The organism is Pectobacterium carotovorum, assembly GCF_900129615.1.
In the GTDB taxonomy this organism is placed as follows: domain Bacteria; phylum Pseudomonadota; class Gammaproteobacteria; order Enterobacterales; family Enterobacteriaceae; genus Pectobacterium; species Pectobacterium carotovorum.
The window spans coordinates 1-57671 of record NZ_FQWI01000004.1; the positions used below are offsets into that span (position 1 = coordinate 1).

Consider the following 57671-nt stretch of genomic DNA (forward strand, 5'->3'; position numbering starts at 1 on the left):
CCAGCGTTCAATCTGAGCCATGATCAAACTCTTCAATTTAAGATTTGTTTGATTTGCTGAACTCGTCAGCGATGCTCAAAGAATTAGTAACTGTTTATTCGTAATGAATTTACTGTTGTTCACTCTTCAAGACTTTTTATATCGTTAAGATACGGTCTTGTGAGTGCCCACACAGATTGTCTGATTATATTGTTAAAGAGCAGTGCGTTGTGGTCTTAACCACTTCGCGAGGTGGCGTATATTACGCTTTTCACCTTCAGAGTCAACGCTTATTTTAAAGTGTTTTCTCTTTCTTTATCGACCCGGTTGTGTGTTCACAGCGCCGTGTCGATGGAGGCGCATTATAGGGAGCCGATTCAGAAGCGCAAGCAAATCTCGTAAACTTTTTTCTGTTTGCGCATCTTTCATTCGTTCCGCTTGTTAACTGCGCGTTTTTATCCATTTTGGCAGGTCTGCGAGGCTTTCCAGCACGCCATCAGCCAGTGATTCGCCTTGCTCAGTAACGGGTTTACCAGTACGAACCAGCAGTTTTTTTCCTATACCAGCACCCATTGCAGCCTGAATATCCTCTAATTTGTCTCCCACCATATAAGAAGCCGCCATATCAATGTTCAACTCACGCTGTGCAGAAAGCAGCATGCCCGGCTCAGGCTTACGGCAATCACAGCTCTGGCGATACTCACCTTCCCCAGCTTCAGGGTGATGCGGACAAAAATAGATGCCATCCAGATCAACACCACGATCGGCCAACGACCAGTCCATCCACTCCGTCAGTTGCATAAACTGATCTTCTGTAAACTTACCGCGGGCGATGCCGGACTGATTCGTCACAACAACCAGCGCGAACCCCATGCTTTTCAACTCACGCATGGCATCAATGACGCCGTCAATAAATTGAAAATGGTCAATGTCATGAACATAACCGTGATCGACATTGATCGTGCCGTCACGATCAAGAAAAACTGCTGGAACGCTTTGTGCCACTGACTTTGCTCCTGAATGCCTAAATTACGCGGTAGTATCGCATGTTTTCGCCGAGAGGGAGAATGCAGAGCCATGACAATCCAGATTGACTTAGACGTCTAGACGCCCTAACATCCATTTCATATTCTGTTAATTCAGAAACTGATTTATCCAGCCATAGGCACTCACGATAAAAACATATGATTGAACTTTCTAATATTACTAAGGTTTTCCAGCAGAACGGGCGGACAATTACCGCGCTTGCTGATGTCAGCCTTCATGTTCCCACCGGGCAAATTTATGGCGTTATCGGCGCATCAGGCGCAGGTAAAAGTACACTAATCCGCTGCGTCAATTTATTGGAGCGACCGACAGAAGGGAAAGTTCTGGTAGATGGGCAAGAATTGACTCAACTGTCTGATAGCCAGTTGACGCGCGCACGCCGTCAAATCGGCATGATTTTCCAACATTTCAACCTGCTCGCTTCTCGCACCGTTTTTGGCAACATTTCGCTACCGCTGGAATTGGATAACACGCCGAAAGCCGACATCATCAAACGAGTCAACGAGTTGTTGGAGCTGGTTGGCCTGGCAGATAAGCACGATGTCTATCCAGCCAATTTGTCCGGCGGACAAAAACAGCGCGTCGCTATTGCCCGTGCGTTGGCGAGCAATCCTAAAGTTCTGCTGTGTGACGAAGCAACCAGTGCATTAGATCCTGCAACAACGCGCTCGATTCTTGAATTACTGAAAGACATCAATCGCCGTCTCGGCCTAACCATTCTTCTTATTACACATGAAATGGATGTGGTGAAACGCATCTGCGATCAGGTAGCGGTGATCAGCGATGGGCGACTCATCGAGCAAGACACCGTAAGCGAAGTCTTCTCACACCCGAAAACGCCGCTGGCGCAGAAATTCATTCAGTCAACGTTGCACCTGGACATTCCTGACGATTACCTCGCCCGTCTGTCCCCTGATTATCGCCCGGATACCACGCCATTATTACGGATGGAATTTACGGGTAAATCGGTGGATGCTCCGCTGCTGTCCGAGGTTGCCCGACGCTTTAACATCAACAACAACATTATCAGCGCCCAGATGGATTACGCCGGTGGCGTCAAGTTCGGCATCATGCTGGCAGAAATGCACGGCAACGATGCGGATATCAAAGCCGCAATCCAATTCCTGCAGGAAAGTCACGTTACAATTGAGGTTCTGGGTTATGTCTGAAGCAATGATGTGGTTAATGGCTAAGGGAGTATGGGAAACCGTCGCGATGACGTTCGTTTCTGGTTTCTTTGGCTTTGTGCTTGGCTTACCTGTGGGCGTTTTATTGTATACCACGCGTCCGGGGCAAATCATCGCCAATTCCAAGATCTATCGGACCGTTTCTGCACTGGTAAATATTTTCCGTTCGATTCCGTTCATTATTTTGCTGGTGTGGATGATTCCTTTTACCCGCATCATTGTCGGAACCTCGATTGGCCTGCAAGCGGCGATCGTTCCTCTTACCATAGGTGCAGCGCCGTTTATTGCCCGCATGGTGGAAAATGCGCTGCTTGAAATTCCTACCGGTCTGATCGAAGCCGCCCGTGCGATGGGTGCGACGCCGATGCAGATCATCAGAAAGATATTGCTGCCGGAAGCATTACCGGGGCTAATTAATGCCGCAACCATCACGCTAATTACTCTCGTAGGCTATTCTGCTATGGGTGGAGCCGTGGGCGCAGGCGGCTTAGGTCAAATTGGTTATCAGTATGGTTATATTGGTTATAACGCGACGGTCATGAATACGGTATTAATATTACTGGTTGTTTTGGTTTACCTGATTCAATTCTGCGGCGACAGGGCAGTAAAAGCTGTCACACACAAGTAATCTCACCACAATACGCATTTGCCTGAAGGCATCTGCCAAGAAAATAGTTAATTAGGGGTAAGGATATGGCGATTAAACTGAAATCTATTGCGACCATTGGCGCACTTATTGGTGCTCTGGCACTTGCGGGATGTGGTCAGGAAGAAAAGAATCCTAATCATATTAAAGTTGGCGTTATCGTTGGCGCAGAACAACAGGTTGCAGAAGTTGCGCAGAAAGTGGCAAAAGACAAATACGGTCTGGACGTTGAGTTAGTCACATTTAACGATTACGTCTTGCCAAACGAAGCCCTGAGCAAAGGTGATATCGATCTGAATGCCTTCCAGCACAAACCTTACCTGGATCAACAGATCAAAGATCGTGGCTATAAACTGGTTTCTGTCGGCAATAGCTTTGTTTACCCAATTGCTGGTTATTCCAAAAAAATCAAATCGCTGAATGAACTGCAAGATGGCGCTCAGGTCGCTATTCCAAATGACCCAACCAACCTGGGCCGTTCCCTGCTGCTGCTGCAGAAAGTCGGTTTGATTAAACTGAAAGATAACGTCGGCTTGCTGCCAACCGTACTGGATGTGACCGAAAACCCGAAAAACATCAAACTGGTTGAGCTGGAAGCGCCACAGCTGCCACGTTCTTTAGATGACGCACAAATCGCGCTGGCGGTAATCAACACCACTTACGCTAGCCAGATTAACCTGACGCCGACCAAAGATGGCCTGTTTGTTGAAGAGAAAGACTCTCCGTATGTAAACCTGCTGGTTTCACGCGAAGACAACAAAGACGCTGAAAACGTGAAGAAATTCGTTCAGGCTTATCAGTCTGACGAAGTAAACGACGCAGCAAATAAAATCTTTAATGGCGGCGCAGTGAAAGGCTGGTAATCCAGCAATTATACGCTAAATAATTCAAGTTTCAGGAAGGCGGCAAGAGAAGGAATCCCGATGAGCTTACCCAAGTAAGTGATTCGGGTGACTGAACGTAGCCAACGCACATGCAACTTGAAGTATGACGAGTATACGCGTTTAATTAAAAGATATTGTTAAGACGGGCTACGGCCCGTCTTGTTATTTGTGCAATTGCTTGCTTCAATACCCGCTCTTTGAGAAAAAGCAGAGGAATCCTTAATGCGTGCTGTTCCCTTTATATTGTTGGCCATGTCGCTGACAGGCTGTTCTTTATTTCAGAAGCCACCGGCACCGGTACCTCAACCTGCTATTGAAACCAAAACTGTAGAACCAGCGCCTAAACCGAAGCCTGTGGCTCGCCCGACGCCAGCGGTGTTATATAAAAGTGCAGAAGAATTAGTCGGTAAACCTTTCCGTGATATGGGCGAAGTTTCAGGCTCCTCATGTCAGGTCAGCGCTCAGGATTCTCCCCCTAACGCGGCAAATGCGCGTAAAAGAATGCAAAACCGTGCAACGGCAATGAAAGCCAATGCGGTTTTACTGCATGAATGCCAAACCGTCAGCGGCGTAGCGGGTTGCTATAGTCAGGTCGTTTGCCAAGGCACTGCGCTGAAAGTCTCTGCACAATGAGTCAATTTGTTTTCAATCAGATCGGGATTATCCGCTCACCGTATAAAGAAAAGTTTGCCATTCCGCGGCAGCCGGGTCTGATTGAAGATGGAGGCGGAGAGCTTCAGCTATTACCACCGTACAATCAGGCAGAATGTGTGCGGGGGCTGGAAGATTTCAGCCATATTTGGATCCTGTTCATCTTTCATCAAACGATGGACGGCGGCTGGCGTCCGACGGTTCGCCCCCCGCGTCTGGGAGGAAACACCCGTACGGGCGTTTTCGCTACGCGTTCTACCTTCCGCCCCAACCCTGTTGGCATGTCGCTGGTTGAGCTAAAAGGGATCCGTGCAAAAGGCGATGCCATTACGCTCGAATTAGGCAGCCTTGATCTGGTTGATGGTACACCGGTCGTCGATATCAAACCTTATCTACCCTTTGCAGAAAGCCATCCTCAGGCGCGAGCGGGTTTTGCCCAAATGGCCCCCGATGCCGCGATGCCGATAGTTTTTTCCGCCCTCGCAGAAAGCCAGATCGCAGAACACCACAAGAAATATCCCCATTTGAAACGCTTTATCTCGCAGGTATTGGCACAGGATCCGCGCCCCGCCTACCGTAAAGGGGAAAGTACCACGCGGGAATACGCCGTTTTGCTATTAGAATTCAATGTGCGCTGGCGTGTCTGCGAAGAACAAACCGAAGTGTTGAGTCTCGACCCGTCACACACGTGTTAATACACGAACCACAGCAATATATTCTAAAATTGTCCCTGCTCTCTTTTGACACGTCGCCCACGCTGGTAAACTAAGCCACTTTTTATGTGCCTTCGGCTGCGCGGCAGCCCTATGCTACTTGTCGTTCTAACGGAACTAAAACCCCATGCGTACTAGCCAATACATGCTCTCCACACTCAAGGAGACGCCAGCCGATGCAGAAGTCATCAGCCATCAGTTGATGCTCCGGGCAGGAATGATTCGTAAACTGGCCTCCGGCCTTTACACCTGGTTGCCGACCGGTTTACGTGTTTTGAGAAAAGTTGAAAATATCGTGCGCGAAGAGATGAACAACGCTGGCGCGATTGAAGTTTCCATGCCAGTTGTTCAGCCTGCCGATTTATGGGTGGAAAGTGGACGTTGGGATCAATATGGCCCAGAACTGCTGCGCTTTGTCGATCGTGGCGAGCGCCCATTTGTGCTCGGCCCAACACACGAAGAAGTCATTACTGACCTTATTCGTAATGAAGTCAGCTCTTACAAGCAGCTGCCGCTGAATTTCTTCCAGATTCAAACTAAATTCCGCGATGAAGTGCGCCCGCGTTTCGGCGTAATGCGTTCGCGTGAATTCCTGATGAAAGACGCCTACTCTTTCCACACTTCACAGGAATCGTTGCAGGTCACTTACGACGCCATGTACGCCGCTTACAGCAAGATTTTCAGCCGTATGGATCTGGATTTCAGAGCTGTTCAGGCAGACACCGGTTCTATTGGTGGCAATGCATCCCATGAATTTCAGGTACTGGCGACCAGCGGTGAAGACGATATCGTTTTCTCAACGGAATCCGACTACGCAGCAAACATTGAACTGGCAGAAGCGGTTGCGCCGAAGTTGGGCCGCGCCGAAGCGACGGAAGAGTTGCGTCTGGTTGATACGCCAAACGCCAAGACCATCGCCGAGCTGGTTGAGCAGTTTACACTGCCAGTAGAAAAAACCGTGAAGACGCTGCTGGTTAAAGCAACAGAAGAAAGCGGTCATAAACTGGTTGCATTACTGGTTCGCGGCGATCACGAACTGAACGAAATCAAAGCGGAGAAAATTGCTCAGGTAGCCAGCCCGCTGACGTTCGCAACGGAAGAAGAGATTCGTGCAACTATCGGCGCAGGCCCAGGCTCACTGGGTCCGGTCAAGCTGTCAATTCCTGTCGTTGTCGATCGTACCGTAGCGGCCATGAGCGACTTCAGCGCAGGCGCGAACATCGATGGCAAACACTATTTTGGCATCAACTGGGAACGTGACGTTACGCTGCCGCAGGTTGCAGATATCCGTAATGTGGTTGAAGGCGATATCAGTCCAGACGGTAAAGGCACACTGCAAATTAAACGCGGTATCGAAGTAGGCCATATCTTCCAACTGGGCAGTAAGTATTCTGAAGCGCTGAAAGCCACAGTTCAAGGTGAAGACGGCCGCAACCAGACGCTGACGATGGGTTGCTACGGTATTGGCGTGACGCGCGTTGTCGCAGCAGCGATTGAGCAAAATCATGACGAACGCGGCATCATCTGGCCAGACGCGATTGCACCTTTCCACGTTGCTATTCTGCCAATGAACATGCACAAGTCTTTCCGCGTGAAGGAAGTGGCTGAAGAGATCTACCAGCAACTGCGCGCCAAAGGCATTGAAGTTCTGCTTGATGATCGTAAAGAGCGTCCGGGCGTGATGTTCGCCGATATGGAGTTGATTGGCGTACCGCATACCATCGTGATTGGCGATCGCAATCTGGATAGCGAAGAGATTGAATATAAGAACCGCCGGGGCGGTGAAAAGCAAATGATTAAAACCAGCGAAATCATCGATTTCCTGCTGGCGAATATCGTACGCTAATCGCCGTCGGACCGCCCTTTCGTGTGAAAGGGCGAATACAGGCATAAAAAAATGGTGGGTTTCCCCACCATTTTTTATTTCAAAACATCAGTAACTCGTCACGAATTATTCACGAAACAGTTCTTCAATGCTCAACCCCTGAACCTGCAAAATTTCACGCAGGCGGCGTAAGCCTTCAACCTGAATCTGGCGAACACGTTCACGCGTTAAACCGATTTCACGACCCACATCTTCCAGCGTAGCCGCTTCGTACCCTAGCAGGCCGAAACGACGCGCCAACACCTCACGCTGTTTGGCATTAAGCTCAAACAACCATTTAACGATATTCTGCTTCATATCGTTATCCTGAGTGGTGTCTTCAGGTCCGTTATCTTTTTCGTCTGCCAGAATATCCAGCAGCGCTTTTTCCGAATCACCACCCAGCGGGGTATCGACGGAAGTAATACGCTCATTCAGGCGCAGCATGCGGTTGACGTCATCAACTGGCTTATCAAGCTGTTCGGCGATTTCTTCCGCACTCGGCTCGTGATCCAGTTTGTGAGACAATTCGCGCGCGGTGCGCAGATAAACGTTGAGTTCTTTGACAATGTGAATCGGCAAACGGATGGTACGGGTTTGATTCATGATCGCCCGTTCTATCGTTTGTCGAATCCACCAGGTTGCGTAGGTTGAAAAACGGAATCCTCTTTCTGGATCGAATTTTTCAACCGCACGGATCAGGCCGAGGTTCCCCTCTTCAATCAGGTCCAGCAGCGCCAGACCACGATTGTTGTAACGGCGGGCAATTTTCACCACCAGCCGCAGGTTACTCTCGATCATCCGGCGGCGCGATGGGACATCACCACGCAACGCGCGTCGGGCAAAATAAACTTCTTCTGCGGTTAAAAGCGGCGAATAGCCGATCTCTCCTAAATAGAGCTGTGTTGCGTCAAGGACACGCTGTGGGACCCCTTGCGATAACAGCTCGTCTTCCGCCGAGTCATTATCATTGGTATCTTCCTCTGCCAGCGCCTTATCGTCAAAAACGTCAAGTCCATTTTCTTCGAAATCGGTATCTTCATGTAACTCGTTAACTTTCAGCGTACTTTGGCTCATAAGTGGCTCCTACCCGTGATCCCTTGGCAGAATACCGAAATACTCTGCCCGATTTATCGCTGCGGCAGAAAACGCAGCGGGTTTACGGATTTCCCCTTGTAACGAATTTCAAAGTGCAAGCGAACTGAGCTGGTGCCCGTACTGCCCATCGTAGCGATTTTTTGTCCTGCCGTGACATCTTGTTGCTCACGGACTAGCATCGTATCGTTATGGGCATAGGCACTGAGGTAGTCATCATTATGCTTGATGATTATCAGATTTCCGTAACCACGTAGCGCATTACCCGCATACACCACACGCCCACTGGCGGTTGCGGTGATCGGTTGCCCACGTGAGCCGGCGATATCAATCCCTTTATTTCCCCCTTCGGAATCGGAGAAACTATCTATGACTTTCCCATCGGTAGGCCAACGCCAACTGCCGACAGCAGCTGTATTGCTGCTGGCAACAGCCGCTGGTGCGGAAACAGGAGCGGTTGTTGGTGCCCCTGTCGTAGGTAACATCTTACCTACATTCTGTTTACCCTGATTACCAGAATACGCATTAGTTGACTGAGAATCAACCGATGTAGTTTGTATTTGCGCACTTGATGGCGGCGTTGGTACACCACCGCGTGTGGCATCGGTTGTCGCCAGCATTCCACCACCGCTCGTCAGGCCGCCGCCCGATGCGTTGTTGCCGGAACCGCTCCCTAAGCTCAGTGATTGCCCCACATTCAGGCTGTACGGCTCAGGAATATTGTTGCGCTGCGCCAGATCCCGGTAGTCATTACCGGTAATCCACGCGATATAAAACAGGGTATCGCCCCGTTTAACCGTGTAAGAACTGCCGCCGCTATAGCTGCCTTTCGGAATATTGCCGTAGCTGCGGTTGTAAACAATTCGTCCGTCGGACGTTGTTGCCACGCTTTCACCCGCGGTTGAAATGCGTGATGGTGGCGCAGATAACATTCCCCCTCGGTTGCCCGTATTTCCGTCAACGCTGCTGATCGGTGCGGATTTGGAATTATTGTTGGTACATCCCGCCAATCCTAAGACAATCACCGTACAAGCAGCAATGTGACGCAAATTCATCATTCGGCTTCCCATGCGCCTTACTCCCCTATAACTATAGCGTTCAAAAAAGTGTCGATAACATTCAAAAAACAGTAATACTCAGAACTCAATTCGGACATGTCTGCCTCGCATCTGCTCTCGCTTAACTGGCCGTAGCTCAACTACCCATAGCGTAAATGATTGTAGCGTAACCGGTACCCGGTGATTTATTCGTTAGTTGGAACGAGAAAGATCGCTACTTCACCATCGCTGGCGCATAAGCAAAACGGGAAAGGCACCGCGATGATTAGATGCTAACAATATCAACAAGTTCGCACTATAAAACAGTTATGTTGAAATTTTAAAGACTTAACAACAAATGCATACCAACGCCACGGTATCAGGCTAATTCCCCTTTGACCAGCGGAACAAACCGAACAGCTTCAACCGTTTGAATAATAAATTCGCCAGCATGGCGTTGCACAACTTGTAAGTATTGTGACTGTTCACCGACGGGTAACACCATCACGCCACCTTCATCAAGCTGCTCCATCAGCGCTCGGGGAATTTCCGGCGGTGCAGCAGTCACGATAATGGCATCAAACGGCCCGCGCGACGCCCAGCCCTGCCACCCATCGCCATGACGGGTAGAAACATTATGCAGATCAAGCTGCTTTAAGCGACGTTTAGCCTGCCATTGCAGACCTTTGATGCGCTCAACCGAGCAAACATGCCGCACCAAATGCGCTAGAATTGCCGTTTGATAACCCGACCCGGTGCCAATCTCCAGCACGCGGGATTCGGGCGTCAGGCTGAGCAATTCCGTCATCTTCGCAACGATATAGGGCTGCGAAATCGTCTGGCCGGAACCAATAGGCAGAGCGGTATTTTCATACGCTTTATGCTCGAAAGCCTCATCAACAAAACGTTCTCTGGGTACGGCTTCTATCGCCTTCAGCAGACGCTCGTCCTGAATGCCCTGTTGGCGCAGCTGCGCCAACAACGTTTCTATACGCTTGTTTACCATTCCCCGCCGACCTCAGCTCCGGTTAACCTCGTCACCAATACAGCAATTTTCCCGCACAGGGGTAAGCCAGCCGCCGCTATCGTACGGTTACCAGCATTATTCTTTTCAACTATGTTCTGCAAAAACGTATCGCAGCACATCAGGCACCGAGATCGGTATCCTGCTGTGAATGCAGCAATTCACGCACCACACTGGTCGCAAAACTGCCCGCAGGTAGCCAGAATGTCACTTTCACGGTTGCGTCATCCTGCCATTCCCAGCGCATCTGCTGCGGATACAGCAGCACCGCACGCCGGGCAGGTTCGACTCGCTCACGCTTAACCAAAGACCACAGCGCATCTTGTCCGACCAAAGCCTGCTTTTCAAATAGCTGCGCGTCATCCTGCGTGCCCAGTTCGCCATCTCCGGGCAGCGGTGCGGTAATCTGGAGTTCACCCGCATCAAGGCGCGTCTGTAAAGCATCCAATTCGTCAGACTTAGCAACAAACCAACTGCCGCGCCCTGTTAGCTGCAATGCATCACCGCACAAGACGGTTTTCGCCTGCTGCCCCGCGAGCCGCGCGCTGGCAACCTGATTAAACATCGCACTGCGGCTGGCAGAAAGATAAAAACTCCGCTTACTGCGTTCTTTTACCCGAATCTCGTTATTTGCCCAAAGACGAGCCTGCTCAAGATTATTTCCGTTGCGCCCGAAACGCTGGCTGCCGAAATAATTAGGCGCGCCTTTCGCGGCAATCAGCGCCAAACGAGCGTCAACCTCGTTTCGGTCGCTGACCTGACGCAGCACCAGCGTAAAATGGTTACCCCGCAGCGTCCCGATCCGCAGCTTGCGACGATGGCGAATCACCTCAAGCACATCACAGCCTTCCAGTTCCAGCGAGGAGAAATCGGGCGTCTCTTTTCCCGGCATATGCAGGCAAAACCACTGTTCGGTGACAGCATGACGATCTTTCAGGCCCGCATAGCTGACGGCACGCAGCGGTAGACGAACAAACTTCGCCAGCATTTCGGCCACAAATTGCGTATTGCAGCCGCGCTTGCGTATGCGCACCAATACCTGTTCACCGTCACCATCTGGCTGAAACCCCAGATCTTCCACCACCAGAAAATCTTCAGCAGTGGATTTCAATGAGCCAGTAGCCTGTGGTTCACCGTGCAGCCAGACGAGTTGTTCGCTATTTTCCATCGTTATCCTACAAAGTGCATAATCGGGCGAAGCACGGTCATGACATTGTTTTTTATACTGTTAACTGTCTATTCTTAATAAAGTATTGTCGATAAACCAACGGCTTACCACGCGACAATTTCGCCCGTTTCTTTTTTCACCAGCAGGGCAACGGCTTCGCAGGCAATACCTTCGCCGCGACCAGTAAAGCCCAGCTGTTCTGTCGTGGTCGCTTTCACATTGACGTCGTCCATGTGGCACTGCAAATCTTCCGCCAGATTCACACGCATTTGCGGGATGTGCGGTGCCATTTTTGGCGCCTGCGCAATAATCGTGACGTCCAAGTTTCCCAACTGATAACCTTTATCGTTGATACGACGCCAGGCTTCACGCAGCAGGCCACGGCTGTCCGCCCCTTTAAAGGCCGGATCGGTATCAGGAAACAGCTTGCCAATATCGCCCAGCGCAGCGGCACCCAACAGGGCATCGGTCACGGCATGCAGCACCACATCCCCATCGGAATGCGCCAGCAGGCCTTGAGTATAAGGAATTCGCACGCCACCGATCACCAGCGGACCTTCTCCACCGAACTTATGGACATCAAAACCGTGACCGATACGCATCGCGCGTTCTCCTTATATGTATTTAACAAATAAATTTAACGAATAAAATGAGGTTACTGCAAACTGGTTAAATAGAATTCGGCTAATGCCAAATCCTCTGGACGCGTGACTTTGATATTATCCGAACGTCCGCTGATAATTTGCGGGCGATAGCCACAATATTCTAGCGCGGAGGCTTCATCTGTGACGGCAACGCCATCCTGAAGCGCCCGTTGCAGACACTGTTTCAGCAATGCAGCAGGAAAAAGTTGCGGCGTCAGCGCATGCCATAAATCGTTACGTTCTACCGTGCGATCGATAAACCCGTCCGTGCCGCGCTTCATGGTATCACGAACCGGCGCGGCCAGAATTCCACCAACGTCACTCTGCTCGACAATCGCCAGCAGGCGCGTCAGATCGTCCTGATGCAGACACGGACGCGCCGCGTCATGCACCAACGCCCACGCGCTATCGGCAACGGCGGCCAGCCCAGCCAGTACGGAATCCGCACGCTGCTGCCCGCCCGTCACGGCACAAATACGGGGATCGTTGGCAATCGCCAGGGTATGAAAGAATGCGTCATCAGGGCTGATAACGACGACGACACGCTGCACGCGTGAATGGCGTAAAAGCGCGTCGATGGTATGTTCGAGAATGGTTTTATGTCCGGTCGCATCATTGCCAATCGTCAGATACTGCTTAGGACGATCGTTTTGCATCCGGCTGCCGTTACCCGCGGCGGGCAAAACGGCAACAATGTCAGGCGGGGAAAGGCGTGGTGTCTGCATGCGTCAACGTTGTGTGTTGTTGGATGAAGCGTTATTAGATGACGTCGTATTCGCGTTACGATGGTTCGATTCTGGCACCAGACGATAGAAGCTTTCACCGGGTTTGATCATACCCAGTTCATTGCGTGCGCGCTCTTCAATCGCTTCCTGTCCGCCATTGAGATCATCAATTTCAGCAAACAGCTGTTCGTTACGGTCTTTTAATTTGGCATTGTTCCCCTGCTGGACAACAACATCATCCTTCACCCGAACATAATCATGAATGCCATTCTTGCCCAGCCACAGTGAGTACTGAAGCCAGCCAAGCAATATCAATAATAACAGCGTAAGCTTTCCCATCCCGCCCCCTGAAAAACCGCCTAATCATCCCATAACTTTTGTTTCGACTCCACTGTGTCCGGCAGTGGGAGGCAATATTCACCCTGCCGCATGCCCAAATGGGGATATTTCGGGCAGAAGAGCATGCCAAACGCGCGTCCACGCCACACTCATTTTATCCATTTATCCTCTCGTACTTTCTATTCATCAGAAGACGCAAGTGCACAGGAGCCATGTGAATAAAACCGCCCATAGGAAAAACGTCAGTTGAACCATTAATGCTATCTGTGTATTTTTATGCATACAAAGTGCATAAAAAAAGAAAATGTTACATTTAAACCAGGAGAAAACCATGTTCAAAAAACTGTTATTCGTTGGTGCGCTCTTCGCAACCGCACTCTCTACTAGCGCCTTCGCCGCTGAACCCACTTACGTTGTCGGCTCTGGCGGAACCTATCGTCCCTTTGAGTTTGAAAATGCGCAGAAAGAGCTGGAAGGCTTTGATATTGATATTATTAAAGCGATCGCTAAAGCGGAGAATTTTAATATCAAGCTGATCAATACGCCGTGGGAAGGGATCTTCGCGACCCTTAACTCCGGCGACCGCGACATTATCATTTCCGGTATCACGATTACCGACAAACGTAAGCAAATGGTCGATTTCTCCGCACCGTATTTCCCTGCTGAGCAGTCCATTGTGGTGCCTAAAGGCTCGACGATCGACTCGATTGCTGCGCTGAAAGATCACAAAGTCGGTGTCGTGAACTCCAGCACCGCCGATATCGTGGTCTCCGACGTATTAGGCAAAAACAGTACATCGATTAAGCGCTTTGATAACACCCCGTTAATGTTACAAGAGCTGTATGAAGATGGTGTGGGCGCAGCGGTTGGCGACGTGGGCGTGGTGAAGTTTTACATTAAGACTCACCCTGAAAAACAGTTCAATCTGGTTTCCGACGCCAAATTCGAACGCCAATATTTCGGGATCGCCGTCGCGAAAGGCAACGATCAGCTGCGTGCAAAGATTAACTCAGGGCTGAAAAAAATCGTTGCTGATGGTACCTACGCCAAGATCTATCAAACCTGGTTTGATAACAACGTTCCGACCTTACCCGCAGAATAACGCCTGCAAGACACTGCGTACCTCTCCAGGTCTCCATCGCCTCACGCGAGACGTCGCATAAACCGGACAGCCAGCCTGTCCGGTTTAATTTAGAATAATCATTACGTTAGCCTATTCAAAAAAGGAAACGATCTTGACGGGATTTCGTTGGGAGATCATTCAGGAATATGCCCCGCTATTTATGGAAGGCACCTGGATGACCATCAAATGCACCATTATCTGTGTCATTCTTGGCACCTGCTGGGGATTAACGCTCGGATTAGGCCGCTTAGCACAAGCGCCGCACGGGCCGTGGAAATATATCCTGCACTACGGCGTTCAATGGCCAGTACGCATCTACATCAGCGCCTTCCGCGGCACGCCGCTGTTTGTACAAATCATGGTGGTGCACTTCGCGCTGGTGCCGCTGTTCATCAATCCACGTGATGGATTGCTGGTGACCAGCAATATTATGTCGGTCGATTTTGCCCGTACGCTGCGCTCAGATTATGGCGCGTTCCTCTCTTGCGTCGTGGCGATTACGCTGAATGCGGGTGCCTATGTCTCCGAGATATTCCGTGCAGGCATTCAGTCGATCGATCGCGGCCAGATGGAAGCATCACGCTCTCTCGGGATGAGCTATGGCCGTACCATGCGAAAAGTCATTCTGCCGCAGGCTTTTCGCCGCATGTTGCCGCCGTTGGGTAACAACGCCATCGCGATTGTGAAAGATTCATCGCTGGCTTCGGCAATCGGATTGGCGGATCTCGCCTATGCCGCTCGCACGGTGTCAGGGGCTTACGCCACGTACTGGGAACCCTACCTGACAATCTCTATCGTCTACTGGGTTATTACTTTCCTGCTCTCGCTGCTGGTGCGGCACATGGAAACGAGGTTTGGCAAAAGTGATTCACGTTAAAAACCTGCAAAAACAGTTTGGCGATACGCATGTCCTGCGCGGTATTTCCTGCGACATCGCACCTCAGGAAGTGCTCTGCCTGATTGGCCCATCCGGTTCAGGAAAAAGTACCTTTCTGCGCTGCATCAACGCACTGGAGACACTGTCAGCAGGCGAGATTACGGTCAACGGTTTTGCCATTCACGATCAGAAAACCAATATCAATCGCGTGCGTGAAAGCGTGGGAATGGTATTCCAGCGCTTTAATCTGTTTCCGCACATGACGGTGTTGGAAAACGTGATTATGGCACCGATGGATGTGAAAAAATTATCCCGCGCGCAGGCCGTTGAGCGGGCTAAAGCGTTGCTCAGCAAGGTCGGCCTGCTGGATAAAATCGATGCCTGGCCGAACAGCCTGTCCGGTGGACAACAGCAGCGTGTCGCGATTGCTCGCGCGTTAGCGATGGAACCCGCGATCATGCTGTTTGATGAACCGACATCCGCGCTGGACCCGGAACTGGTTGGTGAAGTGTTAGCAGTCATGAAAACGCTGGCGAACGAAGGCATGACGATGGTCATCGTGACCCATGAAATGGCATTTGCGAGAGAAGTCGCCGATAGAGTGATCTTTATCGATCAGGGAGTTATTCAGGAAGAGGGGACGCCAGAGGCGATCTTTACACATCCGAGTAACCCGCGCACGCAGGCTTTCCTGAGCAAAATACTGTAAATACGTTAAAACGGTAAAACGGTAAACCGCAGGCTGTCAGCGTCTTCCGCGCTGGCAGCCTTTTTCTTTTACCACCCCGTCAGAAAAGAAAATACCAACCAGAACAGGCAGACCACCGTCAGCCCTGTCGCAAAAAGCGTATAAAAAAGATAGCCTCTCAGCAAAAAGCTAAACCCGACGCCAACCAACACTGAAAACGGCATCAGCGCCAGAAAAAACGGCCAGGTGTAGAGCATGAAGAAAAACGTGGTATTGGAGCCGTATACCAAAAAAGGGATAGTGAAGGCCAACCAATAAAAAGAGAACCCCGTGACCGCCCCCATAAACAGGTAGGAAACGCCGTCATCCTCTTCTTGTTGCGCTGGCCGAGTCTTGCTAATCGTTAACTGCGTGGCATTTTGCATAATCTTTCCCATTCGTCCCCTTATCACCCACTGATGCGGTGAAAAAAGCGGGATATCAGAGCTTGATAATAGCTCGCTTGCCCAGCAGATCTAACAATTGGTCTGTCAAATGTGTTACTAATTGTTCGCCATCCAGATGACTATCCGGCGCTTCCGGTGCTTCATATGCCGAGTCGATCCCGGTGAAATTACGCAGTTCTCCCGCACGGGCTTTTTTATACAAACCCTTAGGATCGCGCGCTTCACAGGTCGCTAACGGCGTATCCACGAAGACTTCGATGAACTGCCCTTCGCCCAGTAAATCCTGCACCATTTTACGCTCGGCGCGGTGCGGCGAGATAAACGCGGTCAGGACCACCAGACCCGCATCCACCATCAGCTTGGCGACTTCACCCACGCGGCGGATGTTTTCGCGCCGATCGTCGTCGGTGAAGCCTAAATCGCGGCACAACCCGTGCCGCACATTGTCGCCATCCAGCAGGTAGGTGCTGACACCACGCTGATGTAGCACCTGTTCCAGCGCCCCCGCCAGCGTGGATTTACCGGATCCAGACAACCCGGTAAACCAGATAACAACGCCCTGATGACCATGCAGCGTTTCGCGCGACTCTCGGGTGACATCGTGCGCATGCCAGACGACGTTATCGTCAGTCGGTTCATCGCGTAAAGACACGTTATTTGCCTCCCAGCAGATCGCGCGCACCCCAATGTGGGAAGTGGCGACGTACCAGCGCATTCAGTTCCAGCTCAAACGCGCTGTACGCGCCCGGCTCCTGATATACCTGCTCGATAGGTTCCCGCACCAGACCCGCGCCTACCGTGACGTTGCTCAGACGATCGATGAAGATCATCCCGCCCGTCACCGCGTTGTGCTGATAGTTGTCCAGCACCAGCGGCTCATCAAAAATCAGCTCAACCGAACCGATACCATTCAGCGGCAGGTTCTCCGCTACGCGCTGCGTCAGCGTATTGATCTCAACTTGATACTGAATATTTTCGACCCGAGCACGCGTTTTCTTGCCGCCAATCTTGATGTCGTAGCTCTGTCCCGGCACCAGCGGCTGCTCCGCCATCCAGACGACATCCACCAGCGCATGCTGCACCGCTTTCAGCGACTCGCTGCTGTCGACCAGCAGGTCACCGCGGCTGATATCCACCTCATCCGCCAGCACCAGCGTAATCGCTTCACCCGCCTGCGCCTGCGGTAAATCACCGTCAAAGGTCACAATACGGCTGACGGTGGATTCTACGCCGGACGGCAGCACCTTAACCCGTTGGCCAACGCGGATGATGCCGGATGCCAGCGTTCCAGCGTAGCCACGGAAATCCAGATTCGGGCGGTTCACATATTGCACCGGGAAGCGCATCGGCTGTTCCAGCGTGCGCTGTGCCACATTGACCGTTTCCAGCACGTCCAGCAGCGTCGGCCCGGTATACCAGCCCATCGTCGTACTCGGCGTCGCGACATTGTCGCCATCCAGCGCGGAAATCGGCACAAAGGTAATATTCAGGTCGGCAGGCAGCTGCTGAGCAAAATCCAGATAATCCTGCTTAAACTGCTCAAACACCGTTTGCTGATAATCCACTAAGTCCATTTTGTTCACCGCCACCACCAGATCGCGAATCCCCAGCAGGGTCGCAATAAAGCTGTGACGACGGGTTTGATCCAATACGCCTTTGCGACCGTCAATCAGCAGAATCGCCAGCTCGCAGGTTGATGCGCCAGTCGCCATGTTGCGGGTGTACTGCTCGTGTCCCGGCGTATCGGCGATGATGAATTTGCGCTTTTCCGTAGAAAAATAGCGGTAAGCCACGTCAATCGTGATGCCCTGTTCGCGCTCGGCCTGAAGCCCATCGACCAACAGCGCCAGATCCAGCTTTTCACCCTGTGTTCCAATACGCTTGCTGTCATTGTGCAGCGTACTGAGCTGATCTTCATAAATTTGGCGCGTATCGTGCAGTAACCGGCCAATCAGCGTACTTTTTCCGTCGTCGACGCTACCACAGGTCAGGAAACGCAGCAGCGTTTTATCCTGCTGCGCGTGTAAATAAGCTTCCACACCGCCCTGCTCGGCGATCTGCTGTGCAATCGCATTGTTGATGACGACTGCATCTTTCTCAGCCGCATTTTCTGCCGCTGTGTCTTTTAACGAAATTTGGCTCATTCGACGATTCCTCAGAAATACCCTTGACGCTTTTTCAGCTCCATTGAACCGGCCTGATCGCGGTCAATTACCCTTCCCTGACGCTCACTGGTCGTGGAAACCAGCATCTCTTCGATGATTTCCGGCAGCGTCTGCGCCTCCGATGCTACCGCCCCTGTCAGCGGCCAGCAGCCCAGCGTACGGAATCGCACCATGCGTGGCTCGATCACTTCGCCCGGTTGCAGATCGATGCGATCGTCATCCACCATCAGCAGCATGCCATCGCGCTCCACCACCGGACGCGGCGCGGCCAGATACAGCGGAACAATATCGATGTTTTCCAGATAGATGTATTGCCAGATATCCAGCTCGGTCCAGTTGGAAAGCGGGAAAACGCGGATGCTCTCGCCTTTGTTAATCTGCCCGTTGTAGTTATGCCACAGCTCCGGGCGTTGGTTCTTCGGATCCCAGCGGTGGAAGCGGTCGCGGAAGGAATAAATACGCTCTTTGGCACGCGACTTCTCTTCGTCGCGGCGCGCCCCGCCAAATGCGGCATCAAAGCCGTATTTATCCAGCGCCTGCTTCAGACCTTCCGTTTTCATGATGTCGGTGTGCTTGGCGCTGCCGTGTACAAAGGGGTTAATCCCCAGCGCTTCACCCTGCGGGTTGCGGTGCACCAGCAGTTCACAGCCGTAGGCCTTTGCCGTCTGGTCGCGGAATTCGTACATTTCACGAAATTTCCAGCCGGTATCAACGTGCAGCAGCGGGAAAGGCAGCGATCCCGGATAGAACGCCTTGCGCGCCAGATGCAGCATCACCGAAGAGTCTTTGCCGATGGAGTACATCATCACCGGATTACTGAACTCGGCCGCCACTTCGCGGATGATGTGAATGCTTTCGGCTTCAAGCTGCCGTAAATGCGTGAGTCGTTTCTCGTCCATACCCTTTCCTTAAGCCAAGTTTACTACCGCTGGGCGGCTGTCTTGCGGCACCGTCGGCGTTGTCTGACCAAACCAGGCAATCTGATGATGGAGATCCACCACCTCGCCAATCACCAGCAGCGCCGGTGTCGGCGCTTGCCGTGCCAAATGTTCTAACTCTTGCAGCGTGCCGATTTGCACCTGCTGATCGTGTCGGGTGCCGCGACTGATCACGGCAACGGGCGTCTGCGATGAACGACCATGTGCGATGAGCTGCTGCGAAATCTCCGCAGCCTTCATCGTGCCCATGTAAATCGCCAGCGTCTGACGTCCACGTGCCAGCGTCGACCAATCCAACTCGTCGCCATCCGGGCGACAGTGTCCGGTAATAAAAAGTACACTCTGCGCGTAGTCACGGTGCGTTAACGGGATCCCCGCATACGCCGTGACGCCTGCCGCCGCCGTCACGCCGGGCACGACCTGAAACGTGATGCCGGCCTGCGCGACCGCTTGCAGCTCTTCGCCGCCGCGGCCAAAAATGAAGGGATCGCCGCCTTTCAGGCGCACGACCCGCTTTCCTTCCTGCGCCAGCTTCACCAGTAGCTGATTAATCTCATCCTGCGGCAACGAATGCGCGCTGGCGCGTTTTCCAACGCAGATGCGTTCGGCGTCGCGGCGCACCAGATCCAGCACGTCGGCGCTGACCAAATGGTCGTACAGCACCACGTCCGCCTGCTGCATCACCTGCAATCCACGCAGTGTCAGCAGTCCGGCATCGCCGGGGCCTGCGCCAACCAGTGCGACTTCACCGCGTGCGGCCGCAGGCTGCTGCTGTTCCTCTTGCTGATGCACCAGCTGCTGTTGCAATTCGTCTTCGGCCTGCGCCAGTTGACCAGCAGACACCAGCGATGCAAAGCGTCCGACAAATAGCCGCTCCCAAAAGCGACGACGTGCTGGCATCGAATGCAGTCGGGTTTTAATTCTGTCGCGCCAGCTTCCGGCGATGTCCGCCATCGTCCCCAAACTGGCAGGCAGTAATGATTCCAGCTTTTCACGCAGCAGACGCGCCAGCACTGGTGCCTGTCCACCCGAGGAAATGGCTACCACCAGCGGAGAGCGATCGACAATCGAGGGGAAAATAAACGAGCACTTAGGCTGATCGTCCACCACGTTCACCAGCAAATGACGCAGGTTCGCCGCCTCAAACACCGCAGCATTCAGCTCGGCGTCATCCGTTGCGGCAATCACCAGAAACACGCCGGATAACAACTCTGGCGTAAAAGTATGCGCCACCCATTCAACCTGCCCGGCCTGATGCTGCGCCGCCAACGGTTCCGCCAGCGCTTGTGCGACAATTTTTATCTCCGCACCCGCGCGTTGCAGCAGATCGATTTTGCGCGTAGCAACCTCGCCGCCGCCAACAACCAGTACCGGACGCTGACGAAGATCGGCAAATATAGGGAGATAGTTCACAGTCGCCTTAACTAAGCAAAAAAATAGATAATGCGACTATACGGTGCGGACAGAACACTTATGAAATGCCGAATTGGAATGACAAGTTCCGTAATGGAATAACAGTAAAACAAATCCGGCTACTCACCTATCAGCACCGGTCACCTCCCCTACATCGCACTTTGCTCAACAGAGTTTATGACGCACGTCAAAGTTGCAGACAGTTTGCCGATTTTTGATATTTGCTTTTCCAGATTCATTGCAACATGCCACTAGCCCCGCGGGCAGCCAAAAAACCATTAACGAGAGAGGTTCACGCGATTCGTTCAGCCGTTAATTGAACAGAAAGAATCAGGGTTCCTCATGGTATGGGCGCGAATCTGTTGTGGTCATGCCATGACACGTTGCATGCCAGATTAGCTTATTAATAAAAGAGGATCGCGCGTATGGAACAATCAACACTTGAGCTAAATGCCCCAGCACGTCCTGTTGCTGATTTTGATGCACAATACGGGATCTTTGCCTCTTTGGACGACGCCGTCTCTGCCGCAACACTGGCACAAAAACGGTTGGATAACGTCATCGTGCGGCAAAACGTCATTGCAGCCATCCGCCAGGCTGGCGAACGCTATGCACAAGTTCTGGCAGAAATGGCCGTGGAAGAAACGGGCATGGGACGTGTAGCGGATAAATATGCCAAAAATGTCTCGCAAGCACGCAGTACACCGGGGACTGAGAGTCTGTCTGCGAAAGTGGTGACCGGAGATAACGGCCTCACGCTGATTGAAAATGCGCCGTGGGGCGTAGTGGCATCCGTCACGCCGTCAACCAATCCGGCTGCCACCGTGATCAATAACGCGATCAGTATGATTGCCGCAGGCAATAGCATCGTTTTTGCTCCACATCCTTCGGCAAAGAAAGTATCGCTCTACACGATCAGTCTGTTGAATAAAGCGATTGTTGCCGTAGGCGGACCAGAGAACCTATTAGTGACCGTGGCCGATCCCAATATTGAAACCGCACAGCGGCTGTTCCGACATCCGGGTATCAGCCTGCTGGTTGTTACCGGAGGCGAAGCCGTTGTGGAAGCCGCCCGTAAACATACAGACAAACGGCTGATTGCCGCCGGCGCGGGAAATCCGCCGGTCATTGTCGATGAGACGGCAAATATCGAGCGCGCCGCGCGTGATATTGTTCGCGGCGCTTCTTTTGATAACAACATTATCTGTGTCGATGAGAAAGTGGCAATCGTGGTCAACAGTGTCGCCGATGAATTATTGTCAGAAATGCAATACCACCAGGCGGTATTACTCACTCGTCAACAAATCGAGCAACTTCAGTCATTGCTGCTCACCGATATTGATGAACATGGCAGAGGTCGTCCACACCGCGACTGGGTAGGACGCGACGCCGCCAAAATTGCGGCAGCCATCGGCTTGAATGTCAGCGAACACACTCGTTTGTTACTGGCGGAAACGGATGCAAATCACCCGTTTGCCGTAACCGAAATGATGATGCCTGTGCTGCCCATTGTTCGTGTACGGGATGTAGAGGAAGCCATCGAGCTTGCCATCCATCTGGAAGGCGGACGCCGTCATACCGCGGCAATGCATTCGACAAATATTAATAATCTGCACAAGATGGCGAATGCGATCAACACCAGCATCTTTGTGAAAAATGGCCCCTGTATCGCAGGGTTAGGGTTGGGCGGCGAAGGTTGTACGTCCATGACCATTTCAACGCCGACGGGTGAAGGCGTGACATCAGCACGTACTTTTGTACGAATTCGACGCTGTGTCATGGTAGATATGTTCAGAATCGTTTAATTTTTTATCGGTACTACAGTCATCGCCGTTAATAACATGCAGGAGCGCTTTATAACGGCGATGGCTAAACACACAGGGTATAACGATCTGACGTCAGGCTTTTTCTGGGAGGAAAATGCACATGAGAACCGAGAACCTCACTCCATTACATCAGCTTGATGCCAGAGTTACACCTCCAGAAAACTTATTACCTTCTAATGGGCAGAATCAGTACATACATCAGTATTCCACACAGGATGCCTACACCCAGTCCTGCACCATTACAGCCTGGCAACAGCTTTACGATCAGGTTTCCCCCGGCCATTTCCGTGGCGAGCTTCAGGAATTACTGCTGGATGGTATTCAGCTTTGTCACGAGTACACGAACCTCGCATTACGCCAATCCTGCATGGTATGGCCCGACTCATTCTGGTTTGGCGTCCCTTCTACGCAGGAAAGTATGGGGTTTATTGATGCACAACCGCTGGATGAATACAGCATTGCCGTGAGTCCCGGCGGCAAAGAGTTTGAATTAAGCACACCCGATGAATTTTCCATTTTAGGCGTTGTTATCTCTCATGACGTGCTCAACCAGTATATTGGCGCACTCAACGATCCAGAATGGCTGACTCGGCGGTTGAATCAGGGCGCAACGCTGCAAATGGAACACGATAAAAAGACCACGCTGTGTTCATTTATCCGTCAGGCTCTGTGGTATAGCTGTCATTTCCCACACGTGATGAAAACACGTAATGCAGAAAAAGTACTGAAGCATAACCTGCTGACCACGCTGATCTCTTTTCTGGAAAACGTTCAGCCTTCTTCTGAACACGCGCAAACTCACCATCATCGTAAATTGATTTCTTTTGTACGGGAATATGTGTTGAGCCAGACATCAGAACCGGTCACCGTGCTCGACCTCTGCCGCCAGTTACACGTTAGCCGCCGCACATTACAGAACGCCTTCCACAGCGTGATAGGCATCAGCCCAAATGCATGGCTAAAAATCATCCGTCTCAACGCGGTTCGTCGCGAACTCATCAGTCCGATATCGCCGCATCGCACGGTTCAGGATGCGGCGATGCAATGGGGATTCTGGCATCTAAGTCAGTTCGCCAGAGATTATCAAAAGCTCTTTAACGAGAAACCGTCATTGACGCTCCGACGGCGTTTACAGCACTAGCCACTTATCTTTTACCCATGTAACGAGTCTTCCTGTGACGCCCATCCGGCATCACTGACCCAGACTCACCTTAATTTTGAGTCATCGCCAACGCACGGCACGTTTCGCCGTCAGCGTATTTACGCATTAAAAACGAACAGGAGTCAGTTATGAAAGCAGTAGTAGCCGCTAAAGGTGGAAAAGCTGAAATTATTGAAAAAGCATTACGCGAGCCCGGCCACGGCGAAGCGCTGCTCGTCATGGAATACTGCGGCGTCTGTCATACGGATCTACACGTCAAGAATGGTGATTATGGCGATAAAACCGGGGTCGTTCTCGGCCATGAAGGGATTGGTATCGTCAAAGCAATTGGGCCTGGCGTCACCTCACTAAAACCGGGCGATCGTGCCAGCGTAGCTTGGTTCTATCAAGGGTGTGGGCACTGCGAGTACTGCGTCGGCGGTAATGAAACGCTCTGTCGTGGCGTCAAAAATGCTGGCTACACCGTAGACGGCGGCATGGCTGAGGAATGTATTGTTGTAGCAGATTATGCGGTCAAAGTTCCCGATGGGCTGGACCCGGCGGCAGCCAGCAGTATTACCTGCGCTGGCGTAACAACCTACAAAGCAGTCAAGGTTTCCACCATTAAGCCTGGACAGTGGATTGCGATTTATGGACTCGGCGGGTTGGGAAACCTGGCACTGCAATACGCAAAAAATGTCTTTAACGCCAATGTTATCGCAGTGGATGTCAACGATGCTCAACTGGCCTTTGCAAAAGAGATGGGCGCCGATTTAGTCATCAATCCCGCGAAAGAAAACGCGGCAGAAATCATTCAGGAAAAAGTGGGCGGTGCGCATGCTGCCGTCGTCACCGCCGTCGCGCGTGCAGCGTTTAATTCAGCGATTGATGCGGTACGAGCCGGAGCCCGAGTCGTTGCCATCGGCCTGCCCCCCGAAAGTATGGATCTGTACATTCCGCGTTTAGTGTTAGATGGCATTCAGGTCATCGGTTCACTGGTAGGGACGCGTCAGGACTTACTGGAAGCATTCCAGTTTGCTCAGGAAGGGAAAGTCATCCCAAAAGTGACGCTACGCCCGATGAGCGACGTCAACGCTATCTTTGAAGAAATGGAGCGAGGAAAAATTAAAGGCAGGATGGTGATTGATTTACGTAGTAGCAGTCTGGCTGCGCTACATCACGTATAGCCCTCCTCAACATCATTCACGCTCAGGGCTGAACGTTGGTGAGTTCCACCACGCACAAGCAACGTGAAGAATGACGAGTCTATATCGCCAGGGAAAATAATAAGACATGCCCCGTACCATTATGCTCACTACTGGCGCAGGCAAAATGGCCAGACCTGATCTCTATCGGCCCGATGCTGCAAGGGATGCGTAAACCGGTGAACGATCTTTCACGCGGCGCGCTGGTTGACGATATCGTCTATACCATTGCACTCACTGCGATTCAGGGCGCACAGACACCTCATTAAGCCCCAGAATGTAAAAACCGGGCTGCGCCCGGTTTTTGTTTTACCCTTCGTGCAGCCCGCATTCGCGTTTCAGGCCGAAGAAACGCGTTTCTTCTTCGGCCATACCCGGTTCCCATTTGCGGGTGGTGTGCGTATCACCGACTGACAGATAGCCCTGATCCCATAGCGGATGGTAACTCAGGCCATTTCCTTTCAGGTATTGATACACCGTGCGGTTATCCCAGTCGATAATCGGCAGGAATTTGAAGACACCGCGCTGAATCGCCAACACGGGTAATTCACCCCGGCTGCCAGACTGCTCACGGCGCAGGCCAGCAAACCAGGTTTTCGCCTTTAACTCGCTCAGCGCCCGATTCATCGGCTCGACTTTATTCAGCAGATTGTAGCGCTCAATGCCTTCCACACCCTGCTCCCACAGCTTGCCGTAGCGCGCCTCTTGCCAGGCCGGAGATTCAGCAGCGCGATACACTTGCAGATTCAGCGTCAACTGTTCCGTCAGCGCATCAATAAACTGATAGGTTTCAGGAAACAGATAGCCGGTATCCGTGAGGATAACCGGAATATCTGGCCGCTGTTGCGTCACCAGATGCAGCGATACCGCCGCCTGAATGCCGAAACTGGACGACAAAACATAGTCACCCGGCAGATTCTCCAGCGCCCAGCTCACTCTTTCCTGCGCCGACAGCTGTTCAAGCTGACCATTTACGACAGCCAGCGCTGCCGCCTGTTCTGCTTTCGGTAACGCATTGAGCGCCTCAAGGTTAAATTCGGCCATCAGGCTCTCCTGTCAGTCATAAAAATCGCGGGCAGGATCCAACACCGCTTTAATAATGTTGGTGCGAATCACGAAATCCCCAAAGCCTTCATTCGGCTGGCGATCCTGCGCCCACAGCCCGATAAGCCGATCCATTTCTGCAAGGATCTCGGTTTCATTAATGTTCTCGCGATACATACGCGGAATGCGTGTCCCCTCGCGATTCCCGCCAAGGTGCAGGTTATAACGCCCCACCGCTTTGCCCACCAGACCGATTTCCGCCAGCATTGCGCGACCGCAGCCGTTCGGGCAGCCCGTCACGCGCAGAACGATATGTTCATCGCCCACGCCGTGCTGCTGCATGATGCCTTCCACTTTCGTGACAAACTCCGGCAGGAAGCGTTCGGCTTCCGCCATCGCCAGCGGACAGGTCGGGAACGACACGCAGGCCATCGAGTTCTTACGCTGCTCGCTGACACCGTCATCAATCAGGCCGTGCTCACGCGCCAGCGCATCAATCTTCGCTTTGCTACGTGCAGGAACACCCGCGATGATCAAATTCTGGTTCGCCGTTAACCGGAAATCCCCTTTGTGGATCTTGGCGATTTCCGCCAGACCGGTTTTCAACGGACGACCCGGATAATCCAGAACACGACCGTTTTCGATAAACAGCGTCAGATGCCATTTATTGTCGATACCTTTTACCCAGCCGATGCGATCGCCACGTCCGGTGAATTCATAAGGGCGCACCGCTTCAAATTTCACACCAGCACGCGCTTCCACTTCCTGCTTGAAGTTGTCTACACCCACACGCTCCAGCGTGTATTTGGTTTTCGCGTTTTTACGGTTGGTCCGGTTACCCCAATCGCGCTGCGTGGTCACCACCGCTTCCGCGATGGCCAGCGTATGCTCAATGGAAATGTAGCCCAATTCACTGGCGGTACGCGGGTAAGTTTCTTTATCGCCGTGCGCGATAGAGAGCCCGCCGCCCACCAGCACGTTGAAGCCCACCAGACGGCCGTTATCGGCAATCGCAACGAAGTTGAGATCGTTCGCATGAAGATCGATATCATTCTGCGGCGGGATCACGACCGTGGTTTTGAACTTACGCGGCAGATACGTTGAACCTAAAATCGGCTCTTCATCCGTCGTTGCGACCTTCTCCTGATCCATCCAGATCTCAGCATAGGCGCGCGTGCGCGGCAGCAGATGCTCAGAAATCTTTTTCGCCCACTCATACGCCTGCTGATGCAGTTCGGATTCGATCGGGTTAGACGTACACAGCACGTTACGGTTCATGTCATTCGCCGTCGCCAGCGCATCCAGCCCGATGCTATTCAGCATCTGGTGTACCGGTTTCACGTTCGATTTGAGAATACCGTGATACTGGAACGTCTGGCGGTTCGTGATACGAATGCTGCCGTAGATCGTATTTTCAGTCGCAAATTTGTCGATCCGCAGCCACTGCTCTGGCGTCATCACGCCACCGGGCAGACGGCAGCGCAGCAGCATCGCATGGCGCGGCTCCAGCTTCTGCTCGGCACGTTCGGCGCGAATATCGCGATCATCCTGCTGATACATACCGTGGAAACGGATTAGCAGAAAGTTATCGCCCCTAAAGCCACCGGTCAGACCATCGTTCAGGTCTTCAGCAATCGTGCCGCGCAGAAAGTTACTTTCTGTCTTCATGCGCTCTGCGTCAGCGAGTTTCCCTTCTACCACCAAGGGACCAGGGTGTTTTTCACTGAAAACGTATTTTTCACTCATTAGTACACATCTCGCTGATAACGGCGCTCAAGGCGCAGATCGCTTAAAAACTCATCGGCCTGTTCACTGTCCATGCCGCCATGCTCAACTATCACGTCCAGCAGTGCCCGCTCGACGTCTTTTGCCATACGGTTGGCATCACCACACACGTACAAGTGTGCACCGTCTTGAATCCAGCGCCAGACTTCCGCGCCTTTTTCCCGCAGTTTGTCCTGCACGTAAACTTTATGCGCCTGATCGCGTGACCAGGCCAGATCGATGTTGGTCAGCAGGCCATCTTTGACGTAGCGCTGCCATTCAACCTGATACAGAAAATCTTCCGTAAAGTGTGGATTACCGAAGAACAGCCAATTTTTCCCTTCAGCCCCATCGGCATCACGCTGCTGCATAAACGCGCGGAATGGCGCAATTCCGGTGCCCGGCCCAATCATGATGACCGGCGCGTCGGAATTCGCAGGCAGACGGAAGTTATCGTTGTGTTCGATGAAGACGCGGATTTCATCGTCTTCGCTCAGCCTGTCGGCCAGATAGCTGGAGGCGCCACCGGCGCGCTCGCGGCCTTCGTATTCGTAGCGCACCACGCCAACGGTGATGTGCACTTCGCTTTCGACTTCCGCCTGCGAGGAGGCAATAGAGTAAAGACGCGGCGTCAACGGACGCAGCAGACCCAGCAGTTGCTCCGCCGTCAGTTCAGTCGGCGCTTGTCGCACCATATCGACCAGCGGTGTGCGCTGTGCAAACTGTTGAAGCGCAGGCTTATCGGCCAGCAGCGACAGCAGTGTTTCATTACGCGACAGTGCCGCATACTTCTCGACAATCAGTGCCGTGTTCTGCGTCAGCTCGAAGTGGCTTTTCAACGCCTGCGATAATGGCAGCGTCTTGCCGTCAACGCTGACGGACTCATCGCCTTTCAGCCACAGCAGTTCCAGCAATTCCTGCACCAGCGCGGGATCGTTATCGAACCACACGCCCAGCGCATCTCCCGGCTGGTAGCGCAAACCAGAATCGCCCAGATCGATCTCAATATGGCGAACATCTTTTTCGGAGTTACGCCCGGTCACTTTCTGATTGACGGCAAACGTGGCATGCAGCGGTGAGGATTTGCTGTACGGGCTGCTGGTAATTTCATCCAGTGCGCCCTGAGCGGCAATCTGTGCTACCGCCGTTCCCTGAACCGGCACCCGCGCCTGCAAAATATCAACCAGCTGGCGTCGCCACTGTTCGGCAAGCCCCTGATAATCGACATCAGCATCAACACGATCCAGCAGACGTTCCGCACCTAACTCAGCCAGACGGCTATCGAAATCCTTACCCGCCTTGCTGAAGAATTCGTAAGAAGTATCACCCAGACCAAACACGGCAAACGCGGTGTCTTTCATCTCCGGGGCTTTTTTGGACAGCAGGAACTTGTGCAGCGCGACGGCTTCTTCCGGCGGCTCCCCTTCCCCCTGCGTCGAGGCGACGATCAGCAGCAGTTTTTCCTGCCCGATTTGCTTGAATTTGTAATCACCCGCATTGACCAGATTGACGGACAGCTTGGCTGCCAGCAGATCGTCACGCAGCTGTTCCGCCACTCGACGCGCATTGCCGGTCTGTGAGGCGGAAATCAGCGTAATCGTTTGTACCGGCACCGTGACTGCGGATGCTGTCGTTGCCGTGGCAGCGATCGCCCCCGGCTGCACGTTCCCAGGCTGCTGTACCAGCCCCCAGAAATAGCCGGATAGCCAGGCCAGCTGCGTCGATGAGAAATCACCGGTTGCCGCCTGTAAACGCGTTAATTGCTCCACACTCAGCGGAAGCAATGAAGTGGGGGAAACCGGAGTAGTCATTGTGATTTCTGTTTCCTTGTGCCTGTGCTGTTAGCCAACGACGCTAATACAAAAACATGCAATAAAAAGATGGATGGAGGATAAGGGTAACGATCTGCATCTTAACAATTAAAGAAATGATGGAAATATTAAATAACCAAAATGACTAAATGGTTTTTCTGATAGTCCTTATTGCTTAAAGTGTTATGCCTGAGAGCACGCGCGTTTCAAGCCTGTCGCAAGAGAAATGTCGGTAGGATGTCAGGAGGAAGAAAGGCTGCCATGCAGCCCTCTTTGCAGACGGTACTCGCTAAATTTTCAGGACCTTCATGCCGAAATCGTCAGGATGAACGATGTTTTCGAGCTTACCGACCTGCTGCAAGTCGCCATTAGAAACGACACTGCTGATATTGGTATCAGGAAAACGCAGGTTCTTGGTGAGATGCACCACGATAGGCTTACCCTTTTTATCAATATCCATCACCCACCCGAGGAAACCTCCCGAATATTTCGCCAGACTGCCGATGGGATAGAGGCCATAAATCTGCACGTATTTGACCAGCACAGCCTTATCATAGGCCGCGTTAGCCTCATAGATTTTACGATAGGCGGCCAATGGCGTGCGGGGAGAAATACCATTACGCGCATGCCTGAGCTTATTAATCGCCTTAATCACAGAGACCAGCCGGGCTAACGGCGACAATGGTTCGGCACGTTTGCCTTGCGGATAGCCGCTGCCGTCCAAACGCTCGTTAGCATTCTCAATCACATCGCAGCAGGTGGGGGTCATCGCCCAGCCTAGCTCACGTAACTTCGCGCACAGCACCTCCACATGACCGCTAAGGATCGCTTTCTGCGCCGGATTCATATTGACCTTGAGCGACGGAAGACGGGCGTTGACCAGCAGCGGCTTGCCCATCGTGTGGAGTAATGCGCCTAACACCGCCTCACGCACATGGGGAGCGTGTGGATCGGCAATTAACAGCATGTCGGCCAATTTCCCCGCGACCTGTACCGCATGTCTGACCCAGTCCGCCTCATCGCGCAGGAACGACAGCGCATACAGGAAAGCCTTTCGATCTTTTTTGACCATATACAGCAAGGTATCAACACAGTCATAAAAGATCTCAACGGGCAGTTGATTGCGCGTTTTGATGTACATCAACCCAATCTGAAGCCGATGGGCAATCTCCATGACGCCGCGTTCCATCGGCGTCTGGCGGGTACGTTTCTCTCGCTCCTGGCTCTCTCGCAGCAACAGATTTTTCTCCTTGGTCCCCGGAATGAACAACGGAGACGAATACACCATGCTGCCTGTGACGCCAGTTCGGTAGGCCGCCTCTCTTTCCAACTCATTCGTGTAATGAAGCAGGGCTTCAGACTGGGATGAAGACAAATTGATAAATTGGATACCGACGGCCGCATAGCCATTATTCCCAAAGGGGCGTATATGGCGAATTTTCCCCTCGGCATAGAAGCTTTCTCCGTTAGGGAATTCAAGCGTAACGCCGGGGATATCCTGACCCACTTCAATCGCAATACTCTCAACCAGATCGATTTCTACCAGACATCCACCGGTCGATAAATTACGCAGCGTTCCGGGCACATTAAGCGTATGTAGATAAACTTCGAGGCGGGCACGAGCCTGCATGCCAAGAATAAAGGGAATACGAATCGCCCCCCTGTTTTCAGTGACAAAAACAGATTCTGGCAAGCGACATTCCAGACGATAAAACATACTGTCCGTCTTGAATAATTGGGTGGAAATATTGCACAGACTGTAGGTTTCTCGTTCGATGTTATCCGTACCCTTGAGCGCCTCCAGATCAAAATTCAAACCACCATCGGCAAGATATCTGTCGATATCCGAGCCAGAGTATTCCACATCTAACACGATACGGTTTTTATCCGGATTCAATTCCGCAACGTCTGCCTTTAATGCATATAGCATATCCTTGGCATAGATAGACATCACATAGGGATGTTGCAGTAATGCGCTAATCACTTTAGCGGGAGGAGGAGAAAAGTGTTCCACGATAAGATCTACCTATTAACGCGACGGTGATATACCCCAAAACCCAAAAAGGATTTCTCTTTTAATAGAAACAAATTTTTACACGAAATTAAATTTTCACACACATTAAACACGATAGAAAAACACTTATTCTTACTGAGTAAAACATTCCCCAGATTTAATTTATGCGTTTTTCTTCACTCCAGTACCATTACGAAACGACGAGCTTCATGTCGTTTATCATCCTAACAAGGATGTCATAAAGTCTCAACGGTCATACACACCGTTCAAATTGATTCAAATTCAAACAAAAGCAACTTAACAGCCAATTAAACAAAAAATATCAATATAAAAACTAATATAAATTAATAAATCTAGAATAAAAAACCAACAACAACATAGATTTAAACGATCATTATTTTTTATTCAATAGGTGGTTACTATCAAATAGGGATTATTGATCATTTTAAACAATTTCCAAATATTCCAAATTGCTGTGTAGAATCCAGACGAGCAACGCTATGGAATTCCTATTTCTATGGAGAGGGTGAGTAATCAGTAAAATGAATACAACAACATTGAATATCGATGGAAAAATTCTTAGGCTGACCGCAGAGTTCCAGCCTATCATCCATCTCCCTCATAATAAAATATTCCGCTATGAAGCCCTCGCCAGGTTTTATAATTCGGAAGGCGTTTTAATATCAACTCAGCAGACCATAGATAAAATTGAGGCGTGTAAAGCAATCGATAAAGTGACAGACTTTATGTTTGATGTGGTCTGTCAGGTAATAAAAAACAAAAGTAGTATGACAATATCATTCAACCTGTCACATTTACTTTTTAATAATTCCGCCTATCTGGAAACGTTATACCAAAAATGCCTCATGCATGAGGTTAACCCACAGAATATAGAAATAGAGATCAGTGAGAAGACGACCCGGCAGCAGCTAATAGACGGGATACCCTTTTTAAATCAGGCCAAGAAATATGGCTTTATGATTTCATTAGATGACTTCGGCGCAGGAAATCTACAAATAGACAGCCTGAGCTTGTTTGACTTCGATACCATAAAAATCGATCGCTCTATCATCGACGGTATTGGGAAAGAAGAGACAAAATCACAAAAACTAAAGGTCTTATTGAACAAACTCATTCCTCTTGGCGTAAACATTATCTGTGAAGGCGTTGAGAAGGCGACCGATTTGAACCGGTTAAATAAATACCACCCCATTGGGATTCAAGGATATATCTTCTATCGGCCACTCACATTCAGCCAACTAAGGCTGCTGGAAGGCTTTTAGCTAGCACCCTCGATTTCTCTGTCCTGCCTCTCGTGGGTTAACGCATCATAATCAGTCCGTGATACCTACTCCCACAATAAATGCACCGCCAACAACGCCTTAGACGATCGCGATTAGCGATTAGCGATTAGCGATTAGCGATTAGCGATTAGCGAACAGGCTCACATTTCTGGCGTTCGCCGCAGGAATTTATCCTTTGCGATAACACATCAATGCGATACTCACGCCAGTGGCAACGGGAGAAAAATGATGTGGCAACGACGCGCGCTGGAACTCAATACGCAGGATATTTGGCACTGGCAACAGGTCATCTCGGTCGTCGATTACGCCCGTGGACACGGCTTTACTACGCTGGTGCTAGGCGCCGCGGATTTGCTGGACAAACTAGTGACGCCGGAAGCCTACAATAACGCGCGTTTTGACGATCGCATCAGCAGCCAACAGCGCTCCCGCTGTGTTTACCTGAATCAGGTCGCGGCGCACTGCCGTGAACAGGGGCTCGCGCTGTATCTGCAATGCAAAGAGCTGTCGTTTCCCACGGATCTACTGCTTCATCACCCGGAATTGCTGGATGACACACATAGCCTCCGCATGGATACCGATTTTTGGTGCGATTACCTTGCCGCCAAAGTCGAACTGTTGATGCAGCAAATTCCACGTCTGAGCGGCCTGCTGCTGGCGATCTCTAACAGCGACAGCCTGCTGCGCTTTTCCGCCCCTTCCGGCGATGAGATCAACGGCGTCGTTCCCGTTACCACACACTGGCCGACCAACGCCGACAGCGAGCAGATCTATCACCGCTTATTCTCCGCCGTCGCACGCGTAATGCACTATCACCAGCGCCATCTGGTATTGCGTGCGTTTCCCGCCAGCCATCAGGATATCGGTAATGTCCTGAACGCCATTCGCACGCTGCCGGAATCCGTCTCTGTCGCCATCAAAGTCACGCCGGAACGCTTCTGGCCTGAGTTCCCCAATAATCCGGCGCTGCTGGACATCAACGGGCGTGAAGTCTGGGTTGAGCTGGATCTGGCTGGCGAAGAGGTCGGCTGGGGCAATCTCCCCTTCCTGCGCTACACCGAAGTTCAAGGAAGGCTGTTGTGGTGCCGGGAGAAAAATCCCGCGATTGTCAGCGCCCTGTGCCGCATCAGTTGGGAAGGGGTGGATAATCACAGCGTGATCGGCACGCTGAGCGAATTTACGCTGTTTGCCTGTTCCCGCCTGCTGACTAACCAGACCGCAGCGGCAAACGAAAGCATGCTGTTCGCACAGTGGCTAATGACGCGCTACCAATGGCAGCCGGACGATACCGTGCTGCATGCGATGCTCGCCTTGTTGGATCAGGCTCATCAGGCCATTTCCCTGTCGCTGTATGCGCGTCACCACGTTTTCCATCGCCACAGTCTGCTGCCGACCAGCTTTGGTCAGGCGATCTGGAGCCTGTACGGCCAGCTCAACCGTAACCACTGGCTGCCGGGTTCCGGTCAGGATATTACGTTCGATCCGCAGCATGCGGAGCTGGCTTCGCAGAATCTCTATCACATCGCGAAAGAGAAAGATGCCGCGTGGCAGTTGGCCGAACAGTGCCAGCAAGCCGCACTGCAATTCTCCCGCGAACACACGATGCCGGAAGCGCTGAGAGTGCGCTGGCAGCAGGAATGGCGCGGCCTGACGCTGTATTGCCGCGCCTTTGTTCACGCACAGAAAGCCTTCTTTACGCTGCACTATTGCAAGCAGGTGGAGAACAACTGGACGCTGCGGGAAATCGCCAAAACCAATATTCAGGCGCTGTACGGGATTGGACATGAAATGGAGGATTTCTGCCTGCAACACCGGGATTACCCGGTGAGCCTGCATGTGATGTTTGATGCCGGGCGTCCACGCGCGTTAGCCGATAGCCTGCAACAGCAGTTGACTGAACTCACGTAACGCACCGGCAGTCTCTACCTTAATTAATAACGCTCTTAATCAGTAACGATCTAGCGAATCACACGTTTCAGAATGCGCTCACCTGAACTGCTGAAGTTTTTCGCCGATTCTTCCACGCTCTTCTTACCATAGTCGAGCTGTTCGATGGTTTGCAGGATCAGGCTGGCCAGCTGTGGATCTTCAAGATACGAGGACACGGGCGTTTGCATCGGTTTTTGCAGCGCCATCGAAAGCCCGGCAACCGACAGATCGTTCGTATCCAGCTTCTGCTTCTCTTCCAGCGCTTGTCTGGCGATACGGCTGAGCGGAATGCCGCGCTCGGTGCCCATCAGCAGCGCACCTTCAGGATCGTTCATCAGATAATTCAGCAACAGCGCCGCTTCTTTTGGGTGCTTGGTATTCTTACTGATGGCAAACAGCATCGACGGTTTGAAGAACTGCCCGGAGTTATCCGATCCCGGCGTCATGATGTAGGGCCCTAATTCGAGCTTACCCGGTGCTGCCAGCGGATCGGCGTACTTCTTCACCACCGAAATCCACAGGTGTGCCCCACCGTATTCCCCGTTAATCCAGGGGCGTGTTTCATACATACCAACTTTGCCAAACGCGTTGTAATACTTCGAAGATGGCATCACATGTTCGTCGATCAAACGTTTATAGAAACGAAACGCCTCGATCCACTGCGCCTCACTGTAGTTAAAGCGCTTGTTCTTTTCATCGATCATGCCGATCTGGTATTTCTGCGTCATGTAATAGTTGATCAACTCCAGCACGCCTTCACCACTGTCCTGCGCAGGTGAAGCAATAGGGAAATAGTTATCGCCCAGTTTCTCTTTAAACACCTTGCCCGCATGGAACAGCTCATCCCAGGTGGTGGGATATGGCAGCCCCGCCTTCTTCCAGGTTTCCGTGTTGTAGTACATCACCAGCGCATTCAGCGAGGTGGAAATCGCGTTCACCTTGCCGTCGATTGTCGCGGGTTTCAGCGCATCTTCGGGGAAATCCTGTAATTTCAGCGTATCAGTCAGCTTATTCAGGTCATAAAATCCAGTGCCCGTCTTGGAAAAAATCGGCAGCCAGTTCCAGTTTACCTGAAGCACATCCGGTTCTTCACCGCTGGCAATCTGCGTCGTCAGGCGGGACAGGTGCCCGTCCCAACCGGTATATTCTGGTCTCACGCTGATGTTCGGATACTTTTTCTGAAACGCTTCCAGCGCCGTCAAGGTCGCCTGATGACGGCTGTTTCCCCCCCACCAGGAGAGGCGTAATTCCACGGGTTCAGCAGCCTGCGCGAACGAACAGAGCGCAGAGAAGGCGATGACAATCAGTCCAGGTAATCTCATTTTTCCCCCAACGACATTATTATTGTGTGTGTGTTTGGCGTACTGGTGTGGCGTATGGATGAGAAAGCAGGTCGGGTACACAACCGCCTATTGTCTTGGGAATCAAGCTATCCCTGACCCTGACAAGATAGGCAGAACCCGTTTTATCGCGCTAGTCATCACGGCGGGAAAACGCGTGATTTGCGGGGCTGACGGAAGAAATGCTGATGACCGCATCACATTAGCGGGTGTTTCAACCACGCGGTGTGAGCCCTATGTGATGCGGCAGGGAGGTGCCTCACATCATTAACCGCCGCACCACACCAAAAAGAGATTTGATTCACAAATAAGAAACACAAAAACAACAAAACCACGCCACGCACGCGGCAAAAGCGAGAAAACGGCGCAAAAGTGTGATGAAACACACACGGCATAACGCGCCGCATCGTCCTCTTCGTTATGCCTTTCACATTCCCTTACGCCGCACGCCGTGCGCTGTGAAGCCCGCTCCAACCTCCGCAGATTTCACCATGACAAACACAGCTAAAAATCCACAAACGTGCTGCAATCGGAGCAGGCTCGATCAGATAGGATAAAGCGATGAAGCACTCGATTCAGTCATACTCCCCCGCTGCCGACGGCATCACGTCGGATACCGCCATCTTTCAGCAGGCTATCGATCGGATTGCGGCACAGGGCGGCGGCACCCTGACGGTGGAACCAGGGCGCTATCTGTTAGGGGGATTGCTGCTGCCTTCCAATTTTTGCCTGCAATTGGAGGCGGGCGCTGAGCTCGTCGTCAGCGGTGACTATGAACAGTTTGCGCAGGCCACGACGATCAGCATGGCCGAGCTGTCGCACCGTGCATTTCTTTATGCCTACCAACAACGCAATATCACGATCTGTGGTCAGGGTAAGATCATGGGAAATGCCGACGCCTATTTCTCTGCGGAACCCGACGATCAAGGCTATCGCCTGCCTGCACAGCATCGCCCGCGCATTGTGGTCTTTGAGGATTGCGAACACGTCCGCCTGTGTGATTTTACGATTGAACACGCCCCGATGTGGACCGTGCATCTGGTCAGTTGCCGTCAGATCATCGTCGAGCGGCTGACGATTGATAACGATCTGAGCATGGCAAATACCGACGCGCTGGATCTTGATAGCTGCCAGCAAGTGCAAATCAGCAACTGTTCGCTGAGCGCTGCTGACGATGCGCTGTGCATCAAAACCACCCATAAGCCGCCCCATCTACAACGTAAGGTGCAGCAGGTCGTCATCAGCAATTGCCTACTGCGATCCAAGAGCTGTGCCCTGAAGATCGGCACCGAAACCTTTGCCGACATTGAAGATATTTCCGTCAGCAACTGCGCCATTTACGATACCAATCGTGCGATCGGCCTGATCTCGCGCGATGGCGGTGCGTTCCGACGCCTGCAGTTCAGCAACATCACGTTCCAGTGCGTCGCCGCACATCCCTGCCATTGGGGCAAAGCCGATCCGATCTTTATCTCCGTGCGCTATCGCGATCCCGCCATCGAACCGGGCCGGATCGAAGCGGTACAGTTTTCCCAGATCGCGGGGATCAGCGAGGGGGCGATTAACCTGCACAGCACGCCCGCAGGCTACATTCGTGATATCCATTTCCATGCCGTTCACCTCGAACAGCGGCAGAGCGACTCATCAGAACAGGGTATGTACGATGTGCGCCCCCCTTGTAACCCAGAGCGCCCGACGGGAATGGGACTGGACAATGCGTATCGGGTCGATCCGACGACAGGCCGTGCCTTCGGTGTCGACTATTATCCAGGCGGCATGCCTGCGCTCTTTGCCCGTGGCGTTGTGAACCTGACCACCAGCCACATGACGATCCACCGCCCCGATCCGCTGCCTTCCGGCTGGCATCATGCCGCGATCGTGCAATTGGAAGAATAAGTGATTCATGCGACACTTTCGGGTAGTATGCGACGGTTTTTTGCATACTATGTTCTGAAAGCCCCTTTTTCAGAACGAAACCGGGAACATCGCTATGGTCACTACGCTATTTAAAGATTTTCAGTTTGAAGCCGCGCATCATCTGCCCCACGTACCAGACGGCCACAAATGCGGGCGGCTGCATGGGCACTCTTTCATGGTGAGACTGGAAATTACCGGTGAAGTGGATCCGCATACCGGCTGGGTGATGGATTTCTCCGAGCTGAAAGCCGCGTTCAAACCTACGTGGGAACGATTGGATCATCACTATCTGAATGAGATCCCCGGTCTGGAAAACCCGACCAGCGAAGTGCTGGCGCACTGGATCTGGCACCAGTTGAAGCCGACATTACCGCTGCTCAGCGCTGTGATGGTGAAAGAAACCTGTACTGCTGGCTGCGTCTATAAAGGCGAGTAATAAAGAAGTGGTGGTGCTGTAGTCTGGCGTGAGCATCCTTCTCTCACGCCGCTACGATGGGTCGCTATTATCAGTAGGTGAATATCAGGCAATATTCAGGTATTTATGTGTCTGCATAGACAGCCGCCAGTTGCGAGCGATGCAGGTCTCAATACACAGTTTGGTCGCATCGTCTTTCTGGCTGATCGGCTGTAGCGCCACAATCCGCGGCTTATCATCATCAAGCCGCGCCAGTAATGCATCCAACGCCTCAATGTCACGCTCACGCGCCACCGGGTGTTTGATCTCATCCGCCCGTTGCAGCGCCTGATCGAGCACTTTCATACCGCCACGCATATTCACCTTCGGCGATACCGTCACCCAGGTTTTGGGCGAACAGCGCACGTCATGCGTGCCGCTGGTTTCGATCTGGCAGCTGAAACCCTGCTTTTCCAACTGTAGCGTTAGCGGTGCCAAATCGTGGATGCAGGGTTCACCACCGGTGATCACAATGTGGCGTGCCGTGTAGCCTTCCTGCGCCATCAGCGCCAGAATGTCGTCCGCGCTCGCCGCGCCCCAGGCATCGCTTTCTTCCGTTTTTACCAGCACCTGATCCAATGAGGTTTCCCGCTCTGCCAGTTTGTCCCAGGTATGTTTGGTATCGCACCAGCTACAGCCTACCGGACACCCTTGCAGGCGCACAAACACCGCCGGCACACCGGTAAAATAGCCTTCGCCCTGTAACGTCTGGAACATTTCATTAATCGGGTACTGCATGGTTTTCACTGTCTCGTTCACTTAAAAATGCAGTATACCCTAAATCATTCGCGTTGCAGGACGCCAGCTACGCGCTGGCAAATTTAGCTGGAACACACTACATCAGGGACAGTTGAGTAATTCGCCCCGCGCGTCAATAATCAATCTGTTGTTACGATTTCACCTGCTTTCATACGTTTCATTATTAACAAGGACAAGAATAAATGAAGTTATTGAAACCTCTAGCCTTATTACTCGTCTCAAGCGCCTTTGTGCCTGCATTTACACAGGCGCAGGATATCGCGCAGATTAAAACTCAGCCGGGCTATTACCGCATGATGCTGGGCCAGTTCGAAATTACCGCGCTGTCTGACGGCACCAACACCATGCCGATGGATAAACTGTTACAACGCACCCCACCGGAAAAAATCACCGAACTGCTGGCAGAGAAATCGCTGACGCCGCAGGTGGAAACCTCTATCAACGCCTATTTAGTCAATACCGGCAAACACCTGATTTTGATAGACACAGGCAACGGCAAGCAGAGCAACCCTACGGTCGGAAAAGTGTTGCCGAATCTGATTGCGGCGGGCTACAAACCTGAACAGGTCGATACCGTGTTGATGACTCACCTGCACGGCGACCATTTTGGCGGTCTGGTGCAAGACAAGAAACTCAGCTACCCAAATGCTACCGTGTATGTCAGCCAGCCAGAAACCGACTTCTGGCTCAGCCCAGATAACCTGAAGAATGCACCAGAGAACAGAAAGGCGGCGTTCCAACGCGTGCAAAGTACATTTGATGCTATTCGCAAAGAGAACAAGCTGAAAACATTCCCAGCTCAGCAGGCAACATTGCTACCCGGCATCACCGCGATTCCGAGTCCGGGACATACGCCGGGGCACACGTCTTTTCTGATCGAGAGCGAAGGCAAAAAACTGCTGGCCTGGGGAGACATCATTCATGCGGAAGCGGTGCAAATGAGTTTACCGGCGACCACCATCAGCTTTGACTCAAATATGGATCAGGCGACGGAATCCCGTAATAAAGCACTGGCCGACGCCGCCAGCCAGGGTTACTGGGTTGCAGGCGCTCACCTGCCCTTCCCCGGCATCGGCCACGTTGGCACGCGTCTGGAACGCAACGGCACCACCAACGGCTATCGCTGGCTTCCGGCGAATTACAGTGTGGCAGGATTATCGCAATAATCTCCTTGCCGTCACTCAAGCAGGGGGCGGTTCCGTCCCCTGCTCTGCCACCACCTCAGCAATTTGCCCATACAGCCACGTTATCGCCGGATTACTGTCCTGTCTGGCATGCCAGAGCGCCGAGAGCGTATAGGTCGGTAACGCAAGCGGTACCGGGCTGTCGATCAAACCATAATACTGACACCACTGCGTCGCCAGCTTTTCCGGCACGGTAGCGATTGACGGCGTTTGCTGCAATATTCCCGGCAGAGCGGAGAAATGTGGCGTGGTGTAATGAATCGTCCGCGTCATGCCCTGTTTTTCTAACATGTCGTCCACGATGCCATGTGCGCGTTCACGGTAGGTCACCAATAAATGGCGCTGCTGGCTGTATACGGCCAAAGGAAGAGGACGCGGCAAATCAAGCTGCTGCGGATGCCAAAGTGCTCTGAACCCTGACGACAGCAAGGCACGCTGCTTCAGCCAGCCTGCCTGTGCACTGGCAACAGAAATCACCAGATCGACGCTGTCATTTTCCAGCCGATCCACATCCAAAAACGGATCGGTAGCAACAAGGTTGATGCGCAAATCGGGTGCCTTCGCTTTGAGCCGTTTCAGCAGCAGCGGCATTAGCCATATTTCCACCCAATCGGTCATTCCCAGCGTGATCATGCGTGAATCGGTTAACGGATCAAACTTCTCGGGTTCGCCCAGAACCGACTGCAAGTGTTCAAAAGCGGGCGACAGCTGGGTCGCCAGATAATCCGCCCGCGCCGTCGGGCGCATAACCTGTCCCGTACGGATAAAAAGCGGATCGTCAAACAGCGTGCGTAAACGTGCCAGCGCCCCACTCACGGCAGGCTGCCCCAAATGCAGCTTATCCGCCGCCGCAGAGACGCTTTTCTCACGATACAACACCAGAAATGTCACCAGCAGATTTAAATCCACGCCGCTAAAATCATTTTCCATGATAGGCAGTATCAAATTAATCAATTTGAACAATAGTACCGCCAGCAGAATAATCGTTCCAGTCCCTGACAAGCAGGATCACCTTCCAAGAGTGTGCGATGAAAATGAATCTTCTGAAACAAACGTTATTATCGGTCGTTTTACTGGCGGGAACGCCTCTTTTAGCCGAGGCAGAATCGGTGCCTCAGCAAAGAACGCAGGCACCGGGTTATTACCGGATGATGCTAGGCCAGTTTGAAATCACGGCCCTTTCTGACGGCACGGTCACTATTCCACTGGATAAGCTGCTCACCCATATTTCCCATGAGGAAATGCTACATCTACTGGCGCAAAAGAATCTCCAGCCACAGGCTGAAACCTCCATTAATGCGTATCTCATTAATACGGGTAAACAGCTGATATTGGTAGACACGGGAGCTGGGCCACTATTCGGTAAACTGGGTGGAAAACTCCCCGACAACCTGCGCGCCGCTGGCTATCCGCCCGAGAAGATCGATACCGTTCTGCTGACCCATATTCATGCCGACCATTCCGGCGGCGTCTCGCGTGACGGCAAGCTGGTTTTCCCTAATGCCACCGTTTATGTTAACCAGAAAGATGCAGATTTCTGGCTCAACCCAGCTAACAGCGACCATGTGCGGGATAGCGAGAAACACACGTTCGGGCAGTCTGAAGATTCATTGCAACCCGTGCTTGCCGCCAACCGGCTGAAAACCTTCGCAGGCAAACAGCAGCTTTTCCCTGGCATTACAGCCGTGCCAGCACCGGGACATACGCCGGGGCACAGCCTTTATCAGATCGAAAGTGACGGCCAAAAGCTGACGCTCTGGGGCGATACGATCCATGCCGAAGCCGTACAATTTCCTCGCCCCCTGACCACGATCGATTTCGATCGCAATATGGATAAAGCCGCAGAAGCGCGTTTACAGATTCTGGCAGAGGCCGCACGCAATAATGAGTGGATTGGGGCGGCACACATTTCCTTCCCCGGTTTAGGCCAGGTTAAAGCCGTGTATGATGCTAACGGTAAACCAAACGGCTATCGCTGGCTCCCAGCGAATTACAGTATGGCGGGGCTAAAAAACTAAGGGGCAGAATGGAATTCATTACGTTAATTACTGGCGGTTCGCGCGGCATTGGCCGCGCAACGGCGCGCTATCTGGCAGGAAAAGGTCACAAGATTTGCATCGGCTACCGCACCCAGCAGGACAGTGCGAATAGCCTCCTCGAAGAGATTCGCGCTAGCGGTGGAACCGCCATCGCCGTTCAGGTCGATATCGCCGATGAAGAGCAGGTTATCGAGCTTTTTAAGCGGACAGATAAAGAACTTGGCTGCCTCACGGGTCTGGTGAATAACGCCGCGATACTCAAACCTCAAGCCACCATTGAACAGCTTGATGCCGGGAGACTTAACGACATTTTTGCGACCAATACAGTGGGCAGTTTTCTCTGTGCTCGGGAAGCGGTCAAGCGTATGGCGTTCCGTCATGGCGGAAAAGGCGGTGCTATCGTCAACGTGTCATCCGCCGCCGCCCGGCTGGGTTCACCGCATGAATATATTGATTATGCGGCATCAAAAGGTGCGCTTGATACGCTGACGATTGGCTTATCGCTGGAAGTCGCCGATCAGGGCATCCGCGTTAACGCCGTGCGCCCCGGTTTTATTTATACCGATATGCACGCTGACGGTGGGGAACCGGCAAGAGTCGATCGCATCAAGCATTCGCTGCCGATGAAACGGGGTGGTCACCCGATGGAGGTCGCGCAAGCTATAGGCTGGCTGTTATCGGACGACGCGTCCTATGTCACTGGGAATTTTATCGACCTGGCGGGCGGGAAATAGACGCAACCTATGCAGGTTAAGAGAGGCTTTCGTGCGCCACACCACCGCCACTTGTATGCGATACCGTACACGCGCCCGACGCAGGGCGGCTCAGTCGCCGCCGCCCTACGAACCCAGGCTTCCGGCTAAATTATGCCGCTACGCGGTCCCATCGGTGCCCATGCCCGCTTTTCGAGCCGCCAGCGACATGCTCCCGGCATGGCGCTGGCTTTCGCGACGTCCTGTTGCTCACTCGGCGGTCAAGCGCACCGCTGCATAATTTTCACGCCGGATAACGGCCAAACCATAAAAACTCGCAGCATTTGGATATAAGAGTTGCGATAACCCTTTACAGATATACCCGCAGGTATTCCGCCAGACACAGAATCGCCATCGCCTGTCCGTACGGCATGGAGGTCAGCGCAATGTTGCGGTAGAAATCCAGATCGTTGCCCATCGCGGTGCCGAATGACACCTGCATCAGCTCACCGTCCTTATTGACGTGATTAATCACGCCGCGAATCGCTTTCTCCGCCACCTCAGCGTAGCTCGGGTCGACGTAGCGTTTGCGTACCGCTTTCAGGATACCGTAGGCAAAACCGGCGGTTGCCGAGCTTTCAAGGTACGAATTCGGATCGTCGATCAGCGTGTGCCACAGGCCGCTGTCATCCTGATATTTCGCCAATGCTTCAATCTGGCTTTCCAGCACCTGCAACAGGAAGCGACGCGTCGCGTTGTGTTCTGGCAGATCCAGCAGTTCGATAAATTCAGGAATAACGATCGTCAGCCAGCTGTTGCCACGCGCCCAGCGAGCCTTAGCGTAGTTGTGTTGTCCTTCGAACGTCCAGCCGTGGAACCACAGGCCGCTTTCGCGATCCATCAGGTATTGCACGTGCAGCAGGAACTGATACGTGGCTTCTTCTACAAATTCCGGTCGATTTAACAGCTTGCCGATTTTCGCCAGCGGCAGCACGCTCATCATCAGCGTGTCGTCCCACAGCTGCTGGTGGTTTTCATTGTTATAAACAATGTGCTGCAAGCCCTGCTTGTCCGTGCGCGGCATTTCATACATCACCCACTCCGCCCAGCGCTCCAGATACGGCAGCCAGCGGGCATCGCCCGTTTCTTCATAGCGATAAGCCAGCGTCAGGAACGGGCACACGGTGTTCACATTCTTCGTTGGCGTACCTTCCGCCAGACGTTCGGTAAACCAGTCGTCGATGATGGCGCGCATCTGCTCGTCACCCGTCTGCTGGTAATACTGATAAATTCCGTACAGCCCGATGCCGTGCGTCCATTCCCATCCCGCCCAGCCTTTGGTATCAATCACCCGACCATCGTCCAGCCGTAACAAGAACTCACCGGTTTTATCCTCAATATTCACCAGATTGTCGGTGATACGGCAAATCAGCGCCTTCAGATCCTCGCGGGAGATGAAGCGTTCTGGCTGACGTAAAAGCGGGCTATGTTTTACACTGAATACGGTCATAGTCATTCATCCAATTGAGTTATCAGTTAACAGTTCAATACAGTTACGGCTGCGTGGCGTGCGTGACCGGCTTGTCGCCTTTGTGGCGGTTCAGATAGCCGATATTGTTGTTGCCCCACAGCGATTCATACGGCATACCCGCCAGCATTTCGACCGTTGCCCGCGCCTGCGGCGTAATCTTCTCCGGCACAGGACGCCCGGCTTCACGCATTTTCAGCGTCTCTTCACGCAGCACGCTGTGCGTTTGCAGGTTGAGTTTAAAGCGCAGAGAAACCAGGAAGCCCAGCGCCAGCACACCCACGGTGCCGAAGCTCAAAATCATCAGAATCGTGTGGCTGACGCCCGGTGCCTGTACGCTTTGCCCGGATACGAAGCCGGAGAGCTGTAACACCACGCCCACCAGCATCACTGCACCAGCCTGAGAGGCTTTGCGAGTCAGCGTCATAATCCCGGCGAAGATCCCTTCGCGACGCTGTGCAGTGATCACTTCATCCACATCCGCAATGTAAGTGTAGGTGTTCCACGGCACGTAATTGATCCCACCGCGCCCGATGCCCGCCAGCGCAGAAATCAACAGCAGCAGAGAGAAGGTGTCATGCAGGTCGCTGTACCACAGGACCGCGTAGGAAAGCGCACTCACGCCAAACAGGCACACGACCAAGCGGTAAGACGGGGCTGGCCCAAAGCGAATACACAGCGGAATCATGCCGATCACCGCGATGAATTGCAGAATCGCCATCGTTCCCATCAGGTTAGACGCCATCGTCGGGCTTTGCATCAGCACAAAGACCACGTAGTAGGTGAATACGGCGTTAAACACGTCCTGCGCGATATACCCGCCCAGATACATTCCGAGATGCTGACGGAAAATACGAATACGCAGCGTGGAAACCAGCTCAACGTTCAGCCGTTTCAGGCTTTGGCCTAACGTCAGAGACTGGCGCTCTTTCTCCGCCCGCAGCGACGCTTCCGACATCTGATCGCGTGGCCGTTCCCAGGTAAAGAAATAGACTAGCGTCAGCACCAGCGCACAGATAACGGAGAACACCAGACTCGAATAGAAGAAGGAAATGGCGTTGTCTTTGCCAAAATAGCCCAGCAGGATGCCCGGCAGAAACGCGGCCAAAATCGCAGACAACTGCGCCAGCGCGATGCGTGCGCCGGAGAACTTGGTCTTCTGTTTGAAATCGTCAGTCATTTCCGGCACCAGCGTTTCATACGGCACCAGCACCATCGTATAGACGATATCGAACAGCAGGTACGTCAGCAGATAGTACCAATAGCTCATATCCCCAACCCACATGAAGCTGTAGCTGAACACGAAGGGAATACCGAGCAGAATAAAGAACTTACGGCGGCCAAAGCGTTTGCCCAGCCAGGTTGAACCGAAGTTATCGGTCAGGAAGCCCATCAGCGGGCTGACGACGGCATCGAGCACGCGCGCCATCGCAAAAATAAACGTTGCCTCAATCGGCGTTAAGCCACAGAACGTGGTGTAAAAATAGAGTAACCAGGCAGCCGTCAGCGCGGTGGTACCCGCACCAAGAAAGTCCCCTGAACCGTAGGCTAAATAGTTAGCCAAACCGATCTTACGCGTTTTCATCGCCATCCTTCCCCGAACATTTTTAATTATGAAGGTGTCACGCTGATACGGTAGCGCCCGGCGATCGTGAAAACCTTTGCGCTTTTGCCACCACGCGCCCCGCGCTGGCAGCACAGGGAAGATTGGTGCGATCCGCTTCAAAGATTTTATAAAAAGCGATTTTAACTGAACGAAACCAGCAGTTCGTTTATGGCGATCACAGGATAGAAGATAGGAAGTCAGCGGGAAGAAGGGCAACGTCGCCAACGGACGTTGCCTTGTGATGTCTTGAAAAATGGCGTTTTTTTTTAGCAGAGAATAGCGCTATTCAGCGTGCTGCAGTCGCCACAGGAAGGTTTGCCGCGCGTGGGCTAAACGCGGCTGGCGCAGCGCACCCGGCACCCAGGCCAGATAGTAATCCAGCTGCGTTGTGCCAACGGGAGGCGGAATAATGGCAAGTTCCCCCGTATCCAGCAGGTCCTGACATAAATACACCGGCATCACCGTCCAGCCAAATCCACTGGTTAGCACGCGACGCAGCGCACGCAGATCCTGACTCACCACGGCAGGCACCAGTCCCTTCTCCTCCATGCGGTTCTTCTTCAACCAGTGATCGATTAGAGGAAACTCAAGGTCATACGCCAGCATCGGTTCCTGCGCCAGCGCCTGCGGCAGATCGCCCGTCTGCAATAGTCGTTCGACAATCGCAGGCGCCGCTACCGCCTGTAATGTCGCACTCTTCAACAAATCGCTTTTCAGCCGTTTATCCGTCACCGGGTGCGCCGTTATGCCCAGATCGCAATGTCCTTCAAGCAGCATTTGTTTAATCAAATCGCCGTCGCCGGTATGCATATGTACCCGCACACCCGCCTCAAGCAGCGGCAATAGCTGTTCCGACACCACTTCGGCCATGAAATCCGCATGGCCAATGATATGCAGCGTCCCCGCGACGTCCATCGATCTTGCGCGGGCGGAAGCCAGCGCCGCCTCGGCCTCATCGAGCTTGTCCCCCAGATCCGCCGCTAAGTCGTCTGCCGCCGACGTTGGCGTTACACCATTTGCCTGACGCTCAAAGAGACGACGTCCCACCGCCACCTCCAGCCCGGCAATGTGCTGCGACACCGCTGGCTGGGTCAGATTGAGCGCGCGTGACGCGCCACTAATTGAGCGCTGCCGATAGACTTCCACAAACGTGCGTAGACGGATAAGTGACATACGATACCTATAGATTTTATGCCCATAAAATTATTTATACCCCTCGAATAATAATCTTGTTGGCGAGCGGATCAACCCCTGCCGTATTCTTTACCCCATCTTAAGTGACCCGGAAACCCCGGCTAACTTTCTGTTTTCTCTGGTACTCGACGACGAAAAGGAGACAAAACATGTCGACACAACAATCCAAAAAGGATTTACACGCTATCCTGAATACGATGAAGCGCGCTCACATTGCCTCTGGCCCCGCCGATGCCGCACTTCGTCAAGATCGCTTACAACGCAGCATCAACCTGCTCCGTGAAAACCATGCGGCACTCGCGCAGGCCATGAGTGACGATTTCGGCCATCGCAGCCTGTATCACTCTTTCGCCGCCGACATCGGCATCACGCTGAAAATACTCCAGAACGCCATCGACAACGTTGAACGCTGGATGCAGCCAGAACCCGTGGATGAACCCGCTCCCGGCATGCAGGCATGGATTCAACATCAGCCTCTGGGCGTGATCGGCGTGATCAGCCCGTGGAACTTCCCGGTGAATCTGTCGTTCGGCCCGCTGGCTGACATTTTTGCCGCCGGTAATACCGCAATTCTGAAACCGTCAGAGCTCACGCCGCGTACGTCTGAACTGCTGGCAGAACTGATTGCCCATTATTTTGATCCGCTGGAATTGGCCGTGGTGTTGGGTGATGCAGAAATCGGTCAGGCATTCAGCGAACTGCCGTTCGATCATCTGGTCTTCACCGGCAGCACCGCCGTTGGGAAACAGGTGATGCGCGCGGCGGCAGAGAATCTGGTGCCGGTCACGCTGGAGCTGGGTGGCAAATCACCGGTCGTAATTGATAGCAGCGCGGATATCACTGAAGCCGTTGAACGCACGCTGACGGTGAAAACCTTCAACGCCGGACAAATCTGCCTGTCGCCGGACTATGTTCTCCTGCCCGAAGGTCAGGAGCTGGCTTTCCGCGATGCCGCGAAAGCCTTTATGCAGAAAAGTTTCCCGACGTTACAGGCGAACCCGGATTACACGTCTATCATTGCTGACAGGCATTACGAGCGTTTGATCCGCATCCTGAAAGAGGCTGAGCAGCAAGGCGCGACCGTCGTCAGTCTGGCACCGGAAGGCGAAGCGCCCTACGACGCCAAAAGCCGTAAGATTGCTCCGCATCTGGTGTTCGGCGTAAGCGATGAGATGACGATCATGCAGGAAGAAATTTTCGGCCCGCTGCTGCCCATCAAAACCTACCAGGCGGCAGAGGAACCGATTCACTACATCAATGCGCATCCACGTCCGCTGGCGGCCTATCTGTTCAGCAACGATGAGGCCATGCAGCAACGCTTCGCCAGCAGAACGACATCAGGCGCGCTGGTCATCAACGATGTGATGACGCATGTATCGATCGACACACTTCCATTCGGCGGCGTTGGCGCATCCGGCATCGGCGCGTATCACGGCGTTCACGGATTCCGTCGTTTCAGCCACGCCAAACCGATTGTCATACAAAGTGAAGATGGCGCGTCTAACCTGACACTGCGTGCGCCTTACCATGAGAAACAAGACGCGATTGTCGCTGCCCTGAAAGGGTAACCGGCGTCTATTCACCCGATCATCCTGCAACCCTAGAGAGAAAAATGATGAAAATTTTAATGGTACTGACTTCTCACGACAAACTGGGCAACACGGGTAATAAAACCGGCTTCTGGCTGGAAGAGTTTGCCGCCCCTTATTACACCTTTAAAGACGCAGGTGCCGAGCTGGTGCTCGCCTCCCCTGCTGGCGGCCAGCCGCCTCTCGACCCGAAAAGCGATTTGGCCGATTTTCAAACCGAACTGACGCACCGTTTTAAAGCAGACCCGGCTGCGCAACAGGAACTGGCGAATACGGTAAAACTGGATACCGTCAGCGAACAGGATTTCGATGCGGTCTTCTATCCCGGCGGTCACGGCCCGTTGTGGGATCTGGCAGAATCGCCGGTCTCTATCGCGCTCATCGAAGCCTTTGTGCGCGCCAACAAGCCGACCGGTTTTGTCTGCCACGCGCCGGGCGTACTGATTCACGTGAAAGCAGAAAATGGCGACGCGCTGATTAAAGGCCGCAAAGTGACAGGCTTCACCAACGGTGAAGAAGCGGCGGTTCAGTTGACGGACGTCGTACCTTTCCTGATCGAAGATGAATTCAAGAAACTCGGCGGGCTCTACGAAAAAGGCCCAGACTGGGCACCGTACCTCGTTGAAGACGGCAAGCTGATCACCGGTCAGAACCCGGCCAGCTCGGAAGTGGTCGCTAAAGCGATTCTCAAACAGTTAGCTTAATTAATACTGGCAATTCGGGCGCTTTCAACGTTGCGCAGCAACGGCCCGCAGGGTGGCGGACAAGGATGTCCGCCATAAAAAAATCCAGAAACGTTTTCACGCTTCTGGATTTTTATAGTTAATCACGCTGGGCGCGTATCAGGCCGCTTTCTCAGCGACCTGATAACGCCAGAGACGTAATTACTGGCCTTTAACTTCTTTCAGGCCATTGAACGGTGCAGCATCACCCAGCGCTTCTTCGATACGAATCAGCTGGTTGTATTTAGCAACGCGGTCAGAACGGCTCATAGAACCGGTTTTGATCTGTCCAGCCGCTGTACCTACTGCCAGGTCAGCGATGGTTGCATCTTCAGTTTCGCCTGAACGGTGAGAGATAACAGCCGTGTAGCCTGCATCTTTCGCCATTTTAATCGCAGCCAGCGTTTCGGTCAGAGAACCGATCTGGTTGAATTTGATCAGGATGGAGTTAGCGATGCCTTTCTCGATACCTTCTTTCAGGATCTTGGTGTTGGTTACGAACAGATCGTCACCAACCAGCTGGATTTTGTCGCCCAGAACTTTAGTCTGGTAAGCGAAGCCAGCCCAATCAGATTCGTCCAGACCGTCTTCGATAGAAACGATTGGGTACTGTTTGGTCAGATCTTCCAGGAAGTGGGTGAATTCTTCAGAGGTGAACGCTTTGTTGCCTTCGCCAGCCAGAACGTATTTACCGTCTTTGTAGAATTCAGAAGCTGCGCAGTCCATCGCCAGAGTGATGTCTTTGCCCAGCTCGTAGCCTGCTGCTTTTACCGCTTCAGCGATAACAGCCAGCGCTTCGGCGTTGGAACCCAGGTTTGGCGCATAGCCACCTTCGTCACCAACAGCAGTACCCATACCTTTGGATTTCAGAACTTTAGCCAGGGTGTGGAACACTTCAGAACCCATACGGATGGCTTCTTTCAGGGTTTTCGCGCCAACAGGCTGAATCATGAACTCTTGGATATCAACGTTGTTATCCGCGTGCTCGCCGCCGTTGATGATGTTCATCATTGGCAGTGGCATAGAGTATTTGCCTGGGGTGCCGTTCAGTTCAGCGATGTGAGCATACAGCGGCAGGCCTTTTGACGCTGCTGCGGCTTTAGCGGCAGCCAGAGAAACAGCCAGAATAGCGTTAGCACCGAACTGGGATTTGTTGTCAGTACCGTCCAGGTCGATCATGATCTTGTCGATGTTCGCCTGATCTTTCGCGTCTTTACCCAGTACAGCCTGAGCAATCGGGCCGTTAACAGCAGCAACGGCTTTCGTTACGCCTTTGCCCAGAAAACGGGATTTGTCACCGTCACGCAGTTCCAGTGCTTCGCGAGAGCCAGTAGAAGCTCCTGATGGCGCAGCAGCCAGACCTACAAAACCACCTTCCAGATGAACTTCCGCTTCAACAGTTGGGTTTCCGCGTGAGTCGATGATTTCACGGCCGATGACTTTAACAATTTTGGACATTAGATTTTCCTCAGTACAAGTTAAACTAAAACTTTAGATAGAACTAAAACCCTAGACGAACAACGCGCGATAGCGATCGCGCGTTGCTGATATAACTCTTACTTCACCTGACGCTTCTGGTACGCGCCAGCGGCTTTCACAAAGCCGGCAAACAGGGGATGTCCATCTCGCGGCGTTGACGTGAATTCCGGGTGGAATTGACAGGCAACGAACCAGGGATGATCGGGTAATTCAACAATCTCCACCAGTTTGCGGTCGGCGGAAAGACCAGCAACCCGTAATCCCGCCGCTTCAATCTGTTTCAACAGCATGTTGTTAACTTCATAACGATGACGGTGACGTTCGATAATCGTCTGCTCACCGTACATCTGACGCACCAGACTGCCTTCGGTCAGATGGCATTGCTGCCCACCAACGCGCATGGTGCCGCCCAGATCGCTTGCTTCATCACGGACTTCAACATTGCCGTTCTCATCACGCCATTCTGTGATCAACGCAACCACCGGATACTTACAGTCTGGCATAAACTCCGTTGAGTTTGCGCCTTCCATTCCGGCAACGTTACGGGCAAATTCCATTAATGCGACCTGCATCCCCAGGCAAATGCCCAGATAAGGGATATTGTTCTCACGGGCGTAACGCGCCGACATGATTTTCCCTTCGACGCCACGATAGCCAAAACCGCCCGGAATCAGAATAGCGTCTAAATCTTTCAATACTTCGACACCACGGGTTTCAACATCCTGTGAGTCGATCAGCTTGATATTCACCGTCAGACGGTTCTTCAACCCGCCGTGTTTCAGGGCTTCAATAACGGATTTGTAGGCATCCGGCAGCGCAACATATTTGCCGACCATACCGATAGTGACTTCACCGCCCGGATTCGCTTCTTCATACACAACCTGTTCCCATTCTGACAGGTTGGCTTCGGGACAGTTCAAGCTGAATCGTTTACAAATATAATCGTCCAGCCCCTGTGATTTCAATAGCGACGGGATTTTATAAATCGAATCAATGTCTTTAAGGGATATTACTGCTTTTTCCGGCACATTACAGAATAAAGCAATTTTTGCACGCTCGTTGGCCGGCACGGTGCGGTCGGAACGGCAAATCAGCACATCAGGCTGAATACCGATGGAAAGCAGTTCTTTAACGGAGTGCTGCGTCGGCTTGGTTTTCACTTCGCCCGCCGCCGCCAGATACGGCACCAGCGTCAGGTGCATAAACAGCGTGTGTTCGCGGCCCACTTGCACCGCCATCTGCCGAATCGCTTCAAGGAACGGTAAAGACTCGATATCGCCGACGGTACCGCCGATTTCTACCAGAACGACATCGTGGCCTTCGCCACCTTCAATGATGCGCTCTTTAATCGCGTTGGTGATATGCGGGATCACCTGAATGGTCGCGCCCAGATAGTCGCCACGGCGCTCTTTGCGCAGGACATCAGAGTAGATACGGCCAGTGGTAAAGTTGTTGCGGCGCGACATTTTGGTGCGGATGAACCGCTCGTAGTGACCCAAGTCCAGATCGGTTTCGGCGCCGTCTTCGGTGACAAACACTTCACCGTGCTGCGTCGGGCTCATCGTGCCCGGATCCACGTTGATGTACGGGTCCAGTTTCATGATGGTAACGTTGAGGCCACGGGCTTCAAGAATAGCCGCCAGAGAGGCTGCGGCAATGCCTTTACCCAGAGAGGAAACGACCCCGCCGGTCACAAAAATATAATTAGTTGTCATGCTGAACCTGAGAGTTTAGGTTTAAAGACGATGGAGGTACCAAGACGGGAAAGTAGTATACCTGAACCTGATGAACGCCACAAATGTTCGTTTTACACAATGTGGCGATTCCAACACCCTCGAAGGCGAAGTAAAACCGCCCTCACCACAACCAATAATTACCTTTAATAACAATAAAATAAACTCACTAAAATAGATAAAAACAGGGTTTGTGATTAAAAATGGATTAATGGCCTATTTCCTGTTTTTTCACCTGCTGCCATGCGGCTTCCATTTCATCCAGCGTCGCCTGTTCCAGCGTTTTTCCCGATGCCGTAACGATTTGTTCTACCTCGCGAAAACGACGAGTGAACTTGCGATTTGCCGCTTGTAACGCATTCTCAGCCTTGTGCCCCAGATGACGAGAGAGATTGACTGTGGCGAACAATAAATCACCAATCTCTTCACCTAATTTTTCTTCATCGACAACGGCTTGCCGCGCCTCAAACATCACCTCGTCGATCTCTTCGTACACTTTATCGAGCACCGGCCCCAGGCTGTCCCAATCGAAGCCAACAGAGGCACAACGCTGCTGAATTTTTTGCGCTTTCATTAAGGCAGGCAGCGCATCAGGAATGTCATCCAACGGCGAATGACGATCTTTCTCCGCCCGCTCCTGCGCTTTGGTCTGCTCCCAGTTTGCCAGCACGGCATCGCTGTCCGTCAGCGTCAGATCGCCGAAAATATGCGGGTGACGGCGTTCCAGCTTGTCGCTGATGGCGTTACAGACATCGGAGAAATCGAACAAGCCTTTTTCCTGCGCCATTTGCGCGTAAAACACCACCTGAAACAGCAAATCCCCTAACTCACCGCGCAGATCATCAAAATCCTGACGGCTGATGGCATCCAGCACTTCATACGTTTCTTCCAGCGTATAAGGCGCGATGGTGTCAAACGTCTGTTTCTTATCCCACGGACAACCATTTTCAGGATCGCGCAGGGTTTTCATGATGGCGAGCAGGCGCTCGACGGAGGATAAATTCGTCAAAGGTACAGTCATAATATTCCTGAAAAAATTTGTGTGAAAATAGCAAAATACGGTAGCTAACTTGTGCTTAAAAGCGCAAAGACATCACTATCTTCATTTAAACGGCGTAGAAAATTGTGCTGAGATGCACATGACCGCCGAGTGAGCCGCATGGATGCGGCGAAAGCCTGTGCCGCGTCGGGAACGCGTCACAGGTGGCTCGACAGCGGGCATGTTCATCGAAGGAACCGCATAGCGGCACAATTCTCGCCAAAAGCCAGGGTTCTGAGGGATGCGGCGTCTGAGCATCCCTCAGTCGGGCGTGGCAATGGTGCCACAAAGAACAATATGGCTAATCACGCACGAAACTGTTCACCACACCCGCCAAGGTTTTCAACTGGCAGATGGTGAAACCACCATTTACGCCCCCTGTTGGCGCCGCGCATCGATCACATCTGGAAGTTGGTTGAGCTTCGCCAGAATGCGGCTCAACACTTGCAGGTTGTAGATCTCGATATCCATATCAATCGTTGCCAGTTGCTGCTTGGTGTCGCTGCGGCTGGCGACGCCCAGTACATTAACCTTCTCATTCGCCAGAATCGTGGTGATATCTCGCAGCAGGCCGCTACGATCGTTGGCAATCACCCTCACCACCAGCGAATAGCCGCTGGAGTAGCTTTCGCCCCATACCGCATCCACAATGCGCTCCGGCGAGCTGGCGCGCAGTTCGTCCAACTGTTCACAGTCGGCGCGGTGAATCGAAATTCCGCGTCCGCGCGTGATAAACCCGGTGATCTCATCACCCGGAATCGGCTGGCAGCAGCGGGCAATGTGGTGCATCAGATTGCCCACACCTTCCACTACCACGCGACCGTTGTCCTTGGTGTTACGTGCCGCTGGCTGATGCGATTTTTGCGTCAGCTGGCGCAGCGCTTCGCGATCCAGCTCTTCCGCACTCGGCTGTTTCAGCTGCGATTGCAGGAAATTCACCATCTGGTTCAGACGAACATCACCGCCGCCGATAGCAGCCAGTAGCTCATCCAGCGAATTCACGTTGTAACGTGGCAACAGCAGTTTTTCCGCAGCTTTCAGGCTGACACCCAAATGCGCCAGTTCGTCATCCAGAATCTGCCGTCCCGCCAAAATATTCTTGTCGCGATCTTGCTTACGGAACCAGTTCTGAATCTTCGAACGTCCGCGACTGGTGGTGATATACCCCAGATTCGGGTTCAGCCAGTCACGGCTTGGGTTCGGTTGCTTCTGGGTGATGATTTCAATCTGATCGCCCATTTGCAGCTGGTAGGTAAACGGCACGATACGTCCGCCGATTTTCGCCCCGATGCAGCGGTGCCCGATATCACTGTGGATGTGATAGGCAAAATCCAACGGCGTGGAGCCCGTAGGGAGATCCACCACATCGCCTTTCGGCGTAAAGACATAAACCCGGTCGTCAAACACCTGGCTGCGAACTTCGTCCAGTACGTCATTCGAATCCGCCACTTCTTCCTGCCAGGCAAGCAGTTTACGCAGCCAGGCAATGCGGCCTTCGTAACCGGAACGCCCGCCCACGGAGGTGCCTTCTTTGTATTTCCAGTGTGCTGCGACGCCCAGTTCGGCATCTTCATGCATCTGTCGCGTACGAATCTGGATTTCGAGCGTCTTTCCACCCGGCCCTAACACCACCGTGTGGATGGACTGATAACCGTTTGGTTTGGGGTTAGCGACGTAGTCGTCAAACTCGTCCGGCAGATGGCGATAGTGGGTATGCACGATACCAAGCGCCCCGTAGCAGTCCTGCAAGCGCTCAACGACAATGCGTACCGCACGGACATCGAACAGCTCATCGAACGACAGCGCTTTCTTCTGCATCTTGCGCCAGATGCTGTAGATATGCTTGGGACGACCATAGATCTCCGCCTGCACGCCCTCTTCTTTCATCGCGTTGCGCAGCGTTTTGACAAAATCGTCAATGTACTGCGCACGATCGATACGGCGCTCGTGCAGCAGCTTGGCGATTTTTTTATATTCATCAGGATGCAGGTAGCGGAAGCAGAAATCTTCCAGCTCCCACTTTAGCTGGCCGATACCTAAGCGGTTAGCCAGCGGCGCATAGATATTGGTACATTCTTTGGCCGCCAATACCCGTTCTTCTTCCGGGGCATCCTTCACTTCACGCAGGTGCGCGATCCGCTCGGCGAGCTTGATGACCACGCAGCGGAAATCTTCCACCATCGCCAGCAGCATGCGGCGGATGTTATCGACCTGCTCAGACGCACCGGAATCATTCTGCGTCGCTTTGAGCTGGCGGATTGCATCCATATCGCGCACGCCATGCACCAAATCAACGATGTTTTTACCAAACGCGGCTTCCAGCGTCGCCTCATCCACCACGTTCGCGTCTGCCAGCGGAAAGAGCAGCGCCGCGCGCATGCTGTCATTGTCCATGCTCAGCGTGGAGAGGATTTCTACCATTTCAATGCCGCGCCACAGCAGTAGCGATGCATCGGCGTGATCTTGCGTTTGCTGCTCACAGTAACGCCAGGTTTCGGCTAAACGTTCACACGATTGCTGGCTGGAAATACCCAGTGAAGCAATCCACGCGTCAGGGACAAACTCACCTGCCGTATTCAAATGCGCACTTCTTACCGCAACCATAATTTCTCCCTACGTTACCCTTCACCTTGCAAACGACGCCGCTTTGCTGCCTATTACGCCTTTCGCGTGCCGGTATCGTGCAAAAACAGTGCCATAGACTCAAGGTGACCGGTATGTGGAAACATATCCAGCATCGCGACATTCGCCAGCCGATAACCGGCTGCCAGTAATACTTTGCTGTCGCGTGCTAGCGTCGTGGCGTTACAGGAGACATACACCACCCGTTCAGGTGCCAGTCTGGTTATCTGCTCCATCACGCCTGCCGCGCCAGCACGTGCCGGATCAAGTAATATCTTATCAAAACCCTGAGCTGCCCACGGCTGCTGCGTGACGTCATCTTCAAGATTTTGGTGAAAAAATGTGACATTGGACAGCCCATTGCGTTGGGCATTCTCGCGTCCTTTCTCAACTAACGCGGTTACCCCTTCTACACCAACGACGCTGGCGGCACACTGTGCCAACGGTAGCGTGAAGTTACCCATGCCACAAAACAGATCTAATATTCTATCCTGCGGTTGCACATCCAGCCATGTCAGCGCCTGCGCGACCATCTGCTGGTTCACCGCATCATTGACCTGAATAAAATCACGCGGGCTAAAGGCCAGCGTCAGCCCGGCAACGTGATAAACCGGCTCTTCACCCTGTAGACACGTCAGCGAATCGGCATCCGGTGCCAGATAAACCGAAACGCCCTGCTGCTGCGCAAAATCACGCAGCGCCTGCTGATCCGATGAATGGAGTGGATCAAGGTGCCTCAGCACCAGCAGCGGACCGTTCTCCGCCTGCACCAGCTCCACATGCCCAAGGCGCTTCACCGCCTTTAATCGGCTCAGGCAATCGCGCAGCGGTTGCAGCAGTGCTTCAAGCTCGGGGCGCAACACCGGACAGGCTTTGATATCCACCAGATCGTGAGAATTTGACTGCCGGTAGCCCATCAACAGACGCTGTTCTTTTGCCTGAAAGTATAACGCAAGCCGCGCGCGCCTCCGATAGGCATAAGGTGTGCCAGCAATCAGCGAGGCTTCTGGCAGCTCAGCGCCCGTTTCCCGCGTCATCAGACGCATCAATGCAGCCGTTTTGCTGCTCTGTTGCAGCGCGATG

At 52.7% G+C, this 57671-nt stretch carries 49 protein-coding genes and 1 pseudogene (1 of these 50 running past the window's edge); 22 read left to right on the forward strand and 28 right to left on the reverse strand.

Annotated elements, in window-relative coordinates; all coding sequences use genetic code 11:
• Window positions 1-420 precede the first annotated feature (420 nt).
• Window positions 421-984: a D-glycero-beta-D-manno-heptose 1,7-bisphosphate 7-phosphatase gene (gmhB, locus tag BUB06_RS09655; RefSeq protein WP_039470286.1), complete on the reverse strand. Its 564-nt coding sequence runs from the start codon at window positions 982-984 to the stop codon at window positions 421-423.
• Window positions 985-1163: 179 nt separating this feature from the next.
• On the opposite strand from gmhB, the gene metN reads away from it, so the two are divergent.
• From metN to proS, 6 genes are all read left to right on the forward strand, one after another.
• A complete protein-coding gene (gene metN / locus BUB06_RS09660) occupies window positions 1164-2195 on the forward strand; it encodes a methionine ABC transporter ATP-binding protein MetN (protein WP_039470285.1) in 1032 nt (343 codons plus the stop codon).
• A complete protein-coding gene (locus BUB06_RS09665; RefSeq protein WP_039470284.1) occupies window positions 2188-2841 on the forward strand; it encodes a methionine ABC transporter permease MetI in 654 nt (217 codons plus the stop codon). Before metN ends, BUB06_RS09665 begins: the two co-directional genes overlap by 8 nt.
• 65 nt (window positions 2842-2906) lie before the next feature.
• Window positions 2907-3722: a MetQ/NlpA family lipoprotein gene (locus BUB06_RS09670; protein ID WP_010299810.1), complete on the forward strand. Its 816-nt coding sequence runs from the start codon at window positions 2907-2909 to the stop codon at window positions 3720-3722.
• Between the two features lie 243 nt (window positions 3723-3965).
• Window positions 3966-4376 carry an Rcs stress response system protein RcsF gene (rcsF, locus tag BUB06_RS09675; RefSeq protein ID WP_010299813.1) on the forward strand — a complete coding sequence of 137 codons (411 nt, stop codon included), beginning with the start codon at window positions 3966-3968 and terminating at the stop codon, window positions 4374-4376.
• Window positions 4373-5089: a tRNA (N6-threonylcarbamoyladenosine(37)-N6)-methyltransferase TrmO gene (gene tsaA, locus BUB06_RS09680; RefSeq protein WP_039470283.1), complete on the forward strand. Its 717-nt coding sequence runs from the start codon at window positions 4373-4375 to the stop codon at window positions 5087-5089. The genes rcsF and tsaA overlap by 4 nt, the downstream gene beginning before the upstream one ends.
• Window positions 5090-5234: 145 nt before the next feature.
• Entirely contained in the window at window positions 5235-6953 is a 1719-nt protein-coding gene (gene proS / locus BUB06_RS09685) for a proline--tRNA ligase (RefSeq protein WP_039470282.1), read from the forward strand.
• A 105-nt stretch (window positions 6954-7058) separates the two neighbouring features.
• Here proS and rpoS read toward each other — a convergent pair whose 3' ends face one another.
• The 7 genes from rpoS to ftsB form a co-directional block, all read right to left on the reverse strand.
• Window positions 7059-8048 (reverse strand): RNA polymerase sigma factor RpoS, encoded by a 990-nt coding sequence (gene rpoS, locus BUB06_RS09690; protein WP_039470280.1) that lies wholly within the window; start codon window positions 8046-8048, stop codon window positions 7059-7061.
• Between the two features lie 53 nt (window positions 8049-8101).
• Entirely contained in the window at window positions 8102-9124 is a 1023-nt protein-coding gene (gene nlpD, locus BUB06_RS09695; protein ID WP_010299822.1) for a murein hydrolase activator NlpD, read from the reverse strand.
• 358 nt (window positions 9125-9482) lie between these two features.
• The gene (locus tag BUB06_RS09700; protein WP_039470279.1) at window positions 9483-10109 is read right to left on the reverse strand and encodes a protein-L-isoaspartate(D-aspartate) O-methyltransferase; all 627 of its coding nucleotides are present in this window, start codon (window positions 10107-10109) and stop codon (window positions 9483-9485) included.
• A gap of 139 nt (window positions 10110-10248) precedes the next feature.
• Window positions 10249-11295, reverse strand: a complete 1047-nt coding sequence (truD, locus tag BUB06_RS09705) for a tRNA pseudouridine(13) synthase TruD (protein ID WP_039470278.1) — start codon at window positions 11293-11295, stop codon at window positions 10249-10251.
• Window positions 11296-11399: 104 nt separating this feature from the next.
• A complete protein-coding gene (gene ispF, locus BUB06_RS09710; RefSeq protein ID WP_010299845.1) occupies window positions 11400-11897 on the reverse strand; it encodes a 2-C-methyl-D-erythritol 2,4-cyclodiphosphate synthase in 498 nt (165 codons plus the stop codon).
• A 53-nt stretch (window positions 11898-11950) separates the two neighbouring features.
• On the reverse strand, window positions 11951-12664 hold the full coding sequence (ispD, locus tag BUB06_RS09715; RefSeq protein WP_010299848.1) for a 2-C-methyl-D-erythritol 4-phosphate cytidylyltransferase: 714 nt from the start codon (window positions 12662-12664) through the stop codon (window positions 11951-11953).
• 3 nt (window positions 12665-12667) lie between these two features.
• Entirely contained in the window at window positions 12668-13003 is a 336-nt protein-coding gene (gene ftsB, locus BUB06_RS09720; protein WP_010299850.1) for a cell division protein FtsB, read from the reverse strand.
• A 331-nt stretch (window positions 13004-13334) separates the two neighbouring features.
• Here ftsB and BUB06_RS09725 point away from each other — a divergent pair, with 331 nt between their 5' ends.
• From BUB06_RS09725 to BUB06_RS09735, 3 genes are all read left to right on the forward strand, one after another.
• Window positions 13335-14105, forward strand: a complete 771-nt coding sequence (locus tag BUB06_RS09725) for a basic amino acid ABC transporter substrate-binding protein (RefSeq protein WP_010299852.1) — start codon at window positions 13335-13337, stop codon at window positions 14103-14105.
• A 133-nt stretch (window positions 14106-14238) separates the two neighbouring features.
• Entirely contained in the window at window positions 14239-15003 is a 765-nt protein-coding gene (locus BUB06_RS09730) for an amino acid ABC transporter permease (RefSeq protein ID WP_014916460.1), read from the forward strand.
• Complete coding sequence (locus BUB06_RS09735) at window positions 14990-15712, forward strand: amino acid ABC transporter ATP-binding protein (RefSeq protein WP_039470994.1); 723 nt, start codon at window positions 14990-14992, stop codon at window positions 15710-15712. Before BUB06_RS09730 ends, BUB06_RS09735 begins: the two co-directional genes overlap by 14 nt.
• 68 nt (window positions 15713-15780) lie before the next feature.
• On the opposite strand, the gene BUB06_RS09740 is transcribed toward BUB06_RS09735, so the two are convergent.
• From BUB06_RS09740 to cysG, 5 genes are all read right to left on the reverse strand, one after another.
• A complete protein-coding gene (locus tag BUB06_RS09740) occupies window positions 15781-16116 on the reverse strand; it encodes a DUF3561 family protein (RefSeq protein WP_029368162.1) in 336 nt (111 codons plus the stop codon).
• 55 nt (window positions 16117-16171) lie between these two features.
• Window positions 16172-16852 (reverse strand): adenylyl-sulfate kinase, encoded by a 681-nt coding sequence (gene cysC, locus BUB06_RS09745; protein WP_175552159.1) that lies wholly within the window; start codon window positions 16850-16852, stop codon window positions 16172-16174.
• The gene (cysN, locus tag BUB06_RS09750) at window positions 16791-18218 is read right to left on the reverse strand and encodes a sulfate adenylyltransferase subunit CysN (protein ID WP_039470993.1); all 1428 of its coding nucleotides are present in this window, start codon (window positions 18216-18218) and stop codon (window positions 16791-16793) included. The genes cysC and cysN overlap by 62 nt, the downstream gene beginning before the upstream one ends.
• A gap of 74 nt (window positions 18219-18292) precedes the next feature.
• Complete coding sequence (gene cysD, locus BUB06_RS09755) at window positions 18293-19201, reverse strand: sulfate adenylyltransferase subunit CysD (protein WP_039470276.1); 909 nt, start codon at window positions 19199-19201, stop codon at window positions 18293-18295.
• Window positions 19202-19210: 9 nt separating this feature from the next.
• The gene (gene cysG, locus BUB06_RS09760) at window positions 19211-20653 is read right to left on the reverse strand and encodes a siroheme synthase CysG (RefSeq protein WP_039470275.1); all 1443 of its coding nucleotides are present in this window, start codon (window positions 20651-20653) and stop codon (window positions 19211-19213) included.
• 425 nt (window positions 20654-21078) lie between these two features.
• Here cysG and BUB06_RS09765 point away from each other — a divergent pair, with 425 nt between their 5' ends.
• The 4 genes and pseudogenes from BUB06_RS09765 to BUB06_RS09780 form a co-directional block, all read left to right on the forward strand.
• Complete coding sequence (locus BUB06_RS09765; RefSeq protein WP_039470274.1) at window positions 21079-22458, forward strand: aldehyde dehydrogenase family protein; 1380 nt, start codon at window positions 21079-21081, stop codon at window positions 22456-22458.
• A 121-nt stretch (window positions 22459-22579) separates the two neighbouring features.
• Window positions 22580-23620 carry an HTH-type transcriptional regulator EutR gene (gene eutR, locus BUB06_RS09770; RefSeq protein WP_039470273.1) on the forward strand — a complete coding sequence of 347 codons (1041 nt, stop codon included), beginning with the start codon at window positions 22580-22582 and terminating at the stop codon, window positions 23618-23620.
• Window positions 23621-23769: 149 nt separating this feature from the next.
• The gene (gene adhP / locus BUB06_RS09775) at window positions 23770-24807 is read left to right on the forward strand and encodes an alcohol dehydrogenase AdhP (RefSeq protein ID WP_039470272.1); all 1038 of its coding nucleotides are present in this window, start codon (window positions 23770-23772) and stop codon (window positions 24805-24807) included.
• 152 nt (window positions 24808-24959) lie between these two features.
• Window positions 24960-25094: pseudogene (locus tag BUB06_RS09780) on the forward strand (phosphate acyltransferase); the annotation flags it as partial.
• 40 nt (window positions 25095-25134) lie between these two features.
• Here BUB06_RS09780 and BUB06_RS09785 read toward each other — a convergent pair.
• The 4 genes from BUB06_RS09785 to BUB06_RS09800 all read right to left on the reverse strand — a co-directional run bounded on the left by BUB06_RS09785 (window position 25135) and on the right by BUB06_RS09800 (window position 31458).
• Entirely contained in the window at window positions 25135-25869 is a 735-nt protein-coding gene (locus BUB06_RS09785) for a phosphoadenylyl-sulfate reductase (protein ID WP_039470270.1), read from the reverse strand.
• A gap of 12 nt (window positions 25870-25881) precedes the next feature.
• Window positions 25882-27615: an assimilatory sulfite reductase (NADPH) hemoprotein subunit gene (cysI, locus tag BUB06_RS09790; RefSeq protein WP_010299883.1), complete on the reverse strand. Its 1734-nt coding sequence runs from the start codon at window positions 27613-27615 to the stop codon at window positions 25882-25884.
• A complete protein-coding gene (cysJ, locus tag BUB06_RS09795; RefSeq protein ID WP_039470269.1) occupies window positions 27615-29444 on the reverse strand; it encodes an NADPH-dependent assimilatory sulfite reductase flavoprotein subunit in 1830 nt (609 codons plus the stop codon). The genes cysI and cysJ overlap by 1 nt, the downstream gene beginning before the upstream one ends.
• A 289-nt stretch (window positions 29445-29733) precedes the next feature.
• Window positions 29734-31458: a PilZ domain-containing protein gene (locus BUB06_RS09800; protein WP_039470268.1), complete on the reverse strand. Its 1725-nt coding sequence runs from the start codon at window positions 31456-31458 to the stop codon at window positions 29734-29736.
• Window positions 31459-32000: 542 nt separating this feature from the next.
• Between BUB06_RS09800 and BUB06_RS09805 the strand changes: the two genes are divergently transcribed.
• Both BUB06_RS09805 and BUB06_RS09810 read left to right on the forward strand, forming a co-directional pair.
• Entirely contained in the window at window positions 32001-32741 is a 741-nt protein-coding gene (locus tag BUB06_RS09805) for an EAL domain-containing protein (RefSeq protein ID WP_039470267.1), read from the forward strand.
• Window positions 32742-32990: 249 nt separating this feature from the next.
• Window positions 32991-34670, forward strand: a complete 1680-nt coding sequence (locus tag BUB06_RS09810; protein ID WP_039470991.1) for a hypothetical protein — start codon at window positions 32991-32993, stop codon at window positions 34668-34670.
• A gap of 50 nt (window positions 34671-34720) precedes the next feature.
• On the opposite strand, the gene BUB06_RS09815 is transcribed toward BUB06_RS09810, so the two are convergent.
• Window positions 34721-36013, reverse strand: coding sequence for an ABC transporter substrate-binding protein (locus tag BUB06_RS09815; protein WP_039470265.1), 1293 nt, complete (start codon window positions 36011-36013; stop codon window positions 34721-34723).
• Window positions 36014-36592: 579 nt separating this feature from the next.
• On the opposite strand from BUB06_RS09815, the gene BUB06_RS09820 reads away from it, so the two are divergent.
• Together BUB06_RS09820 and queD are read left to right on the forward strand one after the other, a co-directional pair.
• A complete protein-coding gene (locus BUB06_RS09820) occupies window positions 36593-37927 on the forward strand; it encodes a glycoside hydrolase family 28 protein (RefSeq protein WP_039470264.1) in 1335 nt (444 codons plus the stop codon).
• Window positions 37928-38021: 94 nt separating this feature from the next.
• Window positions 38022-38384: a 6-carboxytetrahydropterin synthase QueD gene (queD, locus tag BUB06_RS09825; RefSeq protein WP_039470263.1), complete on the forward strand. Its 363-nt coding sequence runs from the start codon at window positions 38022-38024 to the stop codon at window positions 38382-38384.
• A gap of 84 nt (window positions 38385-38468) precedes the next feature.
• Here the strand turns inward: queD and queE are convergent, their stop codons facing one another.
• On the reverse strand, window positions 38469-39140 hold the full coding sequence (queE, locus tag BUB06_RS09830; protein WP_039470261.1) for a 7-carboxy-7-deazaguanine synthase QueE: 672 nt from the start codon (window positions 39138-39140) through the stop codon (window positions 38469-38471).
• Between the two features lie 203 nt (window positions 39141-39343).
• Between queE and BUB06_RS09835 the strand changes: the two genes are divergently transcribed.
• Window positions 39344-40327, forward strand: coding sequence for an MBL fold metallo-hydrolase (locus BUB06_RS09835; protein WP_039470260.1), 984 nt, complete (start codon window positions 39344-39346; stop codon window positions 40325-40327).
• Window positions 40328-40342: 15 nt separating this feature from the next.
• On the opposite strand, the gene BUB06_RS09840 is transcribed toward BUB06_RS09835, so the two are convergent.
• Entirely contained in the window at window positions 40343-41275 is a 933-nt protein-coding gene (locus BUB06_RS09840) for a LysR family transcriptional regulator (RefSeq protein WP_039470989.1), read from the reverse strand.
• A gap of 98 nt (window positions 41276-41373) precedes the next feature.
• On the opposite strand from BUB06_RS09840, the gene BUB06_RS09845 reads away from it, so the two are divergent.
• Window positions 41374-42363, forward strand: coding sequence for an MBL fold metallo-hydrolase (locus tag BUB06_RS09845; RefSeq protein WP_080726756.1), 990 nt, complete (start codon window positions 41374-41376; stop codon window positions 42361-42363).
• 8 nt (window positions 42364-42371) lie between these two features.
• The gene (locus BUB06_RS09850) at window positions 42372-43118 is read left to right on the forward strand and encodes an SDR family oxidoreductase (protein ID WP_039470259.1); all 747 of its coding nucleotides are present in this window, start codon (window positions 42372-42374) and stop codon (window positions 43116-43118) included.
• Between the two features lie 328 nt (window positions 43119-43446).
• Here the strand turns inward: BUB06_RS09850 and bglB are convergent, their stop codons facing one another.
• The 3 genes from bglB to BUB06_RS09865 form a co-directional block, all read right to left on the reverse strand.
• Window positions 43447-44586 (reverse strand): beta-galactosidase BglB, encoded by a 1140-nt coding sequence (gene bglB, locus BUB06_RS09855; RefSeq protein WP_039470258.1) that lies wholly within the window; start codon window positions 44584-44586, stop codon window positions 43447-43449.
• 43 nt (window positions 44587-44629) lie between these two features.
• Entirely contained in the window at window positions 44630-46189 is a 1560-nt protein-coding gene (locus BUB06_RS09860) for an MFS transporter (protein ID WP_039470256.1), read from the reverse strand.
• Window positions 46190-46492: 303 nt separating this feature from the next.
• Window positions 46493-47383: a LysR family transcriptional regulator gene (locus BUB06_RS09865; RefSeq protein ID WP_039470255.1), complete on the reverse strand. Its 891-nt coding sequence runs from the start codon at window positions 47381-47383 to the stop codon at window positions 46493-46495.
• Window positions 47384-47553: 170 nt separating this feature from the next.
• On the opposite strand from BUB06_RS09865, the gene BUB06_RS09870 reads away from it, so the two are divergent.
• On the forward strand, window positions 47554-48972 hold the full coding sequence (locus tag BUB06_RS09870; protein ID WP_039470254.1) for a coniferyl aldehyde dehydrogenase: 1419 nt from the start codon (window positions 47554-47556) through the stop codon (window positions 48970-48972).
• Between the two features lie 47 nt (window positions 48973-49019).
• Window positions 49020-49697 carry a type 1 glutamine amidotransferase domain-containing protein gene (locus BUB06_RS09875; protein ID WP_010305804.1) on the forward strand — a complete coding sequence of 226 codons (678 nt, stop codon included), beginning with the start codon at window positions 49020-49022 and terminating at the stop codon, window positions 49695-49697.
• Between the two features lie 180 nt (window positions 49698-49877).
• Here BUB06_RS09875 and eno read toward each other — a convergent pair whose 3' ends face one another.
• The 5 genes from eno to rlmD all read right to left on the reverse strand — a co-directional run.
• On the reverse strand, window positions 49878-51173 hold the full coding sequence (gene eno / locus BUB06_RS09880; protein WP_010305823.1) for a phosphopyruvate hydratase: 1296 nt from the start codon (window positions 51171-51173) through the stop codon (window positions 49878-49880).
• Window positions 51174-51271: 98 nt separating this feature from the next.
• A complete protein-coding gene (gene pyrG, locus BUB06_RS09885; RefSeq protein ID WP_010305827.1) occupies window positions 51272-52909 on the reverse strand; it encodes a glutamine hydrolyzing CTP synthase in 1638 nt (545 codons plus the stop codon).
• Between the two features lie 226 nt (window positions 52910-53135).
• Window positions 53136-53948, reverse strand: coding sequence for a nucleoside triphosphate pyrophosphohydrolase (gene mazG, locus BUB06_RS09890; protein WP_039470252.1), 813 nt, complete (start codon window positions 53946-53948; stop codon window positions 53136-53138).
• A 387-nt stretch (window positions 53949-54335) separates the two neighbouring features.
• Window positions 54336-56570 carry a GTP diphosphokinase gene (gene relA / locus BUB06_RS09900; protein WP_039465996.1) on the reverse strand — a complete coding sequence of 745 codons (2235 nt, stop codon included), beginning with the start codon at window positions 56568-56570 and terminating at the stop codon, window positions 54336-54338.
• A 53-nt stretch (window positions 56571-56623) separates the two neighbouring features.
• Window positions 56624-57671: the 3' portion of a 23S rRNA (uracil(1939)-C(5))-methyltransferase RlmD gene (gene rlmD / locus BUB06_RS09905; protein WP_039470250.1), read on the reverse strand. The gene runs 302 nt beyond the window's last position; only the last 1048 of its 1350 coding nucleotides appear in the window; its start codon lies off the right edge, out of view; the stop codon is at window positions 56624-56626.

Coding starts and splice junctions, on each gene's coding strand:
- metN (WP_039470285.1), top strand. CDS start 1,164: ATGATTGAACTTTCTAATATTACTAAGGTTTTCCAGCAGAACGGGCGG.
- BUB06_RS09665 (WP_039470284.1), top strand. CDS start 2,188: ATGTCTGAAGCAATGATGTGGTTAATGGCTAAGGGAGTATGGGAAACC.
- BUB06_RS09670 (WP_010299810.1), top strand. CDS start 2,907: ATGGCGATTAAACTGAAATCTATTGCGACCATTGGCGCACTTATTGGT.
- rcsF (WP_010299813.1), top strand. CDS start 3,966: ATGCGTGCTGTTCCCTTTATATTGTTGGCCATGTCGCTGACAGGCTGT.
- tsaA (WP_039470283.1), top strand. CDS start 4,373: ATGAGTCAATTTGTTTTCAATCAGATCGGGATTATCCGCTCACCGTAT.
- proS (WP_039470282.1), top strand. CDS start 5,235: ATGCGTACTAGCCAATACATGCTCTCCACACTCAAGGAGACGCCAGCC.
- rpoS (WP_039470280.1), bottom strand. CDS start 8,048: ATGAGCCAAAGTACGCTGAAAGTTAACGAGTTACATGAAGATACCGAT.
- nlpD (WP_010299822.1), bottom strand. CDS start 9,124: ATGATGAATTTGCGTCACATTGCTGCTTGTACGGTGATTGTCTTAGGA.
- BUB06_RS09700 (WP_039470279.1), bottom strand. CDS start 10,109: ATGGTAAACAAGCGTATAGAAACGTTGTTGGCGCAGCTGCGCCAACAG.
- truD (WP_039470278.1), bottom strand. CDS start 11,295: ATGGAAAATAGCGAACAACTCGTCTGGCTGCACGGTGAACCACAGGCT.
- ispF (WP_010299845.1), bottom strand. CDS start 11,897: ATGCGTATCGGTCACGGTTTTGATGTCCATAAGTTCGGTGGAGAAGGT.
- ispD (WP_010299848.1), bottom strand. CDS start 12,664: ATGCAGACACCACGCCTTTCCCCGCCTGACATTGTTGCCGTTTTGCCC.
- ftsB (WP_010299850.1), bottom strand. CDS start 13,003: ATGGGAAAGCTTACGCTGTTATTATTGATATTGCTTGGCTGGCTTCAG.
- BUB06_RS09725 (WP_010299852.1), top strand. CDS start 13,335: ATGTTCAAAAAACTGTTATTCGTTGGTGCGCTCTTCGCAACCGCACTC.
- BUB06_RS09740 (WP_029368162.1), bottom strand. CDS start 16,116: ATGCAAAATGCCACGCAGTTAACGATTAGCAAGACTCGGCCAGCGCAA.
- cysC (WP_175552159.1), bottom strand. CDS start 16,852: ATGCGCTGGTACGTCGCCACTTCCCACATTGGGGTGCGCGCGATCTGC.
- cysD (WP_039470276.1), bottom strand. CDS start 19,201: ATGGACGAGAAACGACTCACGCATTTACGGCAGCTTGAAGCCGAAAGC.
- BUB06_RS09765 (WP_039470274.1), top strand. CDS start 21,079: ATGGAACAATCAACACTTGAGCTAAATGCCCCAGCACGTCCTGTTGCT.
- eutR (WP_039470273.1), top strand. CDS start 22,580: ATGAGAACCGAGAACCTCACTCCATTACATCAGCTTGATGCCAGAGTT.
- adhP (WP_039470272.1), top strand. CDS start 23,770: ATGAAAGCAGTAGTAGCCGCTAAAGGTGGAAAAGCTGAAATTATTGAA.
- BUB06_RS09785 (WP_039470270.1), bottom strand. CDS start 25,869: ATGGCCGAATTTAACCTTGAGGCGCTCAATGCGTTACCGAAAGCAGAA.
- cysI (WP_010299883.1), bottom strand. CDS start 27,615: ATGAGTGAAAAATACGTTTTCAGTGAAAAACACCCTGGTCCCTTGGTG.
- cysJ (WP_039470269.1), bottom strand. CDS start 29,444: ATGACTACTCCGGTTTCCCCCACTTCATTGCTTCCGCTGAGTGTGGAG.
- BUB06_RS09805 (WP_039470267.1), top strand. CDS start 32,001: ATGAATACAACAACATTGAATATCGATGGAAAAATTCTTAGGCTGACC.
- BUB06_RS09810 (WP_039470991.1), top strand. CDS start 32,991: ATGTGGCAACGACGCGCGCTGGAACTCAATACGCAGGATATTTGGCAC.
- BUB06_RS09815 (WP_039470265.1), bottom strand. CDS start 36,013: ATGAGATTACCTGGACTGATTGTCATCGCCTTCTCTGCGCTCTGTTCG.
- BUB06_RS09820 (WP_039470264.1), top strand. CDS start 36,593: ATGAAGCACTCGATTCAGTCATACTCCCCCGCTGCCGACGGCATCACG.
- queD (WP_039470263.1), top strand. CDS start 38,022: ATGGTCACTACGCTATTTAAAGATTTTCAGTTTGAAGCCGCGCATCAT.
- queE (WP_039470261.1), bottom strand. CDS start 39,140: ATGCAGTACCCGATTAATGAAATGTTCCAGACGTTACAGGGCGAAGGC.
- BUB06_RS09835 (WP_039470260.1), top strand. CDS start 39,344: ATGAAGTTATTGAAACCTCTAGCCTTATTACTCGTCTCAAGCGCCTTT.
- BUB06_RS09840 (WP_039470989.1), bottom strand. CDS start 41,275: ATGGAAAATGATTTTAGCGGCGTGGATTTAAATCTGCTGGTGACATTT.
- BUB06_RS09845 (WP_080726756.1), top strand. CDS start 41,374: ATGAAAATGAATCTTCTGAAACAAACGTTATTATCGGTCGTTTTACTG.
- BUB06_RS09850 (WP_039470259.1), top strand. CDS start 42,372: ATGGAATTCATTACGTTAATTACTGGCGGTTCGCGCGGCATTGGCCGC.
- bglB (WP_039470258.1), bottom strand. CDS start 44,586: ATGACCGTATTCAGTGTAAAACATAGCCCGCTTTTACGTCAGCCAGAA.
- BUB06_RS09860 (WP_039470256.1), bottom strand. CDS start 46,189: ATGAAAACGCGTAAGATCGGTTTGGCTAACTATTTAGCCTACGGTTCA.
- BUB06_RS09865 (WP_039470255.1), bottom strand. CDS start 47,383: ATGTCACTTATCCGTCTACGCACGTTTGTGGAAGTCTATCGGCAGCGC.
- BUB06_RS09870 (WP_039470254.1), top strand. CDS start 47,554: ATGTCGACACAACAATCCAAAAAGGATTTACACGCTATCCTGAATACG.
- BUB06_RS09875 (WP_010305804.1), top strand. CDS start 49,020: ATGAAAATTTTAATGGTACTGACTTCTCACGACAAACTGGGCAACACG.
- eno (WP_010305823.1), bottom strand. CDS start 51,173: ATGTCCAAAATTGTTAAAGTCATCGGCCGTGAAATCATCGACTCACGC.
- pyrG (WP_010305827.1), bottom strand. CDS start 52,909: ATGACAACTAATTATATTTTTGTGACCGGCGGGGTCGTTTCCTCTCTG.
- mazG (WP_039470252.1), bottom strand. CDS start 53,948: ATGACTGTACCTTTGACGAATTTATCCTCCGTCGAGCGCCTGCTCGCC.
- relA (WP_039465996.1), bottom strand. CDS start 56,570: ATGGTTGCGGTAAGAAGTGCGCATTTGAATACGGCAGGTGAGTTTGTC.